Origin of the sequence: Falsiroseomonas selenitidurans (assembly GCF_012103215.1) — a bacterium.
Taxonomy (GTDB): domain Bacteria; phylum Pseudomonadota; class Alphaproteobacteria; order Acetobacterales; family Acetobacteraceae; genus Falsiroseomonas; species Falsiroseomonas selenitidurans.
In genome coordinates this window covers 1-56,431 of record NZ_JAAVNE010000033.1, presented here as the reverse complement: position 1 = coordinate 56,431, position 56,431 = coordinate 1, and the positions used below count along the sequence as shown (strand labels likewise).

46 protein-coding genes are annotated in these 56,431 nt (G+C 73.4%); 11 read left to right on the top strand and 35 right to left on the bottom strand.

What is annotated here, in order from left to right; translation table 11 throughout:
• Nucleotides 1-6: 6 nt before the first annotated feature.
• The 15 genes from HEQ75_RS18560 to HEQ75_RS18490 form a co-directional block, all read right to left on the bottom strand.
• Nucleotides 7-1,644: a hydantoinase B/oxoprolinase family protein gene (locus HEQ75_RS18560; RefSeq protein ID WP_168033445.1), complete on the bottom strand. Its 1,638-nt coding sequence runs from the start codon at nt 1,642-1,644 to the stop codon at nt 7-9.
• Nucleotides 1,641-3,695: a hydantoinase/oxoprolinase family protein gene (locus HEQ75_RS18555; RefSeq protein WP_168033443.1), complete on the bottom strand. Its 2,055-nt coding sequence runs from the start codon at nt 3,693-3,695 to the stop codon at nt 1,641-1,643. Before HEQ75_RS18555 ends, HEQ75_RS18560 begins: the two co-directional genes overlap by 4 nt.
• Before the next feature lie 57 nt (nt 3,696-3,752).
• A complete protein-coding gene (locus HEQ75_RS18550) occupies nt 3,753-4,325 on the bottom strand; it encodes a carboxymuconolactone decarboxylase family protein (protein WP_168033440.1) in 573 nt (190 codons plus the stop codon).
• A gap of 55 nt (nt 4,326-4,380) precedes the next feature.
• Entirely contained in the window at nt 4,381-5,214 is an 834-nt protein-coding gene (locus tag HEQ75_RS18545; RefSeq protein ID WP_168033438.1) for a carbohydrate ABC transporter permease, read from the bottom strand.
• Complete coding sequence (locus HEQ75_RS18540) at nt 5,211-6,107, bottom strand: carbohydrate ABC transporter permease (RefSeq protein WP_168033436.1); 897 nt, start codon at nt 6,105-6,107, stop codon at nt 5,211-5,213. Before HEQ75_RS18540 ends, HEQ75_RS18545 begins: the two co-directional genes overlap by 4 nt.
• Nucleotides 6,107-7,372, bottom strand: coding sequence for an ABC transporter substrate-binding protein (locus HEQ75_RS18535; RefSeq protein ID WP_328734360.1), 1,266 nt, complete (start codon nt 7,370-7,372; stop codon nt 6,107-6,109). Before HEQ75_RS18535 ends, HEQ75_RS18540 begins: the two co-directional genes overlap by 1 nt.
• 84 nt (nt 7,373-7,456) lie before the next feature.
• Nucleotides 7,457-8,800, bottom strand: coding sequence for a cytochrome P450 (locus tag HEQ75_RS18530; protein ID WP_168033434.1), 1,344 nt, complete (start codon nt 8,798-8,800; stop codon nt 7,457-7,459).
• Nucleotides 8,797-10,425 carry a Dyp-type peroxidase gene (locus HEQ75_RS18525; RefSeq protein WP_209318640.1) on the bottom strand — a complete coding sequence of 543 codons (1,629 nt, stop codon included), beginning with the start codon at nt 10,423-10,425 and terminating at the stop codon, nt 8,797-8,799. The genes HEQ75_RS18530 and HEQ75_RS18525 overlap by 4 nt, the downstream gene beginning before the upstream one ends.
• A 14-nt stretch (nt 10,426-10,439) precedes the next feature.
• The gene (locus HEQ75_RS18520; RefSeq protein ID WP_168033430.1) at nt 10,440-11,411 is read right to left on the bottom strand and encodes a hypothetical protein; all 972 of its coding nucleotides are present in this window, start codon (nt 11,409-11,411) and stop codon (nt 10,440-10,442) included.
• A 13-nt stretch (nt 11,412-11,424) separates the two neighbouring features.
• Nucleotides 11,425-12,072: a hypothetical protein gene (locus HEQ75_RS18515; protein ID WP_168033428.1), complete on the bottom strand. Its 648-nt coding sequence runs from the start codon at nt 12,070-12,072 to the stop codon at nt 11,425-11,427.
• A gap of 133 nt (nt 12,073-12,205) precedes the next feature.
• A complete protein-coding gene (locus tag HEQ75_RS18510) occupies nt 12,206-12,589 on the bottom strand; it encodes a VOC family protein (protein ID WP_168033426.1) in 384 nt (127 codons plus the stop codon).
• Nucleotides 12,586-13,353 carry an alpha/beta hydrolase gene (locus tag HEQ75_RS18505; RefSeq protein WP_168033424.1) on the bottom strand — a complete coding sequence of 256 codons (768 nt, stop codon included), beginning with the start codon at nt 13,351-13,353 and terminating at the stop codon, nt 12,586-12,588. The genes HEQ75_RS18510 and HEQ75_RS18505 overlap by 4 nt, the downstream gene beginning before the upstream one ends.
• A 159-nt stretch (nt 13,354-13,512) precedes the next feature.
• Complete coding sequence (locus HEQ75_RS18500; RefSeq protein ID WP_235961927.1) at nt 13,513-13,674, bottom strand: DUF1127 domain-containing protein; 162 nt, start codon at nt 13,672-13,674, stop codon at nt 13,513-13,515.
• A gap of 1 nt (nt 13,675) precedes the next feature.
• Nucleotides 13,676-15,052, bottom strand: coding sequence for a CoA transferase (locus tag HEQ75_RS18495; RefSeq protein ID WP_235961925.1), 1,377 nt, complete (start codon nt 15,050-15,052; stop codon nt 13,676-13,678).
• A 4-nt stretch (nt 15,053-15,056) separates the two neighbouring features.
• Nucleotides 15,057-15,851, bottom strand: coding sequence for an enoyl-CoA hydratase-related protein (locus HEQ75_RS18490; protein ID WP_168033418.1), 795 nt, complete (start codon nt 15,849-15,851; stop codon nt 15,057-15,059).
• 192 nt (nt 15,852-16,043) lie between these two features.
• On the opposite strand from HEQ75_RS18490, the gene HEQ75_RS18485 reads away from it, so the two are divergent.
• The 3 genes from HEQ75_RS18485 to HEQ75_RS18475 all read left to right on the top strand — a co-directional run bounded on the left by HEQ75_RS18485 (nt 16,044) and on the right by HEQ75_RS18475 (nt 17,980).
• The gene (locus tag HEQ75_RS18485) at nt 16,044-16,604 is read left to right on the top strand and encodes a 2-hydroxychromene-2-carboxylate isomerase (protein WP_168033416.1); all 561 of its coding nucleotides are present in this window, start codon (nt 16,044-16,046) and stop codon (nt 16,602-16,604) included.
• Nucleotides 16,605-16,712: 108 nt separating this feature from the next.
• Entirely contained in the window at nt 16,713-17,576 is an 864-nt protein-coding gene (locus tag HEQ75_RS18480; protein ID WP_168033414.1) for a LysR substrate-binding domain-containing protein, read from the top strand.
• 32 nt (nt 17,577-17,608) lie between these two features.
• Entirely contained in the window at nt 17,609-17,980 is a 372-nt protein-coding gene (locus HEQ75_RS18475; protein ID WP_168033412.1) for a DUF1622 domain-containing protein, read from the top strand.
• Here the strand turns inward: HEQ75_RS18475 and HEQ75_RS18470 are convergent.
• The 5 genes from HEQ75_RS18470 to HEQ75_RS18450 are packed head-to-tail and all read right to left on the bottom strand — an operon-like array spanning nt 17,913 to nt 23,916.
• On the bottom strand, nt 17,913-18,956 hold the full coding sequence (locus HEQ75_RS18470) for a hypothetical protein (RefSeq protein ID WP_168033410.1): 1,044 nt from the start codon (nt 18,954-18,956) through the stop codon (nt 17,913-17,915). The two genes, HEQ75_RS18475 and HEQ75_RS18470, sit on opposite strands and share 68 nt — an antisense overlap.
• Nucleotides 18,953-19,351: a c-type cytochrome gene (locus tag HEQ75_RS18465; RefSeq protein WP_168033408.1), complete on the bottom strand. Its 399-nt coding sequence runs from the start codon at nt 19,349-19,351 to the stop codon at nt 18,953-18,955. The genes HEQ75_RS18470 and HEQ75_RS18465 overlap by 4 nt, the downstream gene beginning before the upstream one ends.
• Nucleotides 19,348-19,872, bottom strand: a complete 525-nt coding sequence (locus HEQ75_RS18460; protein WP_168033406.1) for a DUF3341 domain-containing protein — start codon at nt 19,870-19,872, stop codon at nt 19,348-19,350. The genes HEQ75_RS18465 and HEQ75_RS18460 overlap by 4 nt, the downstream gene beginning before the upstream one ends.
• Nucleotides 19,869-21,182, bottom strand: coding sequence for an NrfD/PsrC family molybdoenzyme membrane anchor subunit (gene nrfD / locus HEQ75_RS18455; RefSeq protein ID WP_168033404.1), 1,314 nt, complete (start codon nt 21,180-21,182; stop codon nt 19,869-19,871). The genes HEQ75_RS18460 and nrfD overlap by 4 nt, the downstream gene beginning before the upstream one ends.
• A 40-nt stretch (nt 21,183-21,222) precedes the next feature.
• The gene (locus HEQ75_RS18450; protein ID WP_168033402.1) at nt 21,223-23,916 is read right to left on the bottom strand and encodes a 4Fe-4S dicluster domain-containing protein; all 2,694 of its coding nucleotides are present in this window, start codon (nt 23,914-23,916) and stop codon (nt 21,223-21,225) included.
• Nucleotides 23,917-23,993: 77 nt separating this feature from the next.
• Here HEQ75_RS18450 and HEQ75_RS18445 point away from each other — a divergent pair, with 77 nt between their 5' ends.
• On the top strand, nt 23,994-24,461 hold the full coding sequence (locus HEQ75_RS18445) for a c-type cytochrome (protein ID WP_168033400.1): 468 nt from the start codon (nt 23,994-23,996) through the stop codon (nt 24,459-24,461).
• On the opposite strand, the gene HEQ75_RS18440 is transcribed toward HEQ75_RS18445, so the two are convergent.
• From HEQ75_RS18440 to HEQ75_RS18410, 7 genes are read right to left on the bottom strand one after another with little or no spacing between them, the layout of a single operon-like run.
• A complete protein-coding gene (locus HEQ75_RS18440; protein ID WP_168033398.1) occupies nt 24,455-24,844 on the bottom strand; it encodes a hypothetical protein in 390 nt (129 codons plus the stop codon). The genes HEQ75_RS18445 and HEQ75_RS18440 overlap by 7 nt on opposite strands.
• Complete coding sequence (locus tag HEQ75_RS18435; RefSeq protein WP_328734352.1) at nt 24,841-27,369, bottom strand: cbb3-type cytochrome c oxidase subunit I; 2,529 nt, start codon at nt 27,367-27,369, stop codon at nt 24,841-24,843. The genes HEQ75_RS18440 and HEQ75_RS18435 overlap by 4 nt, the downstream gene beginning before the upstream one ends.
• A complete protein-coding gene (coxB, locus tag HEQ75_RS18430; RefSeq protein WP_168033396.1) occupies nt 27,366-28,343 on the bottom strand; it encodes a cytochrome c oxidase subunit II in 978 nt (325 codons plus the stop codon). The genes HEQ75_RS18435 and coxB overlap by 4 nt, the downstream gene beginning before the upstream one ends.
• A 56-nt stretch (nt 28,344-28,399) precedes the next feature.
• Complete coding sequence (locus HEQ75_RS18425) at nt 28,400-28,993, bottom strand: cytochrome c3 family protein (RefSeq protein ID WP_168033394.1); 594 nt, start codon at nt 28,991-28,993, stop codon at nt 28,400-28,402.
• Nucleotides 28,990-31,521: a DNA ligase D gene (ligD, locus tag HEQ75_RS18420; protein ID WP_168033392.1), complete on the bottom strand. Its 2,532-nt coding sequence runs from the start codon at nt 31,519-31,521 to the stop codon at nt 28,990-28,992. Before ligD ends, HEQ75_RS18425 begins: the two co-directional genes overlap by 4 nt.
• On the bottom strand, nt 31,521-32,429 hold the full coding sequence (ku, locus tag HEQ75_RS18415; RefSeq protein WP_168033390.1) for a non-homologous end joining protein Ku: 909 nt from the start codon (nt 32,427-32,429) through the stop codon (nt 31,521-31,523). Before ku ends, ligD begins: the two co-directional genes overlap by 1 nt.
• A 19-nt stretch (nt 32,430-32,448) precedes the next feature.
• Nucleotides 32,449-32,940: a YciE/YciF ferroxidase family protein gene (locus HEQ75_RS18410; RefSeq protein ID WP_168033388.1), complete on the bottom strand. Its 492-nt coding sequence runs from the start codon at nt 32,938-32,940 to the stop codon at nt 32,449-32,451.
• Nucleotides 32,941-33,110: 170 nt separating this feature from the next.
• Here HEQ75_RS18410 and HEQ75_RS18405 point away from each other — a divergent pair, with 170 nt between their 5' ends.
• Nucleotides 33,111-33,980 carry an SDR family oxidoreductase gene (locus tag HEQ75_RS18405; protein ID WP_168033386.1) on the top strand — a complete coding sequence of 290 codons (870 nt, stop codon included), beginning with the start codon at nt 33,111-33,113 and terminating at the stop codon, nt 33,978-33,980.
• Nucleotides 33,981-33,994: 14 nt separating this feature from the next.
• A complete protein-coding gene (locus HEQ75_RS18400) occupies nt 33,995-34,222 on the top strand; it encodes a hypothetical protein (protein ID WP_168033384.1) in 228 nt (75 codons plus the stop codon).
• A 2-nt stretch (nt 34,223-34,224) separates the two neighbouring features.
• On the opposite strand, the gene HEQ75_RS18395 is transcribed toward HEQ75_RS18400, so the two are convergent.
• The 4 genes from HEQ75_RS18395 to HEQ75_RS18380 all read right to left on the bottom strand — a co-directional run bounded on the left by HEQ75_RS18395 (nt 34,225) and on the right by HEQ75_RS18380 (nt 48,861).
• A complete protein-coding gene (locus HEQ75_RS18395) occupies nt 34,225-34,911 on the bottom strand; it encodes an extensin-like domain-containing protein (RefSeq protein ID WP_168033382.1) in 687 nt (228 codons plus the stop codon).
• Nucleotides 34,912-35,015: 104 nt separating this feature from the next.
• Nucleotides 35,016-38,057: a CHAT domain-containing protein gene (locus tag HEQ75_RS18390; protein ID WP_168033380.1), complete on the bottom strand. Its 3,042-nt coding sequence runs from the start codon at nt 38,055-38,057 to the stop codon at nt 35,016-35,018.
• 2 nt (nt 38,058-38,059) lie between these two features.
• On the bottom strand, nt 38,060-47,071 hold the full coding sequence (locus HEQ75_RS18385; protein WP_168033378.1) for a two-partner secretion domain-containing protein: 9,012 nt from the start codon (nt 47,069-47,071) through the stop codon (nt 38,060-38,062).
• Between the two features lie 47 nt (nt 47,072-47,118).
• Nucleotides 47,119-48,861 (bottom strand): ShlB/FhaC/HecB family hemolysin secretion/activation protein, encoded by a 1,743-nt coding sequence (locus HEQ75_RS18380; protein ID WP_168033376.1) that lies wholly within the window; start codon nt 48,859-48,861, stop codon nt 47,119-47,121.
• 167 nt (nt 48,862-49,028) lie between these two features.
• On the opposite strand from HEQ75_RS18380, the gene HEQ75_RS18375 reads away from it, so the two are divergent.
• Nucleotides 49,029-49,763, top strand: coding sequence for a SapC family protein (locus tag HEQ75_RS18375; protein ID WP_168033374.1), 735 nt, complete (start codon nt 49,029-49,031; stop codon nt 49,761-49,763).
• 37 nt (nt 49,764-49,800) lie between these two features.
• On the opposite strand, the gene HEQ75_RS18370 is transcribed toward HEQ75_RS18375, so the two are convergent.
• On the bottom strand, nt 49,801-50,535 hold the full coding sequence (locus tag HEQ75_RS18370) for a UTRA domain-containing protein (protein ID WP_168033372.1): 735 nt from the start codon (nt 50,533-50,535) through the stop codon (nt 49,801-49,803).
• Nucleotides 50,535-51,491 carry an isopenicillin N synthase family dioxygenase gene (locus HEQ75_RS18365; RefSeq protein WP_168033370.1) on the bottom strand — a complete coding sequence of 319 codons (957 nt, stop codon included), beginning with the start codon at nt 51,489-51,491 and terminating at the stop codon, nt 50,535-50,537. Before HEQ75_RS18365 ends, HEQ75_RS18370 begins: the two co-directional genes overlap by 1 nt.
• Before the next feature lie 188 nt (nt 51,492-51,679).
• On the opposite strand from HEQ75_RS18365, the gene HEQ75_RS18360 reads away from it, so the two are divergent.
• From HEQ75_RS18360 to HEQ75_RS18345, 4 genes are read left to right on the top strand one after another with little or no spacing between them, the layout of a single operon-like run.
• Nucleotides 51,680-52,507, top strand: a complete 828-nt coding sequence (locus HEQ75_RS18360) for a transporter substrate-binding domain-containing protein (RefSeq protein ID WP_168033368.1) — start codon at nt 51,680-51,682, stop codon at nt 52,505-52,507.
• Nucleotides 52,508-52,552: 45 nt separating this feature from the next.
• A complete protein-coding gene (locus HEQ75_RS18355) occupies nt 52,553-53,179 on the top strand; it encodes an amino acid ABC transporter permease (RefSeq protein WP_168033366.1) in 627 nt (208 codons plus the stop codon).
• On the top strand, nt 53,176-53,829 hold the full coding sequence (locus HEQ75_RS18350; protein ID WP_168033364.1) for an amino acid ABC transporter permease: 654 nt from the start codon (nt 53,176-53,178) through the stop codon (nt 53,827-53,829). The genes HEQ75_RS18355 and HEQ75_RS18350 overlap by 4 nt, the downstream gene beginning before the upstream one ends.
• Nucleotides 53,826-54,578, top strand: coding sequence for an amino acid ABC transporter ATP-binding protein (locus HEQ75_RS18345; RefSeq protein WP_235961918.1), 753 nt, complete (start codon nt 53,826-53,828; stop codon nt 54,576-54,578). The genes HEQ75_RS18350 and HEQ75_RS18345 overlap by 4 nt, the downstream gene beginning before the upstream one ends.
• Nucleotides 54,579-54,717: 139 nt before the next feature.
• Here the strand turns inward: HEQ75_RS18345 and HEQ75_RS18340 are convergent, their stop codons facing one another.
• Together HEQ75_RS18340 and HEQ75_RS18335 are read right to left on the bottom strand one after the other, a co-directional pair.
• Nucleotides 54,718-55,269, bottom strand: coding sequence for a PEP-CTERM sorting domain-containing protein (locus tag HEQ75_RS18340; protein ID WP_168033362.1), 552 nt, complete (start codon nt 55,267-55,269; stop codon nt 54,718-54,720).
• Nucleotides 55,270-55,937: 668 nt separating this feature from the next.
• Nucleotides 55,938-56,431, bottom strand: a 494-nt coding sequence (locus tag HEQ75_RS18335) for a hypothetical protein (RefSeq protein WP_168033360.1), incomplete at its 5' end; no start/stop codon positions are given.

Below are 56,431 nucleotides of genomic sequence, written 5' to 3'. Positions count from 1 at the left end.
TTGTTGCTACTCGGCTCCGTAGGTCGCGCGCGCCGCCTCGGGCGTCAGGTTGCCCTCGGCCAGGTCGCGTTGCAGGGCGGCAGGGTCGCGTTCCGCCGGCGGGCCGTAGCCGCCGCCGCCGGGGGTGATGATCTCCACCCAGTCGCCCGCCCGCAACAGCCCGTTGCCCAGCACGAAGGGGGCGATCCCGGGGCCATAGACGAAGCGCCCGCGCCCGCCCGGCCCGCCGCCCTCAAGCCCCCAGGGGGCGGAGGCGAAGCGGGATCCATCCAGGCGCAGCCGGCACTCGGCCTCCGCCCGGTAGACCCGGCGCAACCCCATGCCGCCACGCTGCCGCCCGGCCCCGCCGGAGCCTTCCACCAGCTCGTAGCGCAGCAGCGTCAGCGGGTATTCGATCTCCAGCGCCTCCACCGGCAGGTTGGAGGTGTTGGTGGTGTGCACATGCACCCCATCCAGCCCATCCTTGGTGGCGCGGGCGCCGAAGCCGCCGCCGATGGTCTCCAGATACACCCAGGGCTCGCCGGTGGCGGGCTGGCGGCCGATGAAGGACGCGACGAAGCAGGCGCCGTTGTGCGCGGCGGTGACCCGTTCCGGCACCGCCTGGGCCAGCGCGCCATGGATCAGGTCCACCACGCGCTGGCAGGCGGACAGCCGCGCATTCACCGCCGCCGGCAGCACGCAGTTCAGCACGCTGCCTTCGCGCGCCGTGACCTGCAGCGGCCGCGCCAGCCCGGCATTGGGCAGCAGCGTCGGGTCCACCACCGTCTTCACCGCGTAGTAGACGGTGGCGAGCAGCGCGGTGAAGGTCATGTTGATGCCGGCGCGCACCTGGTCCGGCCCGTCGAAATCCAGCCGCATGGCATCGCCCGCGACGGTCAGCGTCAGGCGCAGCTCCAGCTCGCCCTCGATCTCCGGGCTGTCATGCCGGTCCGTGAAGTGCCAGGTGCCGTCGGGGATGGCGGCGATGCCGGCGCGCATCTTGCGCTCGGCATAGTCCATCAGCGCCTCGCCCGCCGCCAGCACCGTCTGCGTGCCGTATTTCGCGCACAGCGCCTGCATCCGGGCGACACCCAGCCGGTTCGCCGCCATCTGCGCCCGCAGGTCCGAAAGACGCTCCCGCGGCACCTGGCAGTTCAGCAGGATCAGTTCCTGCACGTCCTTCTGCAATTCGCCGGCGCGGTACAGGCGGATGGGCGGGATGCGCAGGCCTTCCTGGAAGATGTGCGCATGGCCGCGATCGGCGAAGTCCGAATGATGCGCCAGGTTCACCGCCCAGCCGATGATGGTCCCATCCACGAAGACCGGCTCCGCCAGCACGATGTCCGGCAGATGCGTGCCGCCGCCCTCATAGGCGTCGTTGCCGACGAAGACGTCGCCCGGCCGCATCTCCGCCACCGGATGGCGCTTCAGCACATGGGCGATGATGCCGATGAAGCTGCCGAGATGGATCGGGATATGCTCCGCCTGGCACAGCGTGTTGCCGGCGATGTCGAACAGCGCGGTGGAGCAGTCCCGCCTTTCCTTGATGTTGGTGGAGTAGGAGGCGCGGACCAGCGCCTCCCCCATCTCCTCGACGATGGAGGACAGGGCGGAGCCGATGACCTCGACGGTGATCGGGTCCGGCACGGGCCGCGCCTTGCTCATGCCGCCGCCTCCAGGATCAGGTTCTCGTATTCGTCCACGCGCGCCTCCTGGCCCGGCAGGATGACGGTGGTGGCGTCCATCTGCTCGACAATGGCGGGGCCGGCGATGCGGTTGCCCGGCGCCAGGCCATCGCGCGCATAGACCGGCACCGCGACCTCGCCCTGCGCTTCCGGCAGCCAGACCTGGCGCGTCGCGCGCCGCGCGGCGGTGGCATCCGGCCCCTGCAGGGGGCGCGGCCGCAGCTCCGCCTTGCGCACCACGCCCGTTGCCTCCAGCCGGAAGGTCACCAGCTGCACCGCCTCCCCCTCCGCGACGAAGCCGTACATCTGGCGGTGCGCGGCGGCGAAGCCTTCCGCCAGATGCGCCAGCGTCGCCGCCGTGAAGGGGCCGTCCGGCAGCGCGACGGGCAGTTCGTAGTTCTGCCCGGCATAGCGCATATCCACCGTGCGGTGCGTCAGGCGCTTGTCGTCGGCGATGTGTTCCTGCGCGAACCAGCGGTCGGCGCTGGCCCGCAGCGTGGCGAAGGCGGCCTCCATCGGCGCCAGCGCCGCCTCGTCCAGCGCGGTCAGCCTTGTGGCGGAGAAATCCGCGCGCAGATCGGTCAGCAGCAGCCCCATGGCACAGAGGATGCCGGGGTTGCGCGGCACCAGCACGCGGCGGATGTCGAGTTCCTTCGCCAGCCGCGCCGCATGCAGCGGCCCGGCGCCGCCGAAGGCGATCAGCGTGTAGTCGCGCGGATCATGCCCCCGCTGCACGGAAATCACCCGGATCGCCTTCGCCATGTTCGCCGTGACAACCGAGAGGATGCCCTGCGCCGTCTCCATCACCCCCATGCCCAGCCGCGCCGCCAGGCGTTCCACCGCCGCCAGCGACAGGTCGCGGCGGATCGGCATGCGGCCATCCAGCAGATGCGTCGGGTGCAGCGTGCCGAGCACGACATTCGCATCCGTCACCGCCGCTTCCTCATTGCCGCGGCCGTAGCAGACCGGTCCGGGGTCGGCGCCGCAGCTGCGCGGCCCCACCTTCAGCAGCCCGCCGGAATCGACGAAGGCGATGGAGCCGCCGCCGGCGCCCACCGTGTGGATGTCCAGCATCGGCGCCTTGATCGGGTAGCCATGCACGATGGCCTCCCCGGTCAGCCGCGCCGCGCCGCCCTGCAGCAGCGCCACATCGGTGCTGGTGCCGCCCATGTCGAAGGTGATGAGGTCCGGGAAGCCGGAAAGCCGGCCGATGGCCTGCGCGCCGACCACGCCGGTGGAGGGGCCGGACAGCACCATGCGCACCGGCATCTCCGCCGCCGCCTCGAAGCCGATGACGCCGCCATTGGACTGCGTCAGATGCGGCGTCGCGGTCACCCCCAGCGCCTCCAGGCGCTGTGCCAGGCGGCGGATGTAGCCGCGCATGACGGGGCCGAGATAGCTGTTCACCACGGCGGTGGACAGGCGCTCGAACTCCCGGAATTCCGGGGCGATCTCGTGGCTCGCGGTCAGGAAGACGTCCGGCATCTCCTCGGCCAGGATGCGCCGCGCCGCGGCCTCGTGCGCCGGGTCGACGAAGCTGTAAAGGAAGCAGATCGCCACCGCCTGCACGCCGGCCGCCTTCAGGGCCCGCGCAGCGTCGCGCACCGCGTCCTCGTCCAGCGCCACCTCCACCGTGCCATCGTGGCGGAGGCGTTCCGGCACCTGCAGGCGCAGCGCGCGGGCCACCAGCACCGGCGGCTTGTCCACCTGCAGGTCGTAAAGGTCCGGACGTTTCTGGCGGCCGATCTCCAGCAGGTCGCGGAACCCGTCCGTGGTCACCAGGCCGGTGCGCACGCCGCGATGCTGGATCAGCGCGTTGGTCGCCACCGTGGTGCCATGGCCGAAATAGGCGATGGAGGCCGGCGGATGCCCGACCTCCGCCATGCCTTCCGCCACGCCGCCGGCAATGCCGCGGGAGGGATCATCCGGGGTGGAGGAGACCTTCCAGACCGCGATCCGCCCGGTGTCTTCCTCGAACAGGCAGACATCCGTGAAGGTGCCGCCCGAATCCACGCCGACCCGCCAACCCAAGGTGCCGTCCCCCTCACCCCATGGAGAAGGACAGTCTTGGGCAGGATCGGAACAGGGTCAATTCTTCTCGGGCTGCTCATCCACCGGCAACGGAAATTCGTCGAGGCAGGGCTGGTAGCTGTCCTCCACGCCGATCCGCGCGGCGCCGAGGAAGCGCACCACGCCGCAATAGAAGGCGACGATCACCAGCAGGTCCGTCAGGCTGGCCTGGTCCAGATGCGCGGCGGCCGCCGCGAAGGTCGCATCGCTCAGCGTGTCGGCGCCCGCCACCATCTCCCGCGCCACGCGCAGCACCGCCCGTGCGGCAGGCTCAAGCCCAGATGTGCCGCCGCGGCTTTCCACGGCGATGGCGCCGATATCCTCGTCGGTCAGGCCGAAGTCGCGGCCGATCGCCACATGGTGCGACCATTCATAGGGCGATCGCGTCACCCAGCCGACCTGCAGGATCGCCAGCTCCCGCAGCCTGGCATCCAGCGCGCTGTGGTGGCGGATGTGGTGCGCCAAGCCCAGGAAGGCGCGCGTCATGCCGGGGCTGTTCACCATGGCGCGGTACAGGTTCACCGGCCGCACCAGCAGCGCCTGGTCCTCCGGCGGCAGGTCGGCGGCGTCGCGATAGGGCAGGCGGTTCATTCAGGCGATCTCCTGGCGGCCCGCCACTCAAGCCGAGCCCGCCGCCCGCGACAACCTACCCCTTCACCGCCCCGGCGGTCAGGCCGGAGACGATGCGCCGCTGGAACACCAGCACCAGCAGGATCAGCGGCACGGTGACGATGACGGAGGCCGCCATGATGCGCCCCCAGGGCAGTTCGAAGGAACTGGCGCCGCTGATCAGCGCGATGGCGACGGGCACCGTGCGCATGTCGTCCGTCAGGGTGAAGGTCAGCGCGAACAGGAATTCGTTCCAGGCGGCGATGAAGGCCAGCAGCCCGGTGGTCGCCATCGCCGGCCCCAGCAGCGGCAGGAAGATGCGCGTCAGCACCACGAAGGGCGTCGCGCCATCCATCACCGCCGCCTCCTCCAGCTCCACCGGCAATTCGCGCAGGAAGGTGGTCAGCACCCAGATGGTGAAGGGCAGCGTGAAGATCAGGTAGCTCAGCGTCAGCCCGGCCAGGTTGTTGTAGAGGCCCAGCGCGCGGATCAGCTCGAACAGACCCGACAGCACCGCCACCTGCGGGAACATCGACACGCCGAGGATTGCCACCAGCAGCGTGCTGCGGCCGCGGAACTGCACCCGCCCCAGCGCATAGGCCGCCGCCACGCCGAGCACCAGCGAGAGCGTCACCACGGAGCCCGCCACCACCACGGAATTCAGGATGTTGCGCCCGAAGGGCTGTTCGCGGAACACCGCGGCGTAGTTGCCCCATTCCGGCCGCGCCGGCCACAGCGAGGCCGAGAACAGCGCGCTGCCGCCCTTCAGCGAGGAGACGATGGCCCAGTAGAAGGGGAACACCGTGTAGACCAGGATCAGGGCCAGCAGCAGGGCGAAGCCGGCGCGAAAGAGCAGCCTGCGCGCCCTCATCGCCCCGCCGCCTCCCCCAGCCGGACGCGGCCGAAGACCAGCAGCAGCGCGGTGACCGCGGCGACCAGCAGCACCACGCCGGTGGCGGCGGCGGAGCCGAAGCCAACATCCTGGAAATCCACCAATTGCTGCCGCGCATAGACAGAGACGGAGGCGGTGGCGCTGCTGTTGCCGGTCAGCACATACATCAGGTCGAAGACGCGCAGCGCATCCAGGCTGCGGAAGATCACCGCCACCATCAGCGCCGGCCAGATCAGCGGCAGGGTGATGCGGAAGAAGCGCCCGACGGGGCCGAGCCCGTCGATCTCCGCCGCCTCATGCAATTCCCCCGGCAGCATCTGCAGCGCCGCCAGCAGCAGCAGCGCCATGAAGGGGGTGGATTTCCAGACATCCACGGCGATGACGGCACCCAGCGCCAGGTTCGGGTTGGCGGTCCAGGCCCAGGGCTCCGTGATCAGCCCGGCGCCCAGCAGCAGCGCGTTCACCACGCCATACTGGTCGTGCAGCATCCAGCCCCACATCTGCGCGGAAACCACGGTGGGGATCGCCCAGGGGATCAGCATGGCCGCCCGCAGCGCGCCGCGGCCGGGCATGCGCGCATTCAGCACCAGGGCGATCACCAGGCCCAGCAGCGTCTCCAGCATCACGGAGATGCCGGCGAAGACCAGCGTGTTGCGCACCGCCCGCCACCAATCCGGGTCATCGGCCAGCCAGGCGTAGTTCTCCAGCCCGATGAAGCCCGCCCCGGCCATCGCGTCCAGCCGGGCATCGGTGAATGAGAACCACAGGGTGCGCGCCAGCGGCCAGCCGGCCACCGCCAGCAGCACCGCCAGCACCGGGGCGAGGAACAGCCAGGCGGAGCGGCGGCGCTGCCGCGCCAGCCCGCCCTGCATCACCAGCGGCCGTTGCGGCTGATGCGCTGCAGGTTGCGCGCCAGCCGCGCCAGCGCGGCCTCCGCCTCCGCCTCCCCGCTCAGCACGGCATGCGCCGTGTTCCAGAATTGGGAGGAAACCTGGTTGTAGCGGTCGCCCGCCACGCCGGAAGGCCGGGCCACGGCATTGACGAAGCTGTCGTACAGCGTGCCGAAGAAGGGGTTGGCGGTCAGCACCGCCGCGTCCTGGTACAGGGCGGGCAGCGTGGGATTGAATCCGCCGGCGATGGCGCGGCGTTTCTGTTCCGCTGCCGCCGTCAGGTGGCGCACCAGCGCCGCGGCTTCCGCCGGGTGCCGCGAATAGCGGGAGACGGCAAGCTGTTCGCCGCCCAGCGTGGTGCTGTGCGTGCCCTCCGCGCCGCCCTTCGGCAGCAGCGCGACGCCGACCTGGCCGCGCACCGGGCTGTCCGCCGCATTCATCAGCGGCCAGGCATAGGGCCAGTTGCGCATGAAGATGGCATTGCCGGTCTGGAACACGCCGCGCGCATCCTCCTCGGCATAGTTCAGCACGCCGCGCGGCGCGATGCGGCCGATCCAGGAGGCGGCCTGGCGCAGTGCCGCCGCGGCGCGGGGGTTGTCGATGCTGATGCGCCCATCCGCCTCCACGATGGTGCCGCCGCCATGGCTGTGCACCCATTCCAGCGCATTCACCGTCAGCCCCTCATAGGCGCGGCCCTGGAAGACGTAGCCCAGCAGCCGTTCATTGCCCGCCGCACGCTCCGCCGCCAGGATCGCCAGGGCAGTCTCCGCCATCTGCGCCCAGGTCTCGGGCACCGTCCGGCCATGCCTCTCCAGCAGGTCGCGGCGGTAGTAGAGCACGCCGCCATTGGTGAACCACGGCATCGCCACCAGGCGGTCCTCCGCCGTGTTGTTCGCGATGGCTGCCGGGAAGTGCTGCGCGCGGATGTCGGCCGGGATGTGCGGGGCGAGGTCCAGCAGATGCGGCGCCAGGATGCCGGGCCAGACCACGTCGATCTGCAGCACGTCGATATCCGTGGCGCCGGCGGAGAGCAGCTGCTGGTACAGCGCCAGGCGCTCCGTGCTGCCGCTGGGAGTCGAGACCAGCTGCACCCGGTTGCCGGTCTGCGCCGCCCATTCCTGCGCGGCATCGCGGCACAGCGCGAATTCCACGCCGACGGCGCCGCAGGCGATGGCGACAGTGACCTGCGCGCGTGCCGCCCCGCCCAGCAGCACCAGCATCGCCGCGATCATGATGCGCAGCCGCACGGCGTCTTCCTCCCGTTGTTCCACCCGCGGCGAGACAACGCGAAGATGCTGCCGGCCGCAACCACGGGTCGCGGGCTTGTGACCTCAGAAGGCCAGCGGGAAATGCACCGGGAAGGGCGTGCCCGCGCCATCCACCGGCCCGGCGCGGCGCAGGCCCTCGCGGCGCAGCAACGGCTTCAGCATCTGCGGGATCACCGCCTGGTTGATGTGCGCGCCGAAGCAGGTGTGCATGCCGTAGCCCCACAGCATGTAGGCCTCCGCACCCCGTCCGGCGCGGAAATCCTGCGGCCGGTCCAGCGCGATCGGGTCGTGCATGGCGGAGAGGTTGGCCGCCAGCACCATCGTCCCTTCCGGCACGCGGCGGGCGCGCAGCGTGCCGCGGGCGATCACCGTCTCCCGCACCGCGCGGCGGTAGATGAAGGGGTTCACGGGGTCGAAACGCAGCGCTTCCCACAGCAGCGCGGCCAGCGCGGCGTCGTCATCGGCGCGTGCGGCGGCCTGCGCGGCGGCCAGCGCCACCGGCCGGTCCAGCAGCCCATCGAGCGCCTTGACGCAGGCCTTGGACAGGGTCGGCACCAGCCCGATCAGCAGGCCGATCAGGTTGTTGCGGATGCCGAGGTCGTCCATCCCCGGCACGCCTGCCGCCTGCAAGGCCAGGCAGCGGTCCAGCACCTGGTCGGTGCCGGCGGGCGCCGCCCTGCGCGCGGCGATCACGCCATCCAGATAGCCACGGCAGGCTTCCGCCGCGGCCAGCGCCGGGCGCGTCACCGCCTCCTCCCCCCTCAAATCGACGAAGAGGTACCAGAACATCCGCGTGGTCCACGCCGCCATCTCGGCGGAGGAAGGACCCGGCGTGCCGAAGTACTGGCCGAGCAGCCCGGTCAGCACCGGCAAGGTCAGGTCCTGCGGCATGTCGAGCCTGCCGCCGCTGCCGGCGACGATCGCCTCCGCCCGCTGCGCCACGAAGGGCAGGACGAGGCGCGGCACATCCTCACGCCGCATGGCCAGCCGCATGGCGGCGACGTCGCGCGTATAGGCGGCGCTGTCCTGCATGCCGAGGAAGAAGTTCTCCCCGGCGGTGATGGCGCGCATCTTCGGCTCATAGACAACGGCGAAGTCGGACTCGCGCTCCAGCACCTCCGTCACATCGGCATGGCGGGTGACGATGACGGTGCCGGTGTTGTCGTAGGCGGCGACCAGCCGGCGCGACAGCGCCAGGTTCGGCGCCACGGCGCGCAGCAGCGCGAAGGCCTGGCGCTGCGTGTCCGTGGCGCCCAGCAGCGCGGCGATCCGCGCGCCGCGCCCCGCCGCATCCCCCATCCAGGCCCGCCCGCCCCGCACGGCCAGCCGCCCCGCCGCGCCCAGCGCCGCCCCCGCCATGCCGAGCCGGATGCCGGCGGCGCTGGCCAGATTGCCCGGCAGGCTCATGTCGGGTCGACGATGCCGGCGGCGATCATGCGCAGCGCGGTCATGCTGGGGACGAAGAAATACTCGCCGCCGCGCGTCTCCACGAATTGCGGCAGGCGGTCGCAGATGAAGGGCGGCTTGTCGCCGGCCGGGTCCGCGGCGATGACGAATTTCGCCGCCTCGCCGTGGTTGCCGATGATCGGGCAGGTGTCGTTGCCGGCATTGAAGTCCAGCCCGTACTGCATCCATTGCTGCTGCACGAATTCGAACTGCCGGAACAGGCTGGCGCAGGTGGCCAGCAGCACGATGCCGTGCTCGGCGTCGTCGCCCGTCGCATCCGGCGGCGCGGCGCCATAGGGCAGGCCACGGCGCAGGATGCGGCGGCGGTTGTTCAGCACGCTGCCGTTCCACTGCTTCGGATCCGGGGAGGCCAGCAGCGGGTCCATCATGTCCCGCGTGTTGGACCGCCGCAGATGCGAGCCGAAGGGGCATTTCGCGCCATGCGGATCGTCGCGGAAGGTGAAGTCCACCAGCGCCCGGTCCAGCGCCGCCAGCGTCGCCGCGTCGCCCTGCCGCGCGGCCTCCGCCCGCCGCTGCCGCACCGCCTGCCAGGCCGCATAATCCGGCGCCTGGATCAGCGGCACGCGATCGGACCAGCGGCCGGCGATCTTGGCGCGCAGAGTCTCGCAGGCTTCGTGGTGCGGCATCTGCATCACGCCGGCGAAGGCCACCGCCATGCGGTCGATGGCATCGCGGAAGGCGGCGACGTTCTGGTGCAGCTTGCGATAGGCGATGAAGGTGCCGTTGCGGCTGAAATCCAGCGGCATGGGCGCGCCGGCGATCTCCTGCGATTCATCCGGATGGCCCAGCAGGAATTCGCCGGTGGCCAGCGGCGCCCAGCGCTGGTCGGGCAGCAGCTTGCCCTGGCCGCGCACGCGCTCCGCCATCTTGGACGCTTCGTGCTGCCCGGCGAAGACCGGGTCGCCGATGGCATCGAGGAAGCCGAAATGCTCGGTCGGCAGCGGCTGCGCCGTGCCGTCGGCCTGCCGCTCCAGCAGCGCCGACAGATCCTGCCAGCGCGGATCGGCGCCGCGATGGCCGGACAGCAGCAGGACGCCGCCCTGCGTCGCCGCGACATGGCCCTCGATCAGCCGCGTCAGCGCATCAAGCTCCGCCACCGGCGTGCCATCAGGGTTCATCTGCGCATTCAGCGTGACCAGTACATGCACGCGGCGCTTCGGGTCTTCCCGCCACAGCCAGACCTCGTCCCAGGCCTGCTCGATGGGCTTCGGAAAATTGTCGCCGAGGATGTCGGCGCGCGCCGGCATGCCGTCGATGAACTCGTCCGGCATGCCGCGCAGCGAACGGATCGGCACGCCCAGCGCCAGCAGGCCCCAGAAGGTGAAGGCGAGGTTCACCGCCACCTGCGGCCGCTTCTGGAACACCGCCCCCGGCTTAGGCGCGTCCTTGGTGGAAGGCCAGCGCAGCGCCGTCGTCACATAGGGTCGCACCAGGTCCAGCAGGGTGCGCCCGGCTCGACCATCGACGATGTTCAGCAGCAGGCAGCGCCCCTTCGGGAAGCCCAGCTTGCCATAGGCGGTCAGCACATTGCCCTGGATGTCGGCCAGGTCCAGTTGCACGCCCATGCCCGCCTCCCCGCTCAGCATTTCACCACGCCGCGCCGCTGCGTCGGCGCCGCCACATCCTCCGGCCGGTGCGCGGCAAGGAAATCGCCGAAGGCGGCGTGCAGCGCCTCCGGCGTGGCGCCCTGCGTGTCGATGGCGAAGCGCGTGAAGCGCTGCTGCAGGTACAGCGCCTTCAGCACGGAAGGCAGGTCGCTGCGCGGTGCCGTGGGGAAGGGCTTCGCGGCGGCCGCCATGACGGCGGCATAGGCCCACCACAGCCCCAGCGGCAGCACCACCAGCCCGGCCAGCGCCAGCAGCAGCCACGGCTTCGCGTGCCAGGGCGTCAGCGCCGCGACCAGCGCGCCGAGCAGCCCGATGCCCAGCGCCAGCGCGCCCAGCGCCGCCGGCGCCAGCAGCCGCTTCAACGGCAGCGGCGCCAGCGGCGGTGCGCCGGTCCAGTAGTCGTTGAAGGGCATGGTGGTTTCCACCTGGCAGGCGCGCACCAGGCCGGCGAAACCGGCCGCGTCGACCAGCCGCGCATGGCCCTCGCAATGCTGCAGGATCTCCTGCAGTTCCGGCGCCATCACCGCCCAGAGATGCGCCAAGTAGTCGTCCAGCGCCGCATCGCTGCCATCCGGCGCGTCGAAATCCACGACGAGGATCAGGAAGGAACAGGGCAGCCGGTCCACCGGGTCCGCCTCGCTCGGCGGCTTCGCCAGGCGGAGGGAGACCGCGATCGGGTCGCGCTGGCCGCGGCCGTTGAAGGCGACGTCGTCCAGCACGGCGAAGCGGGCGAAATGGGTGCGGTCGCTGCGCGCGAAGGGGCTGTTCAGTCCGATGGCCTCGGTGGCCGGCGTCTGCAGCGCAGTGGGCAGCGCCGCCAGCGCCGCGCGCAGCTCATGCAGGTGCGAGGTCACCGTGGCATCGGTGCGCGGATCGGCGCAGAGGTCCTGTCGCACCGGGATCAGCGCGGTCAGGAAATAGTGGCCCCCGTCGAAATTCGGCATGGCGTGGGCTCCTTCAGGTGCCGGGGCGCCGGATCAGCGCCTCGCGGTTCCGGTCGGCATTCCGCGTGTCGTTGCTGGCCACTGGCGCATGGCCGGCGGAAGGCAGGTCGTTCTGCACGGCCAGGAAGGCGCGCCGGAACGCCACGGCGAAGTCGGCCGGCGGCAGCGTGGCGTGCTGCGCGCGCAGCCCGTCCAATGCCGCCCAGACGCGCAGCGCCGCCTTGATGTCGCGCTGCGCCGCGCCGGGGGTGGCGTTGTAGTAGTAGTCCGTGTCGATCTGGTTGGCGCGGATGTAGTCCTTGAAGGGCGTGATCGGGATCGACCCCGGGTACTTCGTGCTGGAATACCAGAACAGGTCGAGCCCGTTCGGGATGCCGTCGCTGAAGGCGTCGATGTACTGGTCCCAGGTGCCGTTGAAGTTGCTGACGAACAGCATGTAGTCGTTGCCCAGCCGCGCCCGGCCCTGGCCGAGATCCGGCCACTGGTCGCGCCGGATCATCACCCAGCGAGCGAAATGGATGATGGACAGGCCCAGCAACCCGCCAAGCTGCTGCGGCTGGGTGCGCGCCACCATGAACAGCAGCCGGTTGATCCAGGTCTTCCACGGCCGCATCGGGGTGACGACGTTCATCCCGTAGGCCTTGCCCGCGACATTCGACATCGACGGCCCCCCGACCGGTTGCGCGGCGGCAGGCTAGCCTCCTGGCCGGTCGTTGCAAGGCAAAAGCGGTTCGCGCCGGGGTTGCGCGAAACCGTCGGAAACAATCACGCCCACGGCCGCGCGGGCGGTGGCGTCAGGCGAAGCGCGCCGCCACCGCCGGGTCCAGGAAGCGCTGCACCTCGATGGCATAGCCGCCGGGATCCTCCAGGAAGAAGTGCTCGAGATGCGCGTTGCGCTGAACGGGGCCGAGCCTGGGCGCGCCGGCCGCCGCCAGCCGCGCATGCCAGGCGGCCACATCCGGCACCAGCACGGTCAGTAGCGCGGCGCTGCGCGGCTGGTGCCGCAGATGGCCCTTGTTGCCGTCGACGATGCCGAAATGGCTGCCGGGCGCGATGCGGTACAGCCGCGCCATGCCCTGGTCCTGCAACAGCTCGAACCCCATCACCTGCTCATAGAACGGGATCACCGGCGCCAGCTCGGCGTAGTAGAAGAAGGTGATGGCGCCGCTGGGCTTCATGCCGCGGCCACCACGGCTTCGTGCATCGCGCCCTGCGCCGGCGCATAGGCGGCGGCGAAGTGGTTCACGCCCGGCAGCACGAAGCAGGCGGCCTGCGGCAGCGCCGCGGCCAGCGCCGCCGACTGGCGGATGAATTCCGGGCTTTCCGCCGTGCCCCAGGCCAGGAACACCGGCGCCGTGATGCGCGCGGCATGGCGCAGCGGGCTCAGCGCCGCCGCCTCCGCCGCATCCAACATCACGTAGTCGCGGCGGGAGGACAGCAGCACCGGCTCCAGATCGTAAAGGCCGGAGACCAGCGTCACGCTGGCGAAATCCTGCTCCGTCGCCAGCACCGCGGCCAGATGCGCGCCGGAGGAATGGCCGGAGAGGTGGATCGGCCCGCGCGGCCGCAGCCAGGCGACGCAGTCGCGCAATTCCTGCACCACATCCGGCAGCCGGCGCGCCGGCAGCAGGCTGAAATCCGGCACCGCCACCTCGAAGCCTGCGGCGCAGAAGGCGGGCGCGAGAATGCCGGAATCGGCGCGCGACTGCGCCCGCCAGGCGCCGCCATGGATGTGCAGCAGCACGCCGCGCGGCCTGCCCTGCGCCGGGTACAGGTCGCAGCCATGCGGGCCGTAGGACAGCACGGCGGGCCGCAGGGCGGCGCGCGCGGCCTCGGTGTCGGCGCGGTAGCGCGCCAGCCAATCCGCCATGTCCGGCGCCCAGACGCGCTGGTCATACGCGGCATCCAGGCTCGCCTGGTCGTGCTGCAGCCAGATTTTCAACAACGCCTCCGCTTTGCCGGCTGCCTCTATGCCAGCAAAGCGGCGGCTTCCACAGCGGGGCGGCGGCGGCCAGCCGCCCTTGCGTGGCGGACGGGCTGGATGCGGAACAACCTGCCTGCGCTTGCGCCTGGTGCAGATCGCGGCGCGATCGTCCCGGGTTCAGTTGCGCCAGAAGGGCTTTCGCGCCTCCCACGCCGCATCGTAGCGGGTGATCCCCATGTCCTTCAGCTCCGCCTCCGAAAGCTGGTCGAGAAGCCGGCGCTGGGCGGAGCGTTCCGCCCAGGCCCGCAGCAGCCGGAACAGCCCGCGCAGCCAGCGCATGTCATCCCCACCAGACCGGGGCATCGGAGCCCAGCGGCATGGGCGGCGTCGCCCACGCCGCCGGGGTGGCGGAAAGCCGCGCCGCGTGGCGCACCAGCGCCAGGCGGCCGAAGCGGCTTTCCACCGTCTCGATGCGGTCCGCCACCTCCTCGAAGCGCGGATCCGGCGCGGCAAAGCCCTGCGGCAGCCGGGGCAGGGACCGCAGCCAGAGCGCGGTGCGGGCCAGCGAGACGCGGACCTGCCAGGTCCCGCCCTGCCGCGCCCGCCGCAGCAGCGCCACCAGGATGCCGAGCGCCAGCAGCGTGCCGCCGGCATGGTCCAGCGCCTGGGCGGGCAGCGCCTTCGGCTCCGTGCTGCGGGCCGCCGCGGCCTCCGCCCGGTTCAGGCCGCTGGCGGCCTGCACCAGGCTGTCGAAGCCGCGCCGCCCGGCCCAAGGGCCGGTGAAGCCATAGGCGGACAGCGAGGCATGGATCAGCCCCGGCCGCAGCCGCGCCAGCGCCGCCGCCCCCAGGCCGAGATCGTCCAGCCCGCCGGGGCGGTAGGATTGCAGCACCACATCCGCCTGCGTCGCCAGGTCCCGGAAGCGCCGCGCCTCCCCGGGGCGGCGCAGGTCCAGGAAGGCGCTGCGCTTGCCGCGGCCGGTGTCCATCACCAGGGGTTCCACCTGCGGCAGATGCGGGGCGGTGATGTGCAGCACGGCCGCGCCATGCGCCGCCAGCAGCCGCCCGGCGACCGGCCCGGCGATGATCCGCGTCAGCTCCAGCACCCGGATGCCGGACAACGGGCGGGCCCCGAGGCCGGGCAGGCGCGGCGGCGCGTCGCCGATCCGCTCCACCGCCACCAGCGGCTCCGCCGCCACCGCCTGGCCGGGGGCGGAGGCATCCCACTCCGCCAGGTCGCGCAGCGCCGCCACCACCAGCCCGGCCTCGGCGGCTTCGCGTTCCACCGCCAGCGCGTCGCGCCGGGCGAGTTCCGCCGCCACCGCCTCCCGCGTGTCCGCCGTGCCCAGAAGGCGCACCAGCCCGTCCCGGTGATGACGGAAATTGGTGTGCACGCGCAGCCAGCCGCCGGCGCAGCGATACAGGCCGGCGATCGGGTCCCATAGATCCGGCAGCGGACCCTCGCCCAGCCGCAGATAGCGTTCGGAACGGAACTCGATGGCGGCGTCGCGCATCGCGACGCGCACCGATTGCGCCGGGCCGCCGCGCAGCCGGTGGAACTCGGCGGCGGCCAGCGCCACCGCGGCGATGCTGGCCTGCGCCGCCGTGCCGATGGCGAAGGAGGAGGGCAAAGCCGGCTCCGCGCCACTCAGCGCCACCTGCGCCAGGGCCTCCGGCGGCAGGTCCAGTCGGGTCCAGAGGTCGGTCAGGGCCTGCATGGCGTCAGCATCCATGGAAGATTGGGGCCCGCCGCGCGCGGAAGGCGGCCAGGCCCTCCGCGAGGTCGGCGGTGGGCAGCAGCCCGGCGAAGGCGGCGGCTTCCAGCGCCAGCCCGGCCTCGATCGGCAGATCCTGCCCGCGGGTGACCGCGGCCAGCGCGGCGGCTACCGCCAGCGGCGGCTGCGCAGCGATCGAACCGGCCAGCGCCATCGCCGTCTCCAGCAGCGCGGGCGGAGGCACCACGCGGTTCACCAGCCCGATGGCCAGCGCCTGGTCGGCCGCAATGGGCTCCGCCGTCAGGATCATCGCCAGCGCCCGCTTGCGGCCGACCTGGCGGGCCAGGCGCTGCGTGCCGCCGAAGGGCGGCGGGAAGCCCAGGCGGATTTCCGGCTTGGCGAAGCCGGAATGGCTGGCGGCCACTGCCAGGGAAGCGGCCTCCACCATCTCGCAGCCGCCGCCATAGGCCAGGCCGTTCACCGCGGCGATGACCGGCTTCGGGCAGGAGTCCAGCCGCGCGGTCAGCGCCTGGCCGCGCCGCACGAAGTCCCGCATGGCTCCGGCGCCGGCGATCACCGGGGCGAAGGCGTGGATATCCGCGCCGGCGCAGAAGGCGCGGTCGCCGGTGCCGGTAAGCACCACGGCGCGCACCGCCGGGTCCGTCGCGATGGCGTCCAGCGCGGCGTGCAGCGCATCGATCAGCGGCGCGTCCAGCGCGTTGAGCCGCGCCGGGCGGTCCAGCGTCAGCAGGGCAATGGCACCATGGCGGGCCTGGCGCAGGCCATCGGGGGCTTGGTTCATGACGAGAGCCTGCCCGCCGGGCGCCCCGGGCGCGACCGAGATCGGTTCATGGATGATGAGCAGGACTCATCCATCCCGGCCCGCCCCGTCCGGCCAGGATCGGCCAAGGCAACGCCTAGCCGATTGTTTTGTCACACATTCCACATGTGGCGGTGTTTCCCCCGGAACGAAAGATGCTTTAGTCTGTTCCGCATGGCTGATCCCATCCTGTTCTGGTTCGATTTCGCTTCCCCCTATTCCTGGCTCGCGGCGGAGCAGGTGGAGGCGGTGGCGGCGCGCTGCGGGCGGCGCGTCGCCTGGCGGCCCTTCCTGCTTGGCGTGGTGTTCCGGCAGACCGGCATGGCGCCGGTCGCCGCCCAGGCGCTGCGCGGCGACTATGCGCGGCTGGACGTGGCACGGCTGGCGCGCCGGCTGGGGCTGGACTGCGCCACCATCGCCCCGTCGCCCGGCTGTTCCGTGGCGCTCGCCACCGCCTTCTATGCCCTGCCGCCGCCCCGCGCGCCGCGCTTCGCCCTGGCCGCGCTGCGCGCCACCTTCGCCGAGGGCCGCGACCTGTCCACGGCGGAAGCCGCCAGCGGCCTGGCGGGGCTGGAGGAGCTTTCCCCGCCCGCCGCCCGCGCCCGGCTGCGCGCCGCGACGGAGGAGGCGCTGCGTCTCGGCATCTTCGGCGCGCCCTATTTCCTGGCGGATGGCGAGCCCTTCTGGGGCCAGGACCGGCTGCCGATGCTGGAGGCGACGCTGCGCCGGGCCTGACCGCCTGCCCCGACCGGCAAACAAGGCAGCCATGCTGACCTGTCTATGGCGTGCCGGGCCGCCACGGCCCTGCAATGAGGGCCGGAGGATTGGCCCGAAGGACAGGCGATGGCCCACCCGCTTCCCCCGCTGCCCAAGCTGCGGCTGTTCGAAGCCGCCGGCCGCCATGGCAGCTTCACCGCCGCGGCGGCGGAACTGCACGTCACGCCCAGCGCCATCAGCCATGCGGTGCGCGGGCTGGAGGACCAGCTCGGCCTGCCGCTGTTCCACCGCGACCGCAACGCGCTGCGCCTGACGGCGGCCGGCCAGGACCTGGCGGAGGAAGCCAGCCGTGCCTTCGCCGGCCTCGCCCGCTGCATGGACCGGCTGGGCCGGGTGCGCGACGGCGGCCTGGCGCTGAGCGTCGCGCCGACCTTCGCCGCCAGCTGGCTGCTGGCCCGGCTGCCCGGGCTGCACCGTCGGCACCCGGGCCTCGCCATCAGCCTGACCACGGAACGCGACTGGGTGACGCTGGGCGATGGCCGGCACGACATGGCCATCCGCATGGCCGCGGCGCCGCGCGGCCCGGGCGAATGGCTGCACCTGGTGCAGGAACGCCTGCTGCCCGTCACCGCCCGGCCGATGCCGCTGGAGGCGGCGCTCGCGCGCCTGCCGGCGATCCATGTCACCTCGGTGGCGGAGGATTGGGCCGCCTGGGCGGCGCGCCGCGGCCTGGCGCCGCCCGACCCGGCGCGCGGCCTGCGGGTGGATACGGTGCACATGGCGATGGAAGCGGCGGCCAAGGGGCTGGGCGTGGCGCTGGCGCGGCTGCCGGTGACGCAGGACGACCTGGCCGGCGGGCGGCTGCACGGGCTGGACCCGCCGCAGGAAAGCCGCACCGGCTACTGGCTGGTCACCCGCCCCGGCCTGCTGCGGCAGCGGGAGGCCAGGCAGCTCGCCGCCTGGCTGCGCGCGGAACTCGCGGCGGGCTGAAGGGTCTACTGTGGGAGAGTGGGAGCCCGCGCATGACCGAAGACTTCCCGGCCGCCTGGGTGGTGCAGTTCGCCGGCTGGGTGGCGGCGGGGCTGGAAGCCGTTGGCGTGCTGGCGCTGCTGGGCGGCGTGGTGCTGACCACCGCCAGCTTCCTGCGGGCCGGCCTCGGCGCCGACCGGGCGGGATCCTTCCGGCGCTACCGGGCGCAGCTCGGCCAGGCCATCCTGCTGGGGCTGGAACTGCTGGTGGCGGCGGACATCGTGCACACCATCGCCACGCCGCTGACCTTCGAGAGCATCGCGACGCTCGGCCTGGTGGTGCTGATCCGCACCGTGCTCAGCCTGTCGCTGGAGGTGGAGATCCATGGCCGCTGGCCCTGGCGGCGGGCGGATCACGGGCAATAGCGGCCCGGACTCCGGCGCCCCACAGCAGGCCGAGCCCGGCCGCCACCGCCAGGTCCAGCGCCGGGGCGGGGCTGGCCACCGGCGCATCGGGCCGCACCACCCACCACAGATGCGCGCCATGCTGCACCAGCAGCAGCCAGCACACCGCCGCCATGCGCCGGCGCCCGTGGTCCGGCGGCGCGGCCAGGGCGATGGCGGCCAGCAGCGCCGGCAGCGCCAGGCCCAGCTGCACCCAGCCCCAATCGTCCAGGCGGCGCAGGTACCAGGCGGATTCCTCCGGCCGGTCGGCCATCCACACCACGATGAACTGGGTGAACCACAGCCACAGCACGGCCAGCCCCAGCGTCAGCAGGGCGCGCTCCAGTCCCGGCATGCCCTGGGATTCGGCTGGCGCGCGGCCCAGCAGGGGGGCGGCCAGGATGGCGGCGGCCAGCGCCGCGGCCAGCCCCTCCACCCAGAGGGAAAAGCCCTGCAGGCTGGCATACCAGGTGATGTCGCGGGACAGCACCCAGTCGAAGCTGGCCAGCGTCGTCGTCGGCAGCAGCAGCGCCAGCGCCAGCGCCGCCACGCGCGGATGCCGCCCGGGCCGCGCCAACCCCCAGCCGAGCGCCGCCCAGACCGCGAGGCAGGCCGCCGCCCGCGCCTGGAAGGCCCAGGGCTGCAGCAGCAGGCGGATCGGCCCTTCCGGCGGCGGGCCGGCGGCCCAGGGGTACAGATGCGCCAGCCCCAGCAGCACCGGCAGGGCCAGCAGCGCCACCAGCGGCACGGTCCGCGCGGCGGCTTCCAGCGGCGCGCGCACCGGTGCCAGCCAGGCCTCCCCCAGCAGATGCCCCAGCGCCAGGATGCCGATGGCCCCCACCGCCAGCTGCGCCAGCAGCAGCAAGGCCGGCAGCCAGGCCTCGGCCAGCGCAGCGCCGCCCAGCGTTGCGGCCGAAACCGCGGCCAGCGCGGCCAGAAGCAGCGGCAGCACCCTCATTGGCCCAGCCGCTCCACGAAGCGGGCGATGGCCCAGCGGTCCGCCGGCGGCAGCCGGTCGGCGAAGGGGTGCGGCCCGCCGGACGCCATCGCCGCCATGCTGCGCCCGGCCGCGGCCGGCAGCGGCGGCGGGGCGGGAAAGCCGCGCACCACCACGGCGCCATCCCCGGCGCCGGCGGGGCCATGGCAGGGGGTGCAGAAGATCGCGTAGCGGTCCGCGCCGCGCGCCAGCAGCGCCTGTGTCACCGGTGGCCCGGGGGGCGCCAGCGCCGCCTGCCGCGCCAGCGTGCCCTGTGCCACCGCGCCGGGTGGCGGCGGGGCGGGCGGTTTCGGCGGCGGGCTGGCGGGCCAGCCGTCGCAGGCGGCCAGCAGCAACAGCGGCAGCAGGCGCCTCATCCGCCCAGCGCCGCAACGGAAAGTGGCCGGTGGGGGGCCAGCAGGCGATGCGCGGCGGCGGCGTCGAAATCCGGGCCGTCCAGCTCCAGGCTCAGGAAGAAGCGATCCTCGCTGGCGCGGTGGAATTGCGACGCGGCGAAGACCGGGTGGTGCAGCCGCGGCAGCCGGTTCAACGCCAGCATCCCCAGCAGGGCCCCCGCCGCCGCCCACAGGATGCCGACAATGGTGGTGGCCGGCAGGAAGGCCGGCAGGGCGTGCAGCGGCCGGCCGCCGACATTGATCGGCCAGGCATGCACGGAAAGCCACCATTGCGTGCCATAGGCCAGCGCCGCGCCGGCCAGCCCGGCGGCGATGGCGATCCAGCCGACCGGCGATTCATGCGCGCCCAGCAGCTTCGCCGCCTCCGGCACCGGGAAGGGCGCATGGGCATCCAGCTTCCGCCAGCCGGCCGCCCGCGCCGCCCGCAGCGCCGCGACCATCGGTTCCGCCGCCTCGAACTCGGCCAGCAGATGCGTGGTCATGGCGCGTCGGCCTCGCTCTCCTCGTGCCGCGTCTCGAACATCGAGACCACGGGCACGAAGCGGGTGAAGACCAGCAGCATCAGGGCGAACAGCCCGACCGTGCCGGCCAGCAGCGTCCACTCCGGCAGGCTCGGCGCATAGAGCGGGCCGGTGCGCGGCAGGTGGTCGCGCAGCAGCCCGCCGGCGACGAGGGAGAAGCGGTCGAGCCAGACGCCGATGGCGGCGGCGAGGCCGATCGGCACCGCGTAGCGCGCCCGGCGCCGCACGCCCTTCAGCCACAGCAGCTGCGGCAGCACGACCACCAGCAGCGCCGCACCCCAGTACAGCCCGGCATAGGCGCCGAAGGCGCGTGCCGCCATCGCCTGGCGCGTCGCCTGGTCCTCCAGCCACGCCACCAGCAGCGCCTCGGCGTACACATAGCCGCAGGCCAGCGCGGCCGCGGCGGTCAGCTTCGCCAGCAGGTCCATGTCGGCATCGTCGATGTAGCGGCCGAGGCCGAGCCCGCCGCGCAGCAGCGCCGCCAGCGCCAGCACCACGCCCAGGCCCGATGGCAGGCCGGTGGCCACCACCTGCAGCGGCAGCCGCGCCTGGTGCCATTCCGGCACCAGCGTGGTGGCGAATTCCAGCGCGACGATGGTCTGGGCCGAGACCAGCATGGGCAGCACCATCGCCGCCACCATCCGGTAGGCCGCCTGGTGCCGCGCCCAGTGCTGCACCGAGCCGCGCCAGCCCAGCGCGAAGAAGCCGTAGATCCGCGCCAGCCCCAGCCGCCCGCGCGCGGCGGCGCGGTCGCGCATGGTGGCCAGATCGGGGATCAACCCGGTGTACCAGAACAGGAAGGTGACGACGACGTGGGACATGATGCCCCAGAAATCCCACACCAGGGTGGAGCGGAATTGCGGCCAGAGCTGCGTCGCCGCCGGGTAGGGCACGGTCCAGTAGAACAGCCAGGGCCGGCCGAGATGCAGGATGGGGTAGATCGCCGCCGCCGCCACCGCGGCCAGCGCCGCCGCCTCCGCGAAGCGGTTCACCGCGCTGCGCAGCCCGTGCCGGCGCAGCACCAGCACCACGGCGAACAGGCTGGCGGCATTGGCGATGCCGATCCACCAGACATAGTTGATCAGGTCGAAGCCCCAGACGAAGGGGATGTTGGTGCCCCACAGCGCCGTGCCGCGCCACAGCAGCGCCACCACCGCATAGGCCAGCAGCAGCGTCAGCGCGGCGGAGGCCAGCACCGCGGCGGTGAAGCGCCAGCCGAAGTCGCGGCGCAGCGGCGCGTCGGAGACCGGCCTTGTCGAGAAGCCGCTCATCGCCGGCGCACCGGGGCCTGGCCTTCTCGCGCCGGCGCGCTCACGCGCCGATCCGCGCCAGGTAGGTGGTGCGCGGGCGGGTATCGAGTTCGCCCAGCAGCGCGTAGCTGCGGCCCTCCCGCTTCGCCCGCGCCACGGCGCTGTCAGGGTCGTTGATGTCGCCGAAATGGATGGCGCGCGTCGGGCAGGCGCGCTGGCAGGCGGTCTCGGCCACACCCTCCCCGGCCGCCTTGATGCGGTGCTGGCAGTAGGTGCATTTCTCGATCACGCCGCGCGGGCGCAGCGGCACCGCCGGGTTGCGCACCGGCACCGCGCCGGCCTGCCGCGCATAGCCCGCCCAGTTGAAGCGTCGCACCTTGTAGGGGCAGTTGTTGGAACAGGTGCGCGTGCCGATGCAGCGCGGATAGACCATCAGGTTCAGCCCCTCCGCATCATGCACCGTGGCGTTCACCGGGCAGACCACCTCGCAGGGCGCCTTCTCGCAATGCATGCAGGGCACGGGCTGGAAATCCACCGAGCGGTCCTCCGGCGGGCCGGATTCCACCCGGTCCACGCGCAGCCAGTGCATGGTGCGGCCCATCGCCGCTTCCTCCGGCCCTACCACCGGCGTGTTGTTCTCCGCCTGGCAGGCGAGCACGCAGGCATTGCAGCCGATGCAGGTGTCCAGGTCGATTGCCATGCCCCAGGCGCGGCCGGGATACCGCCAGGGCTCGTACAGCGAGCGCGGCGTTGGCAGGGGCGGGATCGCCTCCCCGGCCGCGACGCGCCGCACCCGCGGCGTGGCCTCCGCCAGGGCGCGTTCCGGCAGGTGGCCGACCAGCGCCTGCGCCGCGCCGGTCGGGCGCAGCGCCAGGCCGGGGGCGACCCAGGGCGCGGCGGCGGGGCGGAGGCTGTAGGCATCGAAGCCGATGCCACCCGGCATGCCCCCCGCCACCTGCCTGCCACCGCCGAGCGGCAGCGTCACCACCCCCGGTGCCTGGCCGGGCGTGACCAGCACGGGTGCGTGCAGCCGGCGGCCCGCCAGGGTCAGTTCCAGCACCGCGCCATCCGCCACGCCGAGCGCGGCGGCATCGCGCGGCGCCAGCAGCACCGCCTGGCCCCACATCACGCCGCCGAGCGGGCGTGGCAATTCGTGCAGCCAGGCCTCCGTGGCGAAGCGGCCATCCCACAGAGTCGCATCGGGCGCGAAGACCGCCACGAGCCCCCTGGCCGCCGGCGCGGGGGGCGGCAGGGCGACGTCGGCACGCGGCGCGATGGCCAGCGGCGCCGGCGCGCTGTCGGCGATCAGCCCCGCCTCCAGCGCCTGCAGCCAGCGCGCTTCGAAATCCGCGCCCCATGCCGCCCGCCAGGTGGCCTGCACCGGCGCGGCGCCATCCGCCGCCTCCCCGGCCAGGCGGGCGAGCAGCGCATCGGGCGCGATGGCGGCTTCCACCAGCGGCACCGTGGCGGGCTGGCGCAGCGCGGCGGTGCCGTCGAAGGCGCGGCTGTCGCCCCAGCATTCCAGCGGGTGGCGCAACGGCAGGTGCCAGCCACAGGCCAGCGCCGTCTCATCCACCTGGACCCCCGCATGCAGGCTGTGCGGCACGCGGCGCAGCAGCCCGGCGATGTCGAGCCCGGCCGGCGCGTCATAGGCCGGGTTCGCGTCCAGGATCAGCAGATGCGTCACCGCCTCCGCCTGCGCCAGCAGCCCGGCCAGCGTGCCGGCGGGCGCCGCCAGCGGGTCCGGCACCAGCCGCACCGGCGCGCCGAGGCGCGCGTTCAGCCAATGCGCCAGGGCGTGCACCGCCTCCGGCTGGCCGCGCCCTGCCAGCACCAGCGCGCCCGGCCCGGCGGCGCGCAAGGCGGCGGCGATCGGTGCCGCCTCCGGATGCGCGGCGGCGGGGCCGAGGCCGAATGCGGCGGCCACGGCGCGGCCCAGCGCCTCGATCCCCGCCGGCGGCAGGGTCAGGCGGCGATCGGCCTTGGCGCCGGTCAGGCTCGGCGTCGATTCCGCCACGATCAGTGCCGGCATCCGCCCCGCTTCACGCCCGGCCGCCCGCGCCGCGGCCCAGCCGCGCGCCTGCGCCAATTGCGCCGGGCCGGGGCCGAGCGGATCGGCGCCCAGCGCCAGCACGCAGGTGGCGCGGGAAAGCGCCGGCAGGGCCACCACCGGCCGGCCGAAGGCCAGCATCGCGCCCGCCGCCGCCGCCGGATCTTCCATCGGCGCCTGCACATGCCAGCGCGCCGCCGGCCAGCGCGCCAGCAGCGCCGCGATCAGCCGGCGCGTGGTGGGCGAGGCGACGGGGCCGGTCAGCAGGCGAAGGCCCTCCCCGCCCCTCAGATCCAGCGCCGCCTGCTGCGCCGCCAGCCAGGTCTCGAATTCAGCGGCGTCGCGCAGCGCCCGCCCCTGCCGGCGAAGGTGGCGGGAGCGCGCGGGGTCGTGCAGCGCCAGCACCGCGGATTCGAGGAACACGTCGGTGGCGCCAAGACTGGCCGGATGGCGTGGATTGCCCTCCAGCTTGATGGCATGGCCGCCCAGCGTGCGCGCCAGCACGCCGCGCCCGAGACCATCCAGGTCCAGCACCGTGGCGTAGCTGGCGGAGTCCGCGGACACGCCGCGCGGCCGGGCATGCAGCGGCGCACCGAATTCCTGCGGGTCGTCGCAGCCGGCGGCGGCGGCCAAGGCAAGCGAGGCCCCGGCGGCGCGCAGCAGGCTGCGGCGATCGGGCGGCGGCAGGGGATCGGGCGCGGTCATTCCGTTGCGGCTACGCCGCAGCGCCACGATGGTTCCCCGGTCTGCAACCACGTCGGGCCTTTCGGCGTTCCAGGGGCATGATCCTGCGCGCCGCCGGCCTGACCCTTCTGCTTCTCGGCGCCTGCGATGCGGCCGAGCCTCCCGCGGCGCTGCGCATCGCCGGCGGCGATGCGGCGCGTGGCGCCCAGGTGATCGCCGCCCATGGCTGCGGCGCCTGCCATGTCATCCCCGGCATTCCCGGCGCCGTGTCCTGGGTCGGGCCGCCGCTGATCGAATGGGCGCGCCGCGGCGTGCTGGCCGGGCGCGTGCCGAACGCGCCGGAACATCTGGTGGCCTTCCTGCGCAACCCGCAGGCGACCTCCCCCGGTTCCGCCATGCCCAATCTGGGCCTGGGCGAGGCGGAGGCGCGCGATGCCGCGGCCTATCTCTACACGCTGGGCGCGGCGCAGGCGGTGCCGGCGGGCCAGCCGCTGGCACCGGGCGAGGCCGGCACCCTGCCCGGCCCCCGGCTGCGGCCCCAGTTGCGGCCCGGGGCGCCTCAGTAGCCCACCCCGCAGGCCGGCATCAGCAACGCCGGCGCCGCCTGGAACAGCACGGCAAGCAGCGCATAGGCGGCGGCGGCGGCGGCGAACCAGCGGGTGAAGCGCGGCTCCGCCTCCCCACCCTCCGCCACCGGGCCGCCGAGGCCGGCCAGGGACCACCCCAGCAGCAGGCCGAGCGGCAGCAGGATGGCGATGGTGGCCAGCCCAACCATCGTCGGCACCCAGGGCAGGCCGAACAGCAGCGCCTGCTCGTAGCCACGTTCGCAGGCGAAGGCGTTGATGGCGTAGAGGGCGGTAAAGTGCAGCGCCCACAGCACCAGGCCGCCGGCGCTGGCCAGCACGGCATAGGCCGGCCGGGGGGATGAGACAGGGTGCAAGGGGCTCATCCGAGCAGCCTCGGGAAACCATGCAGCAGCAGCAGGCCCAGGCTGCCCTGCCCCGTGGTGTACAGCCAGAACAGCCGGGTGTTGTCGAGCGTCAGCCGGCGCTGCCCGCCGAGCCGGCCGGTCAGGCTACGCGCCAGGGTGTAGCCGCCCATCAGCAGCGCCACCGCGCCGTGGAAACCCTGCCAGGCGAAGATCGCCCAGGCGCTGGCGCCATAGGCGTGCAGCGTCGGCCGTACCGGCCCCTGCCACAGCGCCCAGCCATCCGCCGCCAGCCCGGCCACCAGCAGCGCCATGGCGGCCAGCAGCGCCAGCCGGTGCGCCCGGCCGCTTCCATCCCCCAGCCACCGGCCGACGCAGGTCATGGCCAGCGCCGCCGCGCCATACAGCACCAAGGCCCCCAGCCCCCAGCCCGCCACCGGCACGCACTGCCCCGGCGGGGGCCACATGCCGTCGCCATTCACCAGCCACAGGAACAGATAGCTGCCGAGCAGGCAGGCATAGGCCGTGCCGCTGACCAGCATCAGGCAGACCATGGCCCACCAGGAGGTGGTGACCGGCCCCGTCGCATGGGTCGGCAGCACGATGCCGCCGCCGATATCCACGCGCTCCGGCCCCACCGGCCCGTGGTCCGATCCGGTCCAGAGCCAGCCGATGAAGCCCACCAGCGCCAGCAGCCCGAACAGCACCGCCGGGATCGGCAGCGGCGCGACCAGCGACAGGAAGAAGAAGGCGGTGCCCACCGCCGCCAGCACATGCCACCAGCCGGGGCCGGAGACATAGGCGATGTAGAGCGGCGTCGCCTCCGCCGTGCTGGTCACCAGCGCCTCCCGCCGCCCGGTTGCGGCGAAGGGCAGGAAATGCGCGCCGGCCTCGATCTCCCGCTTCAGGGCCGGGTTGGACCAGAGCGGGTAGCGATCCGACACCAGGGGGATGCTGCGCAGCCCGTAGGCCGGGCCCTTCACCCATTCCAGCGTGCCGGCATCCCAGGGGTTGGGCTGCGGATCCTCCTGGTTGCCCATGCGGAAGTTCTTCGCCACGTCGAACAGCAGCACCGCCGCCCCGGCGGCGAACATCGCCGCACCCAGGCTGGACAGCAGGTTCCACAGCTCCAGCCCGAAGCCGGTGGGGTAGGTGTAGATGCGTCGCGGCATGCCGAGGAAGCCGCTGATGTGCATGGGGAAGAAGGTCAGGTTCGTGCCGAGGAACAGCAGCCAGAAGGCGGTCCTGCCCAGCCGTTCCGACAGCGCGGTGCCGACCGTGGGCGCCCAGTAGTACAGCGCCGCGAACAGCGGGAAGACCATGCCGCCGATCAGCACGTAGTGCAGATGCGCCACCACGAAGTAGGTGTCGTGCGCCTGCCAGTCGAAGGGGGTGACGGAGACCATGACGCCGGTCAGCCCGCCCATGGTGAAGATGAACAGGAAGCCCAGCACGAAAAGCGCCGGCGTGTGGAAGCGGATGCGCCCCGGAGCGCTGGCGAAGGTGGCGATCCAGGCGAAGACCTGAAGGCCGGAGGGGATGGAGACGGCGAAGCCCGCGGCGGCGAAGAAGGACAGCGACAGCGGCGGAATGCCCGTGGTGTACATGTGATGCACCCACAGCCCGAAGCTGAGGAAGCCGGTGCCGACCAGCGCCACCACCACCAGCGCGTGCCCGACCAGCTTCGCGCGCGCCATGGTCGGCACGATCATCGAGACCATGCCGGCGGCCGGCAGGAAGATGACGTAGACCTCCGGATGGCCGAAGAACCAGAACAGGTGCTGCCACAGCAGCGGGTCGCCGCCGCGTTCCGGCAGGAAGAAGGGCCAGTCGAAGGCGCGTTCCAGCTCCAGCAGGGTGGAGGCGACGATGACGGCGGGGAAGGCGAAGATCACCATCGTCCCGAAGACCAGGATGGCCCAGCCATAGATCGGCATCCGCCCCAGCGTCATGCCCGGCGCGCGGCAGCGCAGCACGCCGACGATCAGCTCGATGGCGCCGGCGATGGCGCTGATCTCGATGAAGCCGATGCCCAGCAGGTACATGTCGGTGTTGATGCCGGGCGAGTAGGCCTTGCCGGTCAGCGGCGGGTACATGAACCAGCCGCCATCGGGGGCGATGCCGAAGAAGATGCCGGCGTAGAAGATCAGCCCGCCCACCAGGTAGATCAGGAAGGAGAAGGCGCCGAGCCGCGGAAACGGCAGCTCCCGCGCCCCCAGCATCGCCGGCAGCAGCGCCACCGCCACCGCTTCCACCGCCGGCACGGCGAACAGGAACATCATCACCGTGCCGTGCATGGTGAAGACCTGGTTGTAGGTGGCGGCATCGACGATCTGCAGGCCGGGGAAGGCCAGCTGGGCGCGGATCACCAGGCCCAGCAGCCCGGCGAGCAGGAAGAACAGCAGCGCGGTGGCGACGAACAGCGGCCCGACCAGCCCGTTGTTCACCTCGCTCACGGCCCGCCAGCCCGGCGGCTGGCGCCAGACGGCGCGCAGCGCCTCCAACTCCCCTTCCGGGCGGGGCAGGGCGTTCGGCGTCACGCTCACTTCAGGGACTCCAGCCAGGCGGCGAGCGCGAGCAGTTCCGGTCCGTCCAGCGTCCGGCCATAGGCCGGCATGGCATTGCCGGGCTTGATGTCCTGCGCGCCGGCGATCCAGCCGGCCAGCGTGCCGCGATGATTGTCCAGCACCCCGGCCGCGAGCGAGAGGCGGGAGCCGACGCGCGACAGGTCCGGCCCCAGCCTGCCCTGCCACTCGGTGCCGCGCACCGTGTGGCAGGCGCCGCAGCCGGCCTCGCCGAACACCGCCATGCCGTGGGCCAGTTCCGGCGTCGCCGGCGGCGCCACCGGGGTGCGCTGGCGCAGCAGCCAGGCCTCGAATTCCGCCTCCGGCACCGCCACGGCCCAGAACGCCATCAGGCTGTGCTGCACGCCGCAGAATTCGGTGCATTGCCCGCGCAGCACGGCGGGCCCATCGGCGCGCAGGCGCTGCACGTTCACCCGGCCGGGGATCATGTCCATCTTGCCGTGCAGGTTCGGCAGCCACAGGCTGTGGATGACATCGCCGGAGGACAGGTGCAGCTCCACCTCCCGCCCCACCGGAAGGTGGATCTCGTTGGCGGTCACGGCGCCCTCCCCGGAATCGGGGTAGCGCACCTCCCACCAGAATTGCCGGCCGATCACCTCGATGCGCAGGGGCGCCTCCGCCCCCGGCAGCACCAGGGCGCGGGAGATGCCGAGCGACCAGGCCAGCAGCACCACCAGCGTGACCGCGGGGAACAGGATGCCGCCACCGATGACGAAGCGGCGGGAGGCCATGGCCGCCCGCACCCGCGCCGGGGCCAGCAGCGCGAAGCTCAGCAGGCCCATCACCAGCAGGAAGATCACCGTGCCGCCGATGAACAGCACCCAGCTGATCAGCGCGATGCGCCCCGCCTGTTCGCCCATCGGGTCGAGTGGCGTCTGCACGCCGCTGCAGGCGCCGAGCAACAACAGCAGCAGCGCAAGGCCGGCTCCCTGCATGATCAATCCCCCGCAACCCGGCGCTGAACGCGACGTGCCCGACGCGGTTCCCATCCTCAGCGATGGCAGGTCGAGCAATCGGCCAGCGGTGGCATGGGGATGCCCTGGTGGGCATGGCGCGCCGCCCGCGCGGGCTGGGCTTCGCGGTGGCAGTCCAGGCAGAAGCCCATGGACAGCGTTTCCGCCTTCACCGTGCGCGGCATGCTGGCGACCGCGCCATGGCAGGTGGCGCAATCCAGCCCGGCGCCGAGATGCGGGGCATGGGCGAAGCGCACATGCCCCGGCAGCCGGTGGACCGAGGCCCAGGCCACCGGGACATCCAGCGCCAGCGCCGTGTGCAGCGGCTGCAACTGGGCGGAGACGTTCCACACCTGCGCATGGCAGCCGAGGCAGGTCTCCGCCGTCGGCATCCCCGCCTCCGCCCCGCGCTCCACCCCCGCATGGCAGAAGCGGCAATCCAGGCCGAGTCCGCCGGCATGGATCGCATGGCTGAACGGGATCGGCTGCGGCGCCGGCACGCCGAGGCGCCAGGCGCCATCGGATCGCGCCCAGGCAAAGGCGAAGGTGCCGGCAAGCACCAGCACCGCGGCGCCGACCAGCGCCAGGCCGCGCAGCCGGGCATCGGTACCGGGCGGGAAAAGCTGGGTCATCCCTGCCGGGCCAGCTTCGCCATGGCGTCCCGCAGGCAGGCGCCGGAGGCCTCGAAACCCGCCCAGGGGTCGGCCGGCAGGCGGCCTTCCAGCAGCGCCGGCAGCCTCCAGCCGGCGGGGTCGAGGCCCGGCTTCACCGCCGACCAGGGGATCGGCCGCGCCACCGGGGCGCCGGGCCGCGCGCGCGGCGACCAGGCGGCGATCGCCGTCGAAAGCCGGTCGTTGCGCAGATAGTCCAGGAAGATGCGCCCGGTGCGCGCCTTCCTGGCCAGCGTGGTGGTGTAACGATCCGGCGCGTCGCGCTCCATCAGCGCGCAGACCAGCCGGGCGAAGCCCTTGGCGTCGGGCCAGTTCGGCGCCGGCCCGCGCCGCGGCGCCGCCAGCTTCACCACCACATGCAGCCCCTTGCCGCCGGTGACGCGGGCGAAGGGCGCGAGGCCCAGCGCGGACAGGCGCCGGCGCAGTTCCAGCGCGCCTTCCAGCACCCGGTCGAAGCCGAGACCCTCCGCCGGGTCCAGGTCGAAGACGAGGCGGTCCGGCACGCCGGGCGCATCGGCCAGCGCCCCCCAGGGGTGCAACTCCACCGCCGAGACCTGCGCCAGCGCCGCCAGGCCGGCGGCATCGTCCACCCGCATATAGGGCCTGGCCTGGCCCTCCACCGGCACCGCGCCGATCAGTGGCGACTGGCCCCGCATCGCATGGCGCTGGAAGAACAGCCCGCCGCCGATGCCATCCGGCGCCCGCAGCAGGGAAATCGGGCGGCCGGCGATCTGCGCCAGGAGGCGGTCCGCATACCGGTGGTAGTAGGCGGCGAGGTCCGCCTTGGTGACGGCGGGCGTGGTCGCCGTGGCCGGCCACAGGACACGGTCGGGGTGGCTCATCCCCGGCGGCCCCTTGGCGCGGGGCCTGGTCCGGCGGGGCGCCGCGGGCGGGTCCTCCGGCGCGGGCGCGGGTTCCGGCGGCGGCGTCACCTCGGCGGCGGGCTTGTCCTCCCGCAGGCCCTGGTAGCTGGCATGGCGCAGCAGCCCATCCTCCGTGAAGCCGCCATGCGCCACCTCCGCCACCAGCACCGGCTTCACCCACACCACGTCGCTGGTCTTCGCCGGCTGGGCGCCGATGAAGGGCGAGGTCCGGCGGTCCAGCCCCTCCAGCCGGCGCAGCAGCCCCGCCGCGCGCACCGCGCCGAAGCCGGTGCCGACGCGGCCGAGATAGACCAGCCGCCCCGCCCGCCTGGCGCCGACCAGCAGCGCGCCCAGGCCATCGCCACGCGCGCCGCGGCTGAAGCCGCCGACCAGCACCTCGTCCCGGCCGCGGCACTTGGCCTTCACCCAGGCCTCGCCGCGCCCGGAGGCATAGAGGGCGTCGCGCCGCTTGGAGACGATACCCTCCATCGCCAGCTGGCAGGCGGAAGCCAGCACCGCCTCGCCCGGGGCCGGGAAATGCTCCAGGTAGCGCAGCACGGGGCCAGGCTTCGGCAGCAGGGCGAGCAGCGCCAGCTTGCGCGCTTCCAGCGGCAGGCCGCGCAGGTCGCGCAGGCCGTCATGCAGCAGGTCGAAGGCGTAGAAGACCAGCGGCGCCCGTGCCTCGCCGGCCAGCACGGCCTGCAGCGTCGGGAAATCCGGCTGCCCCGCCGCGTCCAGCGCCGCCGCCTCGCCATCCACCAGCGCATCGGGCAGCCCCGCGGCGGCCGTGGCGATGGCCGGGAAGCGCCTGGTCCAGTCCAGCCCGTTGCGAGTGCGCAGCGTCACCCTGCCGCCGGCGATGCGCAGTTGCAGGCGGTAGCCGTCGATCTTGATCTCGTGCAGCCAGCCCTCGCCGCGCGGCGGGGTTTCCACCAGCCGGCAGAGCTGCGGCTCGACGAAATCCGGCATCGGCGCCGCCGGCTTCGGTGGCGCCTTGCGCCTGGCGGCCGGTCTGGGGGCGGGCCTGTCCGCGGGCTTGCCGGCGGCGATCTCCGCCAGGGTGCGGCCACTGGCGACGCTGGTGGCAGAGCGCAGCACGGCATCGCCTGCGCCGGGCGTCGCCATGCTGTCCCTCTCCTTGATCAGCAGCCAGTTGTTCCGCGTCTCCGCCTTGCCGCCGCGCGGCTTCATCCGCACCAGCACGAAGCCGCCCTTCAGCCTTTCCCCGGCGAGCACGAATTTCAGCTCGCCCTTCGCCAGGTCCGCCTCAACGCCATCCGGGTCCAGCGGCGCCCAGGCGCCGCGGTCGAAGATCTGCACGGTGCCGCCGCCGTAATCCGGCTTGGGAATGGTGCCCTCGAAGGCGCCGTAGTCCAGCGGATGGTCCTCCACCTCGACGGCCAGGCGCTTGTCGGCAGGGTCCAGCGAGGGCCCGCGCGTCACGGCCCAGGATTTCAGCACACCGCCCCATTCCAGCCGCAGGTCGTAGTGCAGGCGCCGTGCGTCGTGGCGATGGACGATGAAGCGCAGCCGGTCCTGTGCCGCGCCGGGGGCGCCCTGCGGCTCGGGCGTGCGCGCGAAATCGCGCTTCGCCCGGTAGCGCGCCAGCGTATCCGGCGCCGGCATCACCGCGCCGCGGCGCGCTTGCGTGCTGGCGCCTTGGCGTTCCCCCCGGATTTCGGCGCCGGCTTCGGCGCCGCCGCGGGCTTGCCCTTCGGCTTCGCGGCCTTCGCCGCCACCCGCTTCGGTGCCTCGGCAGGGGCGCCCTCCAGGCTGCGCCGCAGCGCTTCCATCAGGTCGATCACGTTGTCCTCGCGCGGCGGCGGCGCCTTGGTGCCACCGCCGCCGCCATCGCGCTTGCTCTCGATCAGCGCGCGCAGCGCTTCCTCGTAGCGGTCGTTGAAATCGCCCGGATCGAAGGGGCCGGCCTTCTGCGCGATGATGCGCTCGGCGATGTCGATCATCCCGGCATCCGGCTTGCGGGCCGGGATCTCGTCGAAATAGCCGGCCTGGTCGCGCACCTCGTCATGTGTGCGCAGCGTGGTCAGCAGCATGCCCTGGCCGCGCGGCTCGATCGCCACCACACGCTCCCGCGTGCCCATCACCACACGGGCCAGCGCCACCTTCGCCGCGCCTTCCATGGCGGCGCGGATCACCACGAAGGCGTCCACGCCCGCCTTGCCGTCCGGCACCAGGTAGTAGGGGTCGTTCCACCAGATGCGGTCGATCGCCGCCGCATCCACGAAGCGCTCGATGTCGATGGTGCGCGTCGATTCCAGCCGGACGGATCTGATCTCCTCATCCGTCAGCAGGATGTATTCGTCCTTCTCCACCTCATAGCCCTTCACCAGCTCCCGCCGCTCGACCGCCCCGCCCTCGGCATCGAAGGTGCGGGTGCGGATGCGGTTGCCGGTGGCCGGGTTGATGAGGTGGAAGCGCACATCATGGGCCGAGGTCGTCGCCGGATAGAGCGAGACGGGGCAGGCGACCAGCGACAGCCGCAGATGCCCTTCCCAGGTCGGGCGTGCCGCCATCGCCGTGCCGCCCCCTGCCTCAGGCCGCCAGGGCCTGCTTGTGGATGGACTTCACCGCCACCTGCGTCAGCTTCTTGTCGGCCGCCTTCTCCTCCTCCAGCGTCTGCTTCAGCAGGCTGGCGATCTCCGGCTTCTTCTGCGCCTCGGCCCAGGCCAGCAGCGTGCCGTAGCGCGCCATCTCGTAATGCTCGATGGCCTGGCCGCTGGCGACCAGCCCGGCGTCGCGCACGGCGGACGGCTCCGGCGCCTCCTCCAGCAATTCCTCGCATTCCTGGATCAGGCCCTGGATCGCCTCACAGGTCTGGCCGGCGGCGCGCTTGCCGAGGTGCTGGAACACCTCCTGCAGCCGCTCCACCTGGCCTTCCGTCTGGTCCTTGTGTTCCTTGAAGGCGGCCTTCAGCTCCTCGCTCTGCGCGGCGCGCGCCATCTTCGGCAGCGCCTTCAGGATCTGCCGCTCCGCGTAGTAAATGTCCTTGAGCGTCATCAGGAACAGGTCGTCCATCGTCTTCATCGTCGCTCTCCCGCCGGGGCGGCCGACATGCTTCGGCCCCGCCGCTGCAGGTGAACCGCGGGAAGGCGGCCGGGTTTCTGACGCAGGCCGAAGATTCCGCCATCGCGCCGGCAAGGAACCGCGGCATCGCTCGCCGGTTCAGGCTGCACATCGCACGGAAGGGCCGCATCATGCCCAACGAGACCCTGCAACCGCCGCAGCACCAGTCGCACCAACCCGGCTCCGAGGCCGCGATGGATCCGCGCCCGCGATCGCACATGGAGAATTGGCGTGCCGCCGGGAAGCTCGCCGGCCGCACCGCGCTGATCAGCGGCGGTGACAGCGGCATCGGCCGGGCGGTGGCCATTGGCTTCGCCCGGGAGGGCGCCGACGTCGTCATCCTGCACAAGAGCGAGGAGGCGGAGGATGCGGCGGAGACGGTCCGCCACATCGAGCAGGCGGGCCGCCGCGGCACCAGCTTGGCCGGTGACATCGGCGACGCCGCCTTCTGCCGGGACGCCGCGGCGCAGGCGGCGCGGGCGCTGGGCGGGCGCATCGACATCCTGGTGAACAACGCGGCGGAACAGCACCCCTGCCAGGACTTCGCCGAGATCCCGGAAGCGCAGGTGGAGCGCACCTTCCGCACCAACATCCTCGGCATGTTCTGGCTGACCAAGGCGGCGCTGGCCTACATGCCGGATGGCGCGTGCATCATCAACACCACCTCCATCACCGCCTATCGCGGCAGCGCGCCGCTGGTGGACTATGCCTCCACCAAGGGCGCCATCGTCGGCTTCACCCGCAGCCTGTCGCAGGCGCTGTGGAAGCAGCGCCGCATCCGGGTGAACGGCGTGGCGCCGGGGCCGATCTGGACGCCGCTCATCCCCGCCTCCTTCGACGAGGAGCGCACGGCGGAACACGGCGCCAGCAGCACCATGGGCCGCGCCGGCCAACCGGACGAAGTCGCGCCCGCCTACCTCTTCCTCGCCGCGGAGCAGGATAGCGCCTACATGACCGGCCAGATCCTGCACCCCAATGGCGGCACCGTGGTGAACGGGTGAAGGAGAAACCCCGCATGGCCGAACGCCCGAAGACCCGCCCGCCGATCCACCAGGGCAGCAGCGGCGCCGGCATTCCCGCCGGCACGGCGAAGGAAGGGGGCGCGGACAAGCGCCCGGATATCGGCGGCACGGAAGGCGGCAAGCGCATCCGCCACAAGACGGAGACGACGGAGACCGAGGCTCTGGCGCCCGAAGCCCGCGGCGGCGCCGGCGCTGGCCGGAAATGGGCCGGCGATTCCTGAGGCTACCGGCAGGCGCTCCAGCGCCCCATGTCGAAGTGAAAATGATCCCGGTGCGCGGCGTTGTAGTCCGGGCCGAGCACGGCGCCGAACCAGCGGCAGGCGCCGTCGCGCAGGGCGCGCAGGAAGTCCGCCTGCGCCGCCGGCCCATCCCAGTCCCGCAGCAGCGTCACCTGCCGCCCGTCCCGCAGGGTGAAGCCGGCGATGTCGATGGCGTTCGCCGTGGCGTGCTGGCTGCGCCGGCCGCTGGCCGCGTGGTTCACGTTGCGGCAGGCCCGCGTGCCCAAATGCCGCACGGCGGCGACCTCGCTGCCCAGGTGCCGCCGTGCCGCCGGCTGCATCACCTGGCGCTCGAACAGCAGCCAGCCCACGGCCAGCCGGCAGGTGGCGACCGGACCGGCGGGGGACAGCGCCGCGCCGCCGCGCAGCACCACTGCATCGCGCAGCGCGCAGCCCACCTCGGAAGGCTGGTCGGCCACCCGGCGCAGCGGCGGCCCGGCAGTGGCCAGCGCCGCGAAGCAGGCCTCCGGCCGCGACGCCAGACGGCGCAGCTTCCAAGGCGTGACGAGGTTGGTGGGGGCGGCCAGGTCCAGCGGCTGGCGCGGGTCCCAGGCCGGCGGCAGGTGACGCTCACCGAGCCAGCCAAGTCCGGCCAGCAGCGCCAGCGCCAGGATCCAAAGCAGCCGGCGCAAGGCTCAGGCGGGTACCGCGGTCATCGCCCGCATGTCGCCCCGGCGCGGCGCGGCACAAGCGCCGCGCCGGTCACGGCCCCGTCAGGCCGCAAGGCCGCCCAGGCTCAGCCGCCGATGGCCGCGCCGGCGCCCGCCACGCGCTGCGGCCCGGGCAGCCGGCCATCGCCGATCATCGCGAAGCCCGCCCAGTAGAAGGGATGGGCGAAGTCCGGCGCCAGGCTGGCCCCGGCTTCCTGGATCAGCACCAGCTGCGCATCGCGCAGCGCGGCAGCCGAATCGCGGGAGGCTTCCTGCTGGCGCATCATGTAGGCGACCGTGAAGGCCGCGGCGCGGTCATCCACCGGCCAATGCGTCACCAGCAGGCCGCGGGCGCCGGCGAAGAAGAAGGACCGCGCCAGGCCGGACAGCGCTTCGCCCGCCCCGCCGATCGCCCCGTCCACGCCGGTGGCCGGCCCCGCGGTGTTGCAGGCGGAGAGGATGACGAGGTCGGCATCCAGGCGCAGCGTCAGCACCTCGCTCGCCCGCAGCAGCGCCGCATCGGCATTGGCCGCGCCCGGCGGCGGCGACACCACCACGGAGGGCTCCTGCACGCAGCTCAGCTCCCCGGGCAGCAGCGCATGGGTGGCCAGGTGGATGATGCGGTGCTGGCCGAGATCGGCGCGGCGCAGCGCGGCGGCGGTGAAATCCGCGCCGAAGATGCTGGCCTCGCGGCCCTGGTTCAGGAAGCGCGCCGTCGCCTCCACCTCCGCCCGGGTGCCGGGCAGGCGGCCGAGCCCTTCGGCCAGCCGCGCATCCTCCGCACACCGATCGCCCGGGAAGCTGCGCGCCAGCTGCGCCGGGGTGGGCGGGTTGAAGTCGCCGAAGCCGATATAGGGGCGCGGCGCGGTGGAAGCCGGCGCGCCATTGCGCAGCGTCACCAGCGCCTGGGGGGAGGTGGCATGCACGATCGCCGCCTGGCGCAGCAGCCAGGGGGCGCTGCGCAGCGCGCCGGGCTCCGCCGGGCCGGTCAGCAGCACGCCGAAGGGGATGGACAGCAGCGGGCCATCCGGCACAACCACCAGCCGCTCCGCCCCAGCCAGGGCCGGGGCCACCGGCGCCAGCAGCCCCTGGTACAGGGCATGCGCCGCCGCCGTGTCGAAGTCACCGGCGCCGCCCTGGTCCATCGGCCGGCGGATTCGGGCCACCAGCGCCGCGGCGGCCGCCTCGCCCAGATCCAGCTTGCGCGCCTGCACGGCGCCGTCCGCCTGCACCGCCAGCACGAAGCCGAAGCGCGGGCCGAGCAGGATCTGCACCAGCACCTCCTTCGGCCGCAGCACGCGGGCCACGTCGTCCGGGCTGGCGGCGGTCAGCAGCAGCTGGCGATAGGCGGGGGCGGCGGCCGCGACCTCGCTCTCGGCCTCCTCCCGCGCCCGCTGCTGCGCGTCGATGCGTGCGTCCAGTTCCGCCAGCACGGTGGGGCCGGCGGCGCCGATGGCATCGCGTTCCGCGAACAGGGCGCGCAGTTCCCGCTCCGCATCCTGCAGGCGGCGCACCGCATCCGCCACGCGGCCATCGCCGCTCGCCGTCGCCAGCCGCGCCGCGGCCTGCGCCAGGAAGCGGCTGGTCTGGCCGCGCTGCGCATATTGCGCGGCGCCGAACATCTCGCGCTGCAGGGAAGCCGCGGCGGCGGGCTGGCGGGCCATCTGCGCGCCCAGCGCATCCAGGTAGGCCAGCACCTGGTCGGTCTCCAGCGCGATGCGCCGGCGGGCCAGGATCTCGGCGCCGCTGCGGAAAGCGGCCAGCGCCGCTTCCGTCTGGCCGGCCTCGGCACGGCGCTGGCCCAGCAGGAACAGCGTGCGGGCCTGCGCCCTTTCCCCCGGTGCGGCCAGCCCGAAGCGGTCCGCCGCCCGCGCCAGCAGATCGCTGGCGCCGCCGGGGTCGCGTGCCGCGTCGCGCACCGCGGCCTCGGTGCGGAGCGACCGCCCGCCCACCACATCCGGATCGTACTCCACCTGGCTCAGCAGGCCGCGGGCGCTGGTCAGCAGCGCCAGCGCCTGCGGGCCCGCGCCGGAGCGCGCCAGCACCGTGGCGCGGCCGCGCTGGGCCTCCGCCAACCCGACGATCGCGGTCTGCGCGATGGGGCTGGAAAGGCTCACCGCGCCAAAGGAGTCGTCGCGCGTGGCGGTGTTCAGCAGGCTGGGCGGCACATCGACCCGGTACAGTTGCTCCGCCCGCGTCAGCAGGCGCAGCGCCGCCTCATGCTGGCCCTGGTTCAGCGCGTGCAGGCCGCGGTAATGCGCCAGCCGCGCCGGCGCCGTGGGGTCGGAGGCCCGGGTCGCCAGGCCGTCGGCGCGCAGGAACAGCGCCTCCGCCTCCCGGAACCGCTGCTGGTTGGACAGGTTCAGCGCCAGGTGGACGACGGCGCCCACGGTGTTGGGATCCGCCGCGCCCAGCACGCGTTCCTGGATGGCGAGCGCGGCGCGATAGGCGTCTTCCGCCCGCACATGGTTCTCCGCCGCGTTCCATTGCTGGCCGAGGTTCATCGCCTGTTCGTAGTCGCGCACGTCGCCGGCCCCGAAGGCCCGCGCCGCCAGCCGCACCGTCTGCAGCTCCAGCGCCTCGGACTGCGCCGCGGCGGTGGGGCCGCCGGGGGCGATGCCGCGCGCCAGACGCTCGATCACCACCAGCGCGGTGGGAATGCCATCCGCCAGCACCGGGCCTTCCGCGCCCTGCGTCACCAGGGCGACATGCTGCCAGCCGCCCTGCCGGCGGGTGCAGGCCAGCACCAGCGCCCGGCTGCCATCGCCGAGCCGCGTGGCCTGGGGCGCGCCGCAGGCCAGGCGCTGGTCCAGCCAGCTGCGCCAGATGCCGCCCGCGGCGATGCGGTCGAGGGCGGCGTCATCGGTCGGGCCGATCAGCGCGAAGACCCGCGCGGCCGGCTGCGAATAGCCGCCGCAATAGGCCTCCGTTGCCTGTGAAACGGGATAGTCCAGCGCCACCGGCCGGCCATCCTGGCTGAGGCAGGCCTCGCCGCGGGAATCCGCGCCGGCCGGGCGGGCGGCGGCGGCGGAGGCAATGCCGCTGGAGGCGACATAGGCGTCCGGCGGCGGGCTGGTGCAGGCGGCGCCGAGCAGCAGCGCAAGCCAGGCGAGGCGGCGCACGACCATGGTCAGTAATCCTCCTCGGCGATATTCGGCAGCAGCACGTCGGGGTCGAGCCGCGGCCTGTCGCGGCGGATGTCGATGCGGGTATCCAGCGGCACGACAAACGGCTGCGCCAGCGAGGTGCCGGCACAGTTCACCGCGCCAATGACGCATTCATTGAAGCGGTAGCGGACCTCATCCGCCGCGGCCCGGGCGGTGGAACGGCCGAACTGCGCGGCGATGCCGGCCTCGACGCGGTTGAGCTGGCCGGACAGGCTGACCACGTTGTCGCCCGCCGCCCGCTCCGTGCCCGGCAGGCCATGCACACCAAGCCGCCCGGCCGTCAGCACGCCGCTGGCGGTGCCGCCATCGAGCATCAGTAATACCGGGCTGTCACCGGCATCCAGCAGCAGCGTCACCGTGCCGGCCGCGGCGGCACTGGCCGCGCCGCTGCCGCCATCATCCACGCCGAAGACCAGGGCGCCGACGGGCGTGTCGCTTGCCCGCACCTGCCAGGGCTGCTGCACCGCCTGCAGGCCCGGCCGGTCCGCCGTGGCGTCGGTCACGGCGCCGGGGGTGGCGCGGAATGCGGTGCCGCTGCGGCGGGTGTCGTAGATCACCAGCGGCAGCCGGGCGAGGTCGGTCTGCACCACCGCCACGTCACTGGTGGCAACGCTGCCGCCGGCAGCGAACAGGACGGAGGTGCCGGCGCGGATCTCGCTGGACACCACCACGACCCGTCCGTCCGAACGCCCGGCCTGGCCCACCACCAGCTCCAGCTGGTTGCCCTGCAGCGCCACGCCCTCCAGGCTCAGCGCCTGGGCCAGGGCGGTGGACTGGCCCGCGGCCAGCCGCACCACGCCCGGTGCGGTCACGCTGCTGCCGGGGTCGAGCCGCAGGAATCCATCGGCCTGGATCCGCGCATCGCCGCTTCCGGCCTGCACCGCCGCGTCCCGCAGCAGCAGGTTGCCGGTGGAGCGCAGGGTGTAGCCCTGCGTCGCGGTCTGCGGCCCGCTCACCACGGTTTCCGTGCCATCGGCCAGACCCTGGAGTTCGATGAGCGCGCGGCCGGCCGTCGCGCGGCTGGCCTGCATCTCCCGCACGATCAGGGCGTGGGTCGGGCTGGACGGGTCGCTGCTGAAGCGGCCGATGTCGATGGACCCGCCCTCGGCCCGCAGGATCGCCGCCTCGATGCGGCCGGCCGTGGCGCTGATGGCGCCCTTGCTCACCAACTCCACCGTGCCGGCGGCGGCGATGCGGCCGCCCCCCTGGGTGATGTCGCCCGCCGCGTTGAGGACGACATTGGCGGTGTCGCTGACCACGGTGCCGGCGGTGGAAACCGCGCCGCTGGTGGCGGTGAAGGCGACCGCCCCGGCGCCGCGCACCGAACCGCCGCTGGCCAGCGTGCCGGATTGCCCGGACAGGTCGACCGCGGCGCCGGTGGACTGGACGCTGCCGGCAATCGCCACCGCGCCGCCGGCGGCCGTCACCGCCACGGCGCCGCTGCCGCCGATGCTGCCGCCCGACTGCGTCACGCCCGACTGGCCGGAAACCGCGACGCCCGCGCCGCTGGATTGTACCGTGCCGGCGGTGCTGACCGCCCCGCCCGATGCCGTCAGCACGACGGCACCGCTGCCGGTGATGCTGCCGCCGGACTGGGTGACGCCCGCCTGGCCCGTGAGGCTGACGCCCGCATTGCTGGACTGCACCGTGCCCGCGGTGCTGACCGCGCCACCCGATGCCGTCAGCGCCACAGCCTCCGCCCCGGCGATGCTGCCGCCGGACTGCGTGACGCCGGACTGACTGGACAGCGCCACGCCGGCGCCGCTCGACTGCACGGTGCCGGCGGTGGTGACCGCGCCGCCGGCCGCTGCCAGCGACACCGCATCCACCGCCGCCACGCTGCCCCCCGCGGCCTGTGTCACGCCGGTCTGGCCGCTGAGCGCCACGCCCGCCGCCGTGCTGCGCAAGCTGGCATCGGCGACGACACCGCCGGTGCTGGAAACCAGTGCGACCGCGCCGGCGCCCTGGATGCTGCCGGCGCTCTGCGTCACGCCGGACGCGCCGGAAAGCGACACGCCGGCGCCGGTGCTCGCCACGCTGCCGGCCGTCGCCACCACGCCGCCTGAAGCCGTCAGCGCCACCGCGCCGCTGCCGGCAATGCTGCCGGCGCTCTGCGTCACGCCGGACGCGCCGGCAAGCGACACGCCGGCGCCGGTGCTCGCCACGCTGCCGGCCGTCGCCACCACACCGCCTGAAGCCGTCAGCGCCACCGCATCGGCGCCCTGGATGCTGCCCGCGCTCTGCGTCACGCCGGAGGCGCCGGCAAGCGACACGCCGGCGCCGGTGCTCGCCACGCTGCCGGCCGTCGCCACCACACCGCCCGAAGCCGTCAGCGCCACCGCATCGGCGGCGGTGACGATGCCGCTTGCCGCCTGACCCACCCCGGCCTGACCGCTGAGTGTGATTCCAGCGCCACTGCTGGTGACCGTCGCAGCGGCGTCGACACGGCCCGCGGAGGCCGTGAGCGCCACCGCACCGCTGCCGGCAATGCTGCCGGCGCTCTGCGTCACGCCCGTGCTGCCTGCCAGGGTCACGCCCGCGCCGCTGCTGCTCACGCTGCCCGCCGTCGCCACCGCGCCACCGGACGCCGTCAGCGCCACCGCGCCGCTGCCGGCAATGCTGCCGGCGCTCTGCGTCACGCCCGTGCTGCCCTCCAGGGCCACGCCCGCGCCGCTGCTGCTCACGCTGCCCGCCGTCGCCACCGCGCCGCCCGACGCCGTCAGCGCCACCGCATCGGCGGCGGTGATGATGCCCGTCGCCGCCTGGGCGACCCCGGATTGGCCGCTGAGGGCGACACCCGAGGTGGTGCTGCTGATGCTGGCATCGGCGGTGACACTGCCGGCGCTGGCGATGAGCGCCACCGCGCCACTGCCGGCAATGCTGCCGGCGCTTTGCGTCACGCCCGTGCTGCCTGCCAGCGTCACGCCCGCGCCGCTGGTCACGCTGCCCGCCGTCGCCACCGCGCCGGCCGAGGCGGTGAGTGCCACCGCGCCGCTGCCGGCGATGCTGCCGGCGCTCTGCGTCACGCCCGCGGCACCGGCCAGCGTCACCGTGCTGCCGGTGCTGAGGATCGTGCCCGTGCTGGCCAGCGTCGCATCCGCCGTCAGGGCCAGCGCGGCGCCGGCCTCCACCTGCGTCGCCGTCAGGCCGCCAGGTCGGGCGGAGCGGAAGGCCACGCCACCCGACGACGTGGCGGCAAAGCCCGCCACCTGGTTCGCCAGTTCCAGCGTGATCGCCCCTGCCGCCGCGCTGCCGTCGGCGCTTCGCACGTCCAGCGTATCGGCCGTGAGGATCGCGGCCTGGGTCACCGCGCCGTCGCTGCGCAGGTCCAGCGCGTTGGCCGCGCCCACATCCACCGCGCCGGACAGCGCCAGCGCCGCATCGCCGCGCAGCGCCGAATCCCCCGCCGCCGTCACGCCCGTCACCTCCAGCCCGGCCGCCAACGCCGAGCGGAAGGAAACGGCGGCGGACGAAACCGCCGCGAAGCGGCCCACCTGGTTCGCCAGGCCCAGCGTGACGGCGCCCGCCGCCGCGCCGGTGGCGCCGCGCACATCCAGCGTCTCCGCCGTGATGATCGCGGTCTGGGTCACCGCCCCATCGCTGCGCAGGTCCAGCCGGTTCGCCGCCCCCACATCCACCGCGCCGGACGGCGCCAGCGCCGTATCGCCGCGCAGCGTGGAATCCGCCGCCGCCGTCACCCCGGTCACGTCCAGGCCCGCCGCCAGCGCCGAGCGGAAGGAAACGCCCGCGGCGGAGGCGGCCGCGAAATGGCCCACCTCGTTTGCCAGGTCCAGCGTGATGGCCCCGGCCGCCGCGCTGCCGTCGGCGTTCCGCACATCCAGCGTATCCGCCGTGATGATCGCGGTCTGCGTCACCGCACCGTCACTGCGCAGGTCCAGCCGGTTCGCCGCCCCCACATCCACCACACCGGACAGCACCAGGGAGGGATCGCCGCGCAGCGTGGAATCCGCCGCCGCCGTCACCCCGGTCACGTCCAGCGCCAGGGTGGAACGGAAGCCGACGCCGGCCGAGGATGCGGCCGCGAAGCTGCCGACCGAATTCGCCAGCTCCAGCGCGATCGCCCCCGCCGCCGCGCCCGTCGCGCCACGCACATCCAGCGTGCCGGCGGTCAGCGCCGCGGTCTGTGTCACCGGGCCATCGGTGCGCAGGTCCAGCCGGCTGGCCGCCCCCACATCCACCGCACCGGACAGCACCAGGGAGGGATCGCCGCGCAGCGTGGAATCCGCCGCCGCCGTCACCCCCGTCACCTCCAGCGCCAGGGTCGAGCGGAAATTGACGCCCGCCGAGGAGTCGGCCGCGAAGCTGCCGACCTGGTTCGCCAGGTCCAGCGTCACCGCCCCGGCCGCCGCGCCGGTCGCGCCGCGCACATCCAGCGTGCCGGCGGTCAGGGCCGCGCCCTGCGTCACCGCACCGTCGCTGCGCAGGTCCAGCGTCGCCGCGCCGACCGCCGCCGCGCCGGTCAGCGCCAGGGACACGTCGCCCCGCAGGCGCGAATCCGTCACCGCCGTCAGCCCGGTCACCGAGAGCCCGCCGGCGCCCGCCGAGCGGAAATCCACCCCGGCCGAGGACACCGCGGCGAAACTGCCGATGTCGTTCGCCAGGTCCAGCGTCACCGCGTCGGCGGCGGCGCCGGTGGCGCCGCGCACCGCCAGCGTATCGGCCGTCAGCAGCGCCGTCTGCGTCACCACGCCATCGGCGCGCAGCAGCAGGTCCTCGGCCGCGCTCAGCGCCGCCTCCACCGCGATGGTGGCGCCGCGCAACTCCACCTGCTCCACGCCCTGCGCCGCCAGGTCCGCCGCGCCGGCCACGCGCACCGCGCTGGTGCCGGCGCCGTTCAGCAGCAGCGTGGCGGTATCGGCGGCGATCCGGCCGATGCTGTCACTGCCGACAACCAGCGTATCGGCCGGCGGCGCGCCGCTGTCGCCGCCAAGCTGGATGGCGCGCCCCGCGGTGCGTGGCCCGATTTCCAGCGTCCCGCCATCGGCGCCGAGGCCGGCGCGGAAGGCGCCGGTGCCGCTGGAGACCAGCGAATCCGTCACCAGCGTGACGCCGGCATCGGCACCGCTGCCGACCAGCGCCTGGATATCGAGCGCCCTGGCCGTCAGCGTCACCCCGTCCGAGCCGGTGACATCGCCGGTCACCGTCATGGTGCCCCCGGCGGTCAGAGCCGCCGTGCCGCCGGCCACCACGCCGGTGACGCCCAGCGCGCCCGCGGCATTGAAGGTGACATCGCCCGAGGAGGCCGCCGCGAAGCCGGTCACCAGATTGGCCAGGCCGAGCGTGATCGCCCCGGCTGTCGCCCCGCTGGCGCCGCGCACATCCAGCGCGCCGGCGGTGATGACCCCGGCCTGCGTCACCGCGCCGTCGCTGCGCAGGTCCAGCCCGTTGGCCGCCACATCCACCGCGCCCGACAGCGCCAGGGAGGTGTCGCCGCGCAGGGTCGAATCCGCCGCCGCCGTCATGCCCGTCACGGTCAGGCCGCCGGCGATGGCGGAGCGGAAGTCGACACCGGCGGAGGAGACCGCGATGAAGCTGCCAACCTGGTTGGCCAGCGCCAGCGTCACCGCGCCGGAGGCCGCACCGCTGGCGCCGGCGATGTCCAGCGTGGCGGCGGTGACGATCCCGGTCTGCGTCACCGCCCCATCGGCACGGAGCCGCGCCGTGGCGCCGGCCGTCAGGGCCGCATCCAGCGCGATGGCGGCGCTGCTCGTCAGGGTCGCGTCCGTGCCCGCGGCCACCGCGCCGGCCAGGGTGATGCCGGGCGCGCCCAGTGTCACCGCGCCGGCGGTGGCCGTCACCGGCCCCGCCGCCAGCGCCAGCGTGCCGCCGAAGGTGAAGTCCGTGGCCGCGCTGCCGCTGACCGCGCCCACCGCGTTCAGCGGGCTGGCAGTGGCCAGAAGCACCGATCCGGCGTTGGACGTTGCCGCCAGGCTGTTGGTCGTGAGCAGGCCCGCTGCCGTCTGCGTCACATCGTTCTGCGCCACCAGCGTCAGCCCCGTGGTGGCGCGCAGCGCGGCCTCCACGGCGATGCTGGCGCCACGCAGTTCCACCTGCTCCACGCCCAGCGCGTCGAAATCCAAGGCCGACACCGCGCGCAGTGCGGAGGTGGTGCCACCATTCACCAGCAGCCGCGCGGTGAGGGGGTCGATCACCGCCAGCACATCGTCGCCGATCGTCAGCGTGTCGGCCGGCGCACCGGCGCCGCCCAGCCGGATGTCGCGGCCGGTGCTGCGCGGACCGATGGCCAGCGTGCCGCCATTGCCCGCCGTGCCGGCCCGCAGCGCCGCACCGGCGGTCACCGTCAGCGTGTCCGTCACCAGCGTCACATCGGCATTGGCGCCGCTGCGCACCGGACCGGCGAGGCTGAGGGTCTCGGCGGTCAGCGTGACGCCGCCGGTGCCTTCCGCTGTGCCGGACAGGCTCAGGCCGGCATCGGCGGTCAGCGCCAGGCTGCCGCCCGCCGTCGCATTGGTCACCGTCAGCCCGCCCGCCGCGGCGGAGCGCAGGGTGAGGTCGCCATCCGCGAGCCCCTCGACGGTGCCGACCTGGTTCGCCAGGCCGAGCGCGACGGAGGCGGCGGCGGAGACGGTGGCGCCGCGCACATCCAGCGTGCCGGCGGTGAGGATGCCGGCCTGCGTCACCGCGCCGTCGCTGCGCAGGTCCAGCCGGTTGGCGGCGCCCACATCGATGGCACCGGTCAGGGCCAGGGCGTTATCGCCCTGCAGGGTGGAATCGCCCGCGGCGGTCACGCCCGTCACCGCCAGCCCGGCCGCCAGGGAGGAGCGGAACGCGACCCCGGCCGAGGCGGTGGCGGAGAAATTCGCCACCTGGTTCTGTTGGTCTAGCGCGATGGCGGCTGCGGCCGCGCCAGTCGCGCCGCGCACATCCACCAGGCTCGCGGTGATGATCCCGGCCTGGGTCACGCCGCCATCGCTGCGCAGGTCCAGCCGGTTCGCCGCCCCCACATCGACATCGCCGGACAGCGCCAACCGGGCATCGCCCTGCAGGGTGCTGTCCGCCGCCGCCGTCGCCCCGGTCACCGTCAGCCCGCCCGCCAGGGCGGAGCGGAAGCTGATGCCGGCGGAGGAGGCGGCGGCGAAACTCGCCACCTGGTTCGCCAGATCCAGCGTGATGGCGCCGGCTTCGGCGCCGGTGGCGCCGCGCACATCCAGCGTGCCGGCGGTGATGATGCCGGTCTGCGTCACCGCGCCGTCGCTGCGCAGGTTCAGCGTGGCCGCCGCATCCAGCGTCACCGGCGCATTCAGCGCGATGGCGCCGCCGGCGGTCAGCGTCAGGTCGCCGGCCGCCTTGTTGATGGCGGCGGAGACGGTGATGCCGTTCACCGCCTCCAGCGTCATGTTGGCGGCGAAGCCGTTGATGTCCGTGTTCAGCACGAACAGCGTGCCCCCGGCATCCGTATTGGCCTGGATCAGCGCGGCGCCGCCGGCCTGGTTCGCATCCTCCGGCCCCAGATCGCCGGCGTCGGGCTGCACGGCCACCACCTCGATCGCCAGCGGGTCGAACAGCAGGGTGCCGTTCGCCCCGGCGGGCGCGCGCAGATCCACCGTGCCGGCAATGGCCAGCGCCGCCTGGCCGGAGATCTCGATGAAGCCGCCATCGCCGCCCGCCGCGCCGCCGCGCGCGGACAGCGCGCCCTGCATCGCGGTTTCGGACAGGCTGTTGATGACAATGCTGCCGCCCTGCCCGGCCGCCGTCGCATCGGCGGTGAGGCTGGCGCCGGCGGCAATGCGCGTGGTGGCGGCCAGGGCGCCGTCACGCCCGCGCCCGGTGCTGCCCGCAAGGATGGTGCCGCCGCCGCCGGGGGCGGAGGCATCGAGCTTCGCCCCGGCCTCCAGCGCCACCAGCGTCTTGCCCTGCACCGCCACAAGCCCGCCGCGCACCGCGGCCCCGGTGCCCGCAGCCGCCACAATGCCGGCGACGGAGACGCGTTGCGTGGTCGCCCCGCCCAGCTGCACCGTGCCGCCGCCCGCGGCGCCGGAAGCGCTCAGCCGCGCCGGCTGCGCCACCACCACCGCACCGCCCGGCGCCGTGGCGGCGATCTGCCCGCCACGCCCGGCGCTGGCATCGGCGGAGATGTGGCCGGCATCGATCCGCGCCTCGCCGCCCACCGCGCGCAGCGCCACCTGGCCGCCGCCGCCGGCGGCATCGGTGCTGATGCGCCCGGTGTTGCGCAGCACCGTGTCCACCACGCCGCGCGCCGCTTCCGCCGTCAGCAGCACGGTGCCGCCCGCGGCCTCGATCAGGCCGGAATTGGTCACCAGCGCCACGCCGCCGCCCGGCGCCTGGCGTACCGCCTGCGTCACGTCCAGCGACACCAGCCCATCGCCGGCGAGGTCGAGTGTGAAGGTCTCGGCGCCGGCCAGCGCCACCCGGCCCAGCCGGGCCTGGATCACGCCGGCATTGGCGACGCCCGGCGCCACCAGCGTGGCCAGGCCGCGATCGGCCACGGTGATGCGACCGTGGTTCTCCACCCGGGCGCCGGGGCGCGGCGCACCGTCGAAGACCATGCGGCCGGCCATGAAGTTCTGCGTGGTGATGTTCGCCGCGCTGGCGATCAGGCTGCCGACATTCACCTGCGCGCCGGGCGCGAAGACCACGCCGGACTGGTTGACGATGGCGATGCCGCCATTGGCGGTGATGCGGCCCGCGATGAGCGAGGGATCCGGGCTGTTCACCCGGTTCAGCGTCCAGGCGGCCGACGAGGGCTGGTTGAAGCGCACCGCCTGGTTGGCGCCGACATCGAAGCCGCGCCAGTCGATCGCCGCGCGCTGGCTTGCCTGGTCGATGGTCGTGGTGGTCGCGGTCCGGCTGATGCTGGCGGCGCCCGCCACCACCTGGCCGCCGCTGGGCGCGGCATTCGGCGCCTGCGCCAGGGCGGGGGCAGCGGCCAGGACCGGCAGCAGGGCGCTGGTCGCCAGCAGGCGGGCGCGCATTTGCGGAACCAGGCGCGGCTTCGGGCTCGGGGTCATGGGATGCGCCCTCAGAAGCGGGTGAGCAGGCGGAAGAAGCCGGCGGTCTCGGAGAGCGGTTTCACGCTGCTGCCCGCGGCATCGACCTGCCGGGTCAGGCGTTGCACCGCCTCGATGTCGAGCTGGATCCCTTCGGCCAGGAAGAGCCGCACGCCACCGCCCCAGGATTCGACGGTGCGATCCGGGTCCGTGGTCAGGTTCTCGAAGGTCTGGCCGAAGTCGCGGAACAGGTAGAATTGCGCGCTGGGCTGGACCGTCGCGTCGCCCTCGCCGAGGCCGGGGATGCGGAAGGGCGCAGGCCGCACATCCAGCCGCAGCTCGCCGCTGGCGCCGAAGGCGGTATCCCCGGTGACCTGCCCGGCATAGAAGCCGCGGCCCAGCCGGTTGCCGCCGAACAGGAACTTCTCCGACAACGGCAGGACGTCGTCGCTGCGCTGGCCGCCGACCAGGCCGTAGACGCTGAACATCAGCCCCTCCGCCAGCATGGCGACCGGCTGGCTGCGGGAGAGTTCGGCGGTCCATTTGGTGAAGCCGAAATCGCTGCCGACGCGGCCCGGCGTGGCGGCGCTGTCGCTCGCGCCGAGCCAGTCGGTGCCCTGGTGCACGCGCAGATTGGCGGTGGTGACGGCGGCTTCGGGGGCGAAGGCCAGCAGCGAATCCAGCGACTGGCCCTCGAAGCCGAAGCGCAGGACGCGGCTCTGGTCCAGGCTCTGCCGCCGGCCGGGCGTGCCGACCTCCACCTCGCTGTCCAGCATGTCGAACTGCAGCGCGGTGTAGAGGTTCAGCGGCCGGGTGCGAATGATCGGGTAGCTCGCACCCACCCCCGCCAGCAGCGCCGTGCCGTCATAGCCCAGCTGCGCCAGGAAGGAGCCCGGCCGGGTCACGCCATAGCCGGCATAAAGCCGCATGCGCAGGCCGGAACCGCCGAGGAAGGCCTCGGCCGAGACCTGGCCCAGCGTCTGTTCGTAGTCCTGCGACTGGAACAGCAGCGCCTCCACCCGCTCCCCCATCGAGGTGAAGGAGTTGGCCCCGACGGCCAGCAGCCCCTGCAGCGGGCCGGTCAGCCGATAGCCGCGGTTGTCCACCGAAAGGTAACCCGACACGGCCCGGCGGGACACGCGCGCCACCAGTTCCAGCGCGCCGGAAGACCCGCCCTCCAGCGGCCGGACCACGCTGCGCACGATGACGCCCGGCACATCCCCGGCCAGCAGCAGGGCCCGTTCCAGTGCCGCAGTGCGCACCGGCCCGCTGCCGGCCAGCGGCGCCAGGAAGCGCAGCACCTGGGTGCCGGCCGGGCCGATGTCGCCATCCAGCTTCACCGATTCGATCCGGCCCTCGATGACCGAGAGCACCAGCACGCTGCCGCCCGCTTCCGGCACCAGGCCGGCAGAGGCGGTGACGAAGGGATAGCCCGCCTGGCCATAGGCGGAGATGGCGGCGATGCGCGCATCCTCGATGGCCGCCAGCGGCACCTCCTGCCCCACCAGCGGCGCCAGCAGGGCGCGCAGCGGGGCTTCGGGCAGGGCCTCGTTGCCGGTGATGCGCAGCCCGGTGATACGGACCCGCAGGGCGGCGCCCGGCCCTTCGGCGGGTTGCGGCAGCGCCGGGCGCAGCGAAGGGGCGAGCGCCGGCGGCGGCGTCGGGGCGACCCGCTCGATCTGACCGGGGCTCAGCGGCGGCGGGGCCGGCACCTGCGCCAGGGCGGGCATGGCGAGGACCGGCAGTAGCAGGGCGAACAACCTGGGTCGCAACATGCGTCGATACCACCCCTGGGAAAAGCCGCTTGGTCGTCGTTCTTGCCTATAACGTAACATTTGCGCACGAAGCGCAAGCCACGCATCCGCCGGCCGCAGGATGACGTTCTGGCGGAGGGTTGCGGGAGAGGCTGGCCGGGGGCGGCGGTCCGGACTAGGGTCCGCGCATGAGCACCGCACCCACCCCCGGCGCCGCGGCGACCGGCCTGCCCACCCTGTATCGCGCCGTGGAGGCGGTGACCGCGGAACGCCATCGCGCGCTGCGGCTGCGCCCGGCGCTGCGCCTGGCGGCGGCCACCCGTACCGGTGCCCTGCCGGTGGCGATGGAGGAAATGGCGCTGCTGGGCCGCCACCTGCCGCTGGTCTTCGCCGATGCCGCGCCGCATGTGCCGGTGGTGCTGCTGCGCCTGGCGGATGGCGATGCGCCGCGCGGCCTCGCCCCCGATGGCACCTGGCAGGCCGGCAGCTACGTGCCGGTGCATCTGCGGCGCTACCCCTTCCTGCTGGTCCCCTCCGGCACCGCGCCGGACCAGCTCGTGCTCTGCCTTGACCCGCAGGCGGAATGTCTGTCGAGCGAGGAGGGCGAACCGCTGTTCGACGCGGAGGGCAAGCCGACCCTGCTGCTGCAGCAGGCCTTCACCACCGCGCGCGACGCGGAAGCGGCCTTCCGCCGCACGGCGGAATTCTCCGCCACCCTCGGCCGGCTGGGCCTGCTGACACCGTCCACCGCCAAGGTGCCGCGCCCCGGCGGGCCGCTGCAGGTGACCGGCTTCCGCGCCGTGGACCGTGCGGCGCTGGGCCGGCTGGACGGCGCCGCGCTGGCGGCGCTGCGCGATGCCGGGCAGCTGGAGGCGATCTACGCCCATCTCGGCTCGATCCAGGGCTTTGCCGAGATGCCCTGAGCGCCTGGGGCTGGAGGCCGCGATTCCGCGCGGCGGCTCAGCCGTTCTCCAGCACCGCGCGGCCGGCGATCTCGAAGCGGTCCGCCGGCTGCACCAGGCGGGACAGCGTCATCGGTACGCCATCGGTGAAGGTGACGCGCCGGATCACCAGGCAGGGCTGGTTGCGCGGCACCGCCAGCAGCCGCGCCAGCGCCGCATCCGGCAGGATGGCGGTGATGGACTGCTCCATCTCCTTCGCCCGGCCGGTGCGGACCAGATGCGCGAAGGTGGTGCCGCGCGTGTAGTCCTGCGCCAGGTAGCCGTCGGAATAGCCGGGGCGCAGCCAGCGCGCCTCGTGCTGGATCGGCGCCGCGTCGCCCCGATGCAGAACGGCGCTGTGCGGCACCGCGGTGCCGGGCTTCAGCCCCAGCGCCGCGGCCGCTTCGGCCGGCGCCGGCAGCTCCGCCAGCGCCAGCACCTGGCTGCTCCATGCCATGCCGCGGGCGGTGATCTCCTCCGCGATGTCCTGGATGGTCATCAGGCCGAAGCGCGGCTTGGCGCGGGCAACGAAGGTGCCCACGCCCGGCACCTTGTCCAGCACCCCGTCCCGCGCCAGTTCCGCGAAGGCGCGGTTGATGGTGATGCGGGAAACGCCGAGCTGCGGCCCCAGCGCGTTCTCGGAGGGGATGCGCGTGCCCGGCGGCCAACTGCCGTCGCGGATGCGCTGCGTCACATGGGCCTTGACCACGGCATAGAGCGGCTTCGGCGCGGGCCCTGCCTCCCCTGCCGGCATCAGGCCGATTTGCGGTAGGCGAAGGCCTGGGCGAAGCGGCCGAGGATATGGTCGCCGCAGGTGGTGGGCTCATAGGCCGGCTGCGCCGCGCCCAGCGCCCGCGGGTCGATCGGCGCGGCGAAATCGGGGTCGTAGAAGGTGGCGATGGACATGCGCTCATGCCCCGAACGGTTGACCACGCGGTGCGGCGTGCTGGCGAAGCGGTTGTTGGACCAGCGGCCCAGCAGGTCGCCCACATTCACCACCAGCGTCCCGGGGAGGGGCGGCGCCGGGATCCAGGCGCCGGACTGCCTCTCCCGCACCTCCAGCCCGCCGCTGTCATCCTGCCACAGCAGGGTGATGCAGCCGAAATCGGTGTGCGGGGCGACGCCGAAGCCTTCCGTGTCGTCGGCCGGCTGCGGCGGGTAGAAGATCGCCTGGGTGCGTTGCAGCGGCAGGCCGTAGAAGGGGTCGAAGAATCCCGCGGGCAGGTCCAGGCTGATGGCGACGGCGCGCAGCAGCCGCGCGCCGCAGGCGCCGATGGCGGCGAAATACGCCTCCATCGCCGGGCGCAACTCCGGCACCGCCGCCGGCCACTGGTTCGGGCCGCGCAGCTTCTCCCCGGCCAGGACCAAGGGATGATCCTCCGGCAGGTCGAGCCCGATGGAGAAGAATTCCTTCAGATCGGGCTTGGTGGCGCCTTCCATCACCGCGCCGCCGGCCCGGTGCCAGCCGCGATGCACCAGATTGGCCCGCGTCTCGACCTTCACCGCCTCCGGCAGCAGGAAGAACCGCCGGCTGGCGGCGACGGCCGCGGCGATGACCGCCTCCGGCACGCCGTGGTTGCGGATGTAGAAGAAGCCAGGGCCTGTGCAGGCGGCGCGGATCTCTGCCGCAACCCTGTGCAGATCGGCGCCACCGCCGCGATCCGCGAGGTCGATCACCGGAAGTCCCTGTTGGACGGCGCCGTCGGGCATGGTGAGATGTTCCGATCGATCCGGGCTTGATCACCCGGGCAGGCCAAGCCTACGGTCATGACCTGTCATGTCAACCTTCGCGTGCCGATCCGGCTGTTGCCCGGGGGCCCAGCGTGGGCGCAGGGCACGGGGAAGGGCCGGCGCGGCCGGAACGTATCACGCAGGCCGCCAAGGCCGAGGAGAGCATGATGACCAAGCTGCTGATCACGCGGCGCAGCGCCGCCCTGGCCGCCGTCGCGGCGCTGGCCGCGCCCTCTCTCGCGCGCGCCGACAACCTGGCCAAGGCGCGCGCGGCCGGCGAGCTGCTGATCGCGACGGAGCTGCACTTCGCCCCCTTCGACTTCACCGAGGGCGGCCGCCAGGTGGGCATGAACAGCGAGCTGTTCGCGGAAGTGGGCAAGGCGCTGAACCTGCGCATCCGCTTCCAGGACCTGCCCTGGCCCGGCGTGCTGCCCGGGCTGGAGGCCGGCCGCTATGACCTGGTCGCCGGCCCCGCCACCATCACCCGCGCGCGCATGGAACGCTACCGCTTCTGCGCCCCGATCGCGGACGCCACCGTGGCGCTGCTGAAGCGCGCCAGCGATGCCAGCATCACCAAGCCCGAGGACATCAACGGCAAGACGGTGGGCTGCGCCCAGGCCACCGCGCAGCTGGCGCAGCTGCAGAACTTCGTGCGCGACAAGGGCCTGAACGTGCAGATCCGCGAATACCAGTCCTTCAGCGAGACCTATGCGGACCTCGCAGCCGGGCGCATCGTCGCGGTGGCCAATTCGCTGCCCAACATCGCCTATGTGGCGCAGCAGCGCCGGGTCTTCGCGGTGGTGCAGCCGCCCTTCGGCGCCAAGGTGTATTTCGGCTATCTCGGCCGGAAGGACGCCGAAAGTGCGCCGCTGCTGGATGCGGTGGATGGCGTGATCGACGCGATGCGCGGCGATGGCCGCCTGGCGGCGCTGCAGACCAAGTGGTTCGGCCAGGCCTTCGAGGTGCCGGCCCGCATCACCCAGGCCAATGCCTGATCCGGACCGGCGGCGGGGCCGCCTGAAGCGGACCGCAGCCGGGGCATGAGCTGGGATTTCCTGGTCGAGGCGGCGCCCTCCATGGCGTGGGCGACGCTGGCGACGGTGTGGATCTCGCTGGCCGCCGTCGCCGTCGGACTGGCCCTCGGCGTGCCGCTGGCGGTGGCGGCGGACCGCCCCTGGGCGCGGCTCTATGTCAGCTTCTTCCGCGGCGTGCCGCTGCTGATCCAGCTGCTGCTGGCCTATTACGCGCTGCCCTTCGCCGGCATCGACCTGCCGCCGCTGGTCGCCGCCGTGGGCACGCTGGGCCTGTGCTGCGCCGCCTACATGGCGGAGATCCTGCGCGGCGGCTTCGCCCTGGTGCCGCCGGGGGGCGTGGAGGCGGCGCGGCTGCTGGGGCTGACGCGGCTGCAGATCCTGCTGCGCATCCGCCTGCCAATCTCGGCCCAGGCGATGCGGCCGGCCCTGATCAGCGAGGCCATCATGATCGTCAAGGCCTCCTCCCTCATCTCCGTCGTCGGCGTGCTGGAGCTGACGCGCAGCGCCCAGGCGCTGGCCTCCTCCACCTTCGAGCCGCTGCCCGCCTATGCGCTGTGCGGCGCCATCTATCTCGGCCTGAACCTGCTGCTGATGCTGCTGGCCCGCGGCCGCCAGCCGGGGCGGCCGGCATGATCCAGGCGATCGCCGACAGCCTGGCCGCCGCGGCGCTGGGCCTGCCGCTGACGCTGGCGATCTGGCTGGCCGGCGTCGGCACCGGGCTGGCCGCCGGCTTCGTCATCGGCGCCGTGCGCTTCTTCGCCCCCGCGGCACTGACCTGGCCGCTGGCCACGGCGGTGGAGGCGGTGCGCGGCACGCCCTTCCTGGTGCAATGCTTCCTGCTGTATTTCGGCGGCCCCTTCATCGGCATCGATCTCTCCCCCATCCTCGCCGGCTGGGTGGCGCTGTCGGTCTACGGCGCGGCCTATTTCAGCGAGGTGTTCCGCGCCGGCTTCATGGCGGTGCCGCCAGGGCAGCTGGAGGCGGCGCGGCTGCTCGGCCTGTCCCGGCCGCAGGCGGTGCTGCGCATCATGCTGCCGATGATGGCGCTGGCGGTGCTGCCCTCGCTGGTCAACCTTGCCGTCATCCTCATCAAGGAAACCGCCGTGCTCTCGATCATCACGGTGCCGGAGCTGACCTTCCGCGTGCAGGGCGTGGGCTCCGCCACCTTCGCCTTCGCCGAGACCACGCTGGTGCTGGCCCTGGTCTACTGGGCGCTGGTGGAGGCCACCGCCTGGGCCTCGCGCCACGCGGAACGCCGCATCGCCCGGGCGCTCGCGGCATGAGCGCGCCGGTGATGGCCCCGATGCTGGCCGTGCGCGCGCTGGAACGGCGCGTGGGCGACGTGGAGATCCTGCGCCGCATCGACCTCGACGTGATGCCGGGCGAGGCGATCGGCGTGATCGGGCCGAGCGGGTCCGGCAAATCCTCGCTGCTGCGCTGCATCGCCGGGCTCGACCCGATCTCCGGCGGCACGGTGCTGGTGGAAGGGCGGGTGGCGCGGCCGGGGGATGGCGCCATCGGCATGGTCTTCCAGCAGTTCAACCTGTGGCCGCATCTGACGGCGCGGGAGAATGTGGCCCTGGCGCTGCGGCTGGTGCGGAAGATGCCGGCGGCCGCGGCGCAGGCGAAGGCGGAAGCCGCGCTGGCCCGCGTCGGCCTGGCGGCGCTGGCCGGGCGCAAACCGGCGGCCTTGTCCGGCGGCCAGCAGCAGCGCGTGGCGATCGCCCGCACCCTGGCCATGGAACCGCGCGTGCTGCTGTTCGACGAGCCCACCGCGGCGCTGGACCCGGAGCTGACGACCGAGGTGCTGGACGTGATCCGCGACCTGGCCCAGGCCGGCACCACCATGCTGGTGGTGAGCCACGAAATGGGTTTCATCGCCCGCCTGTCGACGCGCGTGGTGTTCCTCGACCACGGGGTCGTGGTGCAGGCGGCACCGCCGGCGGAATTGTTCGGCACCCAGGCCGAACCGCGCGTGCGCGGCTTCCTGCAGACCTACCTCGACCGCGTCGCCTGGGCGCGGGACGCCTGAAACGCGAAACGCGCGCCCGGCGATGCCGGACGCGCGTTCCCCTTGGACCCGCGGCGCCATCAGACCTGACGGCGCCGCGGCGCAGTCAGACCTTGCGGCGCGCGCGGTGCAGTCAGACCTTGCGGCGCGCGCGGCGCAGTCAGACCTTGCGGCGCGCGCGGCGCACCAGGCCCATGCCCAGCAGCGCGGTGCCGAACAGCGCCAGCGAGGCCGGCTCCGGCACCGCGGTGACGGTGGCGGAGAAGGTCACGTTCTGCGCCAGGCCGTTCTGCGTGGAGAAGGCCAGCGTGCCGATGGTGTCGTCATAGCCGGTGAGCGAGGCGGTGCCGGTGCCGACGATGTTCAGCGTGCCCGGGGAGCCGGCAACCTCGGTGACCGTCGCGCCATCGTCCAGCGAGAAGCTGGTGGTCAGCAGGTTGTTGGTGATGGTGAACAGCAGGCCGCCATTCACCGTCGGCGCGTAGGTGATGGTCTGCAGTTCGACGCACTCGAAGCAGGTGCCGAGTGCGGCGAAGTCGCCGGTGCTGACCAGCAGCGAGCCCTCGGAGGGGAAGGTGATCTGGGTTTCGGAAACGCTGTTCACGCCGGTGATCGACAGCGTGCTGCCAGCACCGATCGGACCAGCCATGGCCGGCGCGGCCATCGCGGCGATGGCGAGTGCGGCAACGGCGCCGAGGAGAGCCTTCTTCATATCATCTATCCCTACTGCGATCCGCCGAACATCGACCGATCCGGGACAGGACACTGCAAACCCCGGGCCAACTCCCCAGTACTCTGATTACAAACAATAAAATAGGGATTCGCAGTGGTTGCAACACCGCTTGCGTAAAGCGGCCCGACGCAGCATATCGGCAATGAAACCCCGATATGGCCGAGCAACGCTGTAGACTGTGGAGCTAAACCTATCGTCCACCGGGACGTCAACAAAGAATTGGACGTCGGAACCTTTGGTGAATCGCACTGTTGGCGGCGCGATTCATTGTGCGCAGCAAGGCTGAAGCAGACCGCACGGCAATGGCTGCGATGCCGCCCGGTGGCGCGCCCGGTCCACGCAAACGGGCCGGACCTTGCCGGTCCGACCCGTGGCAGACGCGGCGATAGCCGGGGGGTTATACCAGCCGCACGAAGGTTTCACCTTCGTGTCCCTCAGGCGCCGCGCGCCGCGCATCCGCGCGGCTTGGCTTCGCGGCACTTGCCGCGGCGCCCATGCGGCCGCTCGGTCCTTCGGGCCGCAGGTCGGGAGTTCGCGCGTGGGGTTAGAGCCGTTTCACCGCAAGCGAAGACGGTGAAACGGCTCCAGCCTATTGTTTCGACGCATTTTCCGAGTCGCCTTGCGAAGCCGCAAGGCTTGAAGATGCACTAGCGGGTGCGGGACAGGGAAGCGGCCTGCCGGGCCAGCCCATCCTGCTGCGCCAGCAGCAGGCCGGCGACCAGGCCGCGCAGGCTGCCCGGGCGGGTGGAGGCGGCTTCATCCGGTCGGATCTCCACCACCGCCAGCACCGGCGCCGGGCCGCCGCCGCGAAGGGCGGAGGCCGCCTGGGCCAGGCGCGCCCGCAACCCGTCGCCAGCCGGCACGCCGTCGCGCCAGGCGCCCACCGCCACCAGGGCCCTGCGCCCGGCTTCCCGGCGCACCTGCCACGCCATGCCCGGCCCATTGACCTGGAAGGTCAGCGCCTCGTCATCGCCGGTGCCGGCGGCGCTGCGCCGCGCCGCGGCCACCGCGGCCCAGTTGCTCGCCGGGTCGAAGCGCAGAAGGCGGGCGGCGACCCGCGTGCCGCCGCAGGCCAGACCGCCTTCCGCCATCGCCACGCAGCCTTCCGGCACCGCCAGCGCCGCCGCCACCGGTCGCGGCG

Bases quoted from the DNA above. Each gene is read 5' to 3' on its own strand.
- HEQ75_RS18510 (WP_168033426.1), bottom strand. From the start codon at position 12,589: ATGAAGCCCAGCGGCGCCATCACCTTCTTCTACTACGCCGAGCTGGCG.
- ligD (WP_168033392.1), bottom strand. From the start codon at position 31,521: ATGCCGGCGCCGGATACGCTGGCGCGCTACCGGGCGAAGCGCGATTTC.
- HEQ75_RS18405 (WP_168033386.1), top strand. From the start codon at position 33,111: ATGCCCAACGAGACCCTGCAACCGCCGCAGCACCAGTCGCACCAACCC.
- HEQ75_RS18485 (WP_168033416.1), top strand. From the start codon at position 16,044: ATGGCTGATCCCATCCTGTTCTGGTTCGATTTCGCTTCCCCCTATTCC.
- HEQ75_RS18480 (WP_168033414.1), top strand. From the start codon at position 16,713: ATGGCCCACCCGCTTCCCCCGCTGCCCAAGCTGCGGCTGTTCGAAGCC.
- ku (WP_168033390.1), bottom strand. From the start codon at position 32,429: ATGGCGGCACGCCCGACCTGGGAAGGGCATCTGCGGCTGTCGCTGGTC.
- HEQ75_RS18465 (WP_168033408.1), bottom strand. From the start codon at position 19,351: ATGAGGCGCCTGCTGCCGCTGTTGCTGCTGGCCGCCTGCGACGGCTGG.
- HEQ75_RS18355 (WP_168033366.1), top strand. From the start codon at position 52,553: ATGAGCTGGGATTTCCTGGTCGAGGCGGCGCCCTCCATGGCGTGGGCG.
- HEQ75_RS18350 (WP_168033364.1), top strand. From the start codon at position 53,176: ATGATCCAGGCGATCGCCGACAGCCTGGCCGCCGCGGCGCTGGGCCTG.
- HEQ75_RS18345 (WP_235961918.1), top strand. From the start codon at position 53,826: ATGAGCGCGCCGGTGATGGCCCCGATGCTGGCCGTGCGCGCGCTGGAA.
- HEQ75_RS18460 (WP_168033406.1), bottom strand. From the start codon at position 19,872: ATGACCACGCATCTGCTGGCCGAGTTCGAGGCGGCGGAACCGATGGTC.
- HEQ75_RS18340 (WP_168033362.1), bottom strand. From the start codon at position 55,269: ATGAAGAAGGCTCTCCTCGGCGCCGTTGCCGCACTCGCCATCGCCGCG.
- HEQ75_RS18380 (WP_168033376.1), bottom strand. From the start codon at position 48,861: ATGTTGCGACCCAGGTTGTTCGCCCTGCTACTGCCGGTCCTCGCCATG.
- HEQ75_RS18410 (WP_168033388.1), bottom strand. From the start codon at position 32,940: ATGAAGACGATGGACGACCTGTTCCTGATGACGCTCAAGGACATTTAC.
- coxB (WP_168033396.1), bottom strand. From the start codon at position 28,343: ATGCAGGGAGCCGGCCTTGCGCTGCTGCTGTTGTTGCTCGGCGCCTGC.
- HEQ75_RS18500 (WP_235961927.1), bottom strand. From the start codon at position 13,674: ATGCGCTGGCTGCGCGGGCTGTTCCGGCTGCTGCGGGCCTGGGCGGAA.
- HEQ75_RS18560 (WP_168033445.1), bottom strand. From the start codon at position 1,644: ATGAGCAAGGCGCGGCCCGTGCCGGACCCGATCACCGTCGAGGTCATC.
- HEQ75_RS18365 (WP_168033370.1), bottom strand. From the start codon at position 51,491: ATGCCCGACGGCGCCGTCCAACAGGGACTTCCGGTGATCGACCTCGCG.
- HEQ75_RS18450 (WP_168033402.1), bottom strand. From the start codon at position 23,916: ATGACCGCGCCCGATCCCCTGCCGCCGCCCGATCGCCGCAGCCTGCTG.
- HEQ75_RS18390 (WP_168033380.1), bottom strand. From the start codon at position 38,057: ATGGTCGTGCGCCGCCTCGCCTGGCTTGCGCTGCTGCTCGGCGCCGCC.
- HEQ75_RS18400 (WP_168033384.1), top strand. From the start codon at position 33,995: ATGGCCGAACGCCCGAAGACCCGCCCGCCGATCCACCAGGGCAGCAGC.
- HEQ75_RS18475 (WP_168033412.1), top strand. From the start codon at position 17,609: ATGACCGAAGACTTCCCGGCCGCCTGGGTGGTGCAGTTCGCCGGCTGG.
- HEQ75_RS18550 (WP_168033440.1), bottom strand. From the start codon at position 4,325: ATGAACCGCCTGCCCTATCGCGACGCCGCCGACCTGCCGCCGGAGGAC.
- nrfD (WP_168033404.1), bottom strand. From the start codon at position 21,182: ATGAGCGGCTTCTCGACAAGGCCGGTCTCCGACGCGCCGCTGCGCCGC.
- HEQ75_RS18520 (WP_168033430.1), bottom strand. From the start codon at position 11,411: ATGCCGAATTTCGACGGGGGCCACTATTTCCTGACCGCGCTGATCCCG.
- HEQ75_RS18445 (WP_168033400.1), top strand. From the start codon at position 23,994: ATGATCCTGCGCGCCGCCGGCCTGACCCTTCTGCTTCTCGGCGCCTGC.
- HEQ75_RS18385 (WP_168033378.1), bottom strand. From the start codon at position 47,071: ATGCGCGCCCGCCTGCTGGCGACCAGCGCCCTGCTGCCGGTCCTGGCC.
- HEQ75_RS18515 (WP_168033428.1), bottom strand. From the start codon at position 12,072: ATGTCGAATGTCGCGGGCAAGGCCTACGGGATGAACGTCGTCACCCCG.
- HEQ75_RS18425 (WP_168033394.1), bottom strand. From the start codon at position 28,993: ATGACCCAGCTTTTCCCGCCCGGTACCGATGCCCGGCTGCGCGGCCTG.
- HEQ75_RS18470 (WP_168033410.1), bottom strand. From the start codon at position 18,956: ATGAGGGTGCTGCCGCTGCTTCTGGCCGCGCTGGCCGCGGTTTCGGCC.
- HEQ75_RS18490 (WP_168033418.1), bottom strand. From the start codon at position 15,851: ATGAACCAAGCCCCCGATGGCCTGCGCCAGGCCCGCCATGGTGCCATT.
- HEQ75_RS18375 (WP_168033374.1), top strand. From the start codon at position 49,029: ATGAGCACCGCACCCACCCCCGGCGCCGCGGCGACCGGCCTGCCCACC.
- HEQ75_RS18360 (WP_168033368.1), top strand. From the start codon at position 51,680: ATGACCAAGCTGCTGATCACGCGGCGCAGCGCCGCCCTGGCCGCCGTC.
- HEQ75_RS18530 (WP_168033434.1), bottom strand. From the start codon at position 8,800: ATGAGCCTGCCGGGCAATCTGGCCAGCGCCGCCGGCATCCGGCTCGGC.
- HEQ75_RS18495 (WP_235961925.1), bottom strand. From the start codon at position 15,052: ATGCAGGCCCTGACCGACCTCTGGACCCGACTGGACCTGCCGCCGGAG.
- HEQ75_RS18540 (WP_168033436.1), bottom strand. From the start codon at position 6,107: ATGCAGGGCGGGCTGGCGCGGCAGCGCCGCCGCTCCGCCTGGCTGTTC.
- HEQ75_RS18440 (WP_168033398.1), bottom strand. From the start codon at position 24,844: ATGAGCCCCTTGCACCCTGTCTCATCCCCCCGGCCGGCCTATGCCGTG.
- HEQ75_RS18525 (WP_209318640.1), bottom strand. From the start codon at position 10,425: ATGGGCGTGCAACTGGACCTGGCCGACATCCAGGGCAATGTGCTGACC.
- HEQ75_RS18545 (WP_168033438.1), bottom strand. From the start codon at position 5,214: ATGAGGGCGCGCAGGCTGCTCTTTCGCGCCGGCTTCGCCCTGCTGCTG.
- HEQ75_RS18370 (WP_168033372.1), bottom strand. From the start codon at position 50,535: ATGCCGGCAGGGGAGGCAGGGCCCGCGCCGAAGCCGCTCTATGCCGTG.